General features: G+C 38.7%; 51 protein-coding genes and 1 pseudogene (1 of these 52 cut by a window edge). 39 read left to right on the forward strand and 13 right to left on the reverse strand.

The window, feature by feature from the left end; all coding sequences use genetic code 11:
• The 14 genes in view from flhA to AAEY62_RS11450 are tightly spaced (at most 58 nt apart) and all read left to right on the forward strand, a layout consistent with a single transcriptional unit that may run on beyond the window.
• Positions 1-154: the end of a flagellar biosynthesis protein FlhA gene (gene flhA, locus AAEY62_RS11385; RefSeq protein WP_010553901.1), read on the forward strand. It extends 1,958 nt beyond the left edge of the window; the window shows 154 of its 2,112 coding nt (coding positions 1,959-2,112); its start codon lies off the left edge, out of view; the stop codon is at positions 152-154.
• A 21-nt stretch (positions 155-175) separates the two neighbouring features.
• Complete coding sequence (flhF, locus tag AAEY62_RS11390; protein WP_350634965.1) at positions 176-1,657, forward strand: flagellar biosynthesis GTPase FlhF; 1,482 nt, start codon at positions 176-178, stop codon at positions 1,655-1,657.
• On the forward strand, positions 1,650-2,510 hold the full coding sequence (locus AAEY62_RS11395) for a MinD/ParA family ATP-binding protein (RefSeq protein WP_007585809.1): 861 nt from the start codon (positions 1,650-1,652) through the stop codon (positions 2,508-2,510). Before flhF ends, AAEY62_RS11395 begins: the two co-directional genes overlap by 8 nt.
• Positions 2,511-2,536: 26 nt before the next feature.
• Positions 2,537-3,247 carry an RNA polymerase sigma factor FliA gene (locus AAEY62_RS11400; protein ID WP_007585810.1) on the forward strand — a complete coding sequence of 237 codons (711 nt, stop codon included), beginning with the start codon at positions 2,537-2,539 and terminating at the stop codon, positions 3,245-3,247.
• 40 nt (positions 3,248-3,287) lie between these two features.
• Positions 3,288-3,671, forward strand: coding sequence for a chemotaxis response regulator CheY (cheY, locus tag AAEY62_RS11405; protein WP_008132609.1), 384 nt, complete (start codon positions 3,288-3,290; stop codon positions 3,669-3,671).
• A 17-nt stretch (positions 3,672-3,688) separates the two neighbouring features.
• Complete coding sequence (locus AAEY62_RS11410) at positions 3,689-4,462, forward strand: protein phosphatase CheZ (protein WP_007585814.1); 774 nt, start codon at positions 3,689-3,691, stop codon at positions 4,460-4,462.
• Between the two features lie 15 nt (positions 4,463-4,477).
• The gene (locus AAEY62_RS11415; protein ID WP_101163316.1) at positions 4,478-6,685 is read left to right on the forward strand and encodes a chemotaxis protein CheA; all 2,208 of its coding nucleotides are present in this window, start codon (positions 4,478-4,480) and stop codon (positions 6,683-6,685) included.
• A gap of 58 nt (positions 6,686-6,743) precedes the next feature.
• Positions 6,744-7,910, forward strand: coding sequence for a protein-glutamate methylesterase/protein-glutamine glutaminase (locus AAEY62_RS11420; RefSeq protein ID WP_350634966.1), 1,167 nt, complete (start codon positions 6,744-6,746; stop codon positions 7,908-7,910).
• Entirely contained in the window at positions 7,903-8,667 is a 765-nt protein-coding gene (locus AAEY62_RS11425) for a flagellar motor protein (RefSeq protein ID WP_007585825.1), read from the forward strand. Before AAEY62_RS11420 ends, AAEY62_RS11425 begins: the two co-directional genes overlap by 8 nt.
• 1 nt (position 8,668) lies before the next feature.
• Positions 8,669-9,628: a flagellar motor protein MotB gene (locus AAEY62_RS11430; RefSeq protein ID WP_165736212.1), complete on the forward strand. Its 960-nt coding sequence runs from the start codon at positions 8,669-8,671 to the stop codon at positions 9,626-9,628.
• Positions 9,629-9,640: 12 nt separating this feature from the next.
• Positions 9,641-10,411, forward strand: a complete 771-nt coding sequence (locus AAEY62_RS11435; RefSeq protein ID WP_007585827.1) for a ParA family protein — start codon at positions 9,641-9,643, stop codon at positions 10,409-10,411.
• Positions 10,412-10,414: 3 nt separating this feature from the next.
• Positions 10,415-11,209 (forward strand): chemotaxis protein CheW, encoded by a 795-nt coding sequence (locus AAEY62_RS11440; protein WP_350634967.1) that lies wholly within the window; start codon positions 10,415-10,417, stop codon positions 11,207-11,209.
• Positions 11,210-11,233: 24 nt separating this feature from the next.
• Positions 11,234-11,731, forward strand: a complete 498-nt coding sequence (locus AAEY62_RS11445; RefSeq protein ID WP_002959294.1) for a chemotaxis protein CheW — start codon at positions 11,234-11,236, stop codon at positions 11,729-11,731.
• 17 nt (positions 11,732-11,748) lie between these two features.
• Positions 11,749-12,150: a DUF2802 domain-containing protein gene (locus AAEY62_RS11450; RefSeq protein WP_007585829.1), complete on the forward strand. Its 402-nt coding sequence runs from the start codon at positions 11,749-11,751 to the stop codon at positions 12,148-12,150.
• Positions 12,151-12,181: 31 nt separating this feature from the next.
• Here the strand turns inward: AAEY62_RS11450 and AAEY62_RS11455 are convergent, their stop codons facing one another.
• Positions 12,182-12,490 carry an EscU/YscU/HrcU family type III secretion system export apparatus switch protein gene (locus AAEY62_RS11455; protein ID WP_350634968.1) on the reverse strand — a complete coding sequence of 103 codons (309 nt, stop codon included), beginning with the start codon at positions 12,488-12,490 and terminating at the stop codon, positions 12,182-12,184.
• 2 nt (positions 12,491-12,492) lie between these two features.
• A complete protein-coding gene (gene fliK / locus AAEY62_RS11460) occupies positions 12,493-14,946 on the reverse strand; it encodes a flagellar hook-length control protein FliK (protein ID WP_350634969.1) in 2,454 nt (817 codons plus the stop codon).
• Positions 14,947-15,059: 113 nt separating this feature from the next.
• Here fliK and ccmA point away from each other — a divergent pair, with 113 nt between their 5' ends.
• From ccmA to AAEY62_RS11510, 10 genes are read left to right on the forward strand one after another with little or no spacing between them, the layout of a single operon-like run.
• Complete coding sequence (gene ccmA, locus AAEY62_RS11465; protein ID WP_350634970.1) at positions 15,060-15,680, forward strand: cytochrome c biogenesis heme-transporting ATPase CcmA; 621 nt, start codon at positions 15,060-15,062, stop codon at positions 15,678-15,680.
• Positions 15,680-16,366 (forward strand): heme exporter protein CcmB, encoded by a 687-nt coding sequence (gene ccmB, locus AAEY62_RS11470; RefSeq protein ID WP_002959286.1) that lies wholly within the window; start codon positions 15,680-15,682, stop codon positions 16,364-16,366. The genes ccmA and ccmB overlap by 1 nt, the downstream gene beginning before the upstream one ends.
• A complete protein-coding gene (locus AAEY62_RS11475) occupies positions 16,366-17,103 on the forward strand; it encodes a heme ABC transporter permease (RefSeq protein WP_007585844.1) in 738 nt (245 codons plus the stop codon). The genes ccmB and AAEY62_RS11475 overlap by 1 nt, the downstream gene beginning before the upstream one ends.
• A 2-nt stretch (positions 17,104-17,105) precedes the next feature.
• A complete protein-coding gene (gene ccmD / locus AAEY62_RS11480; protein WP_007585846.1) occupies positions 17,106-17,309 on the forward strand; it encodes a heme exporter protein CcmD in 204 nt (67 codons plus the stop codon).
• Complete coding sequence (ccmE, locus tag AAEY62_RS11485) at positions 17,306-17,785, forward strand: cytochrome c maturation protein CcmE (RefSeq protein ID WP_007585848.1); 480 nt, start codon at positions 17,306-17,308, stop codon at positions 17,783-17,785. Before ccmD ends, ccmE begins: the two co-directional genes overlap by 4 nt.
• A 2-nt stretch (positions 17,786-17,787) precedes the next feature.
• Complete coding sequence (locus AAEY62_RS11490; protein ID WP_350634971.1) at positions 17,788-19,758, forward strand: heme lyase CcmF/NrfE family subunit; 1,971 nt, start codon at positions 17,788-17,790, stop codon at positions 19,756-19,758.
• Positions 19,755-20,324: a redoxin family protein gene (locus AAEY62_RS11495; protein WP_007585852.1), complete on the forward strand. Its 570-nt coding sequence runs from the start codon at positions 19,755-19,757 to the stop codon at positions 20,322-20,324. Before AAEY62_RS11490 ends, AAEY62_RS11495 begins: the two co-directional genes overlap by 4 nt.
• Positions 20,324-20,785, forward strand: coding sequence for a cytochrome c-type biogenesis protein (locus tag AAEY62_RS11500; RefSeq protein ID WP_024589930.1), 462 nt, complete (start codon positions 20,324-20,326; stop codon positions 20,783-20,785). Before AAEY62_RS11495 ends, AAEY62_RS11500 begins: the two co-directional genes overlap by 1 nt.
• On the forward strand, positions 20,786-22,036 hold the full coding sequence (gene ccmI / locus AAEY62_RS11505; RefSeq protein WP_024589929.1) for a c-type cytochrome biogenesis protein CcmI: 1,251 nt from the start codon (positions 20,786-20,788) through the stop codon (positions 22,034-22,036).
• Positions 22,037-22,045: 9 nt separating this feature from the next.
• Complete coding sequence (locus AAEY62_RS11510; protein WP_007585858.1) at positions 22,046-22,777, forward strand: MlaA family lipoprotein; 732 nt, start codon at positions 22,046-22,048, stop codon at positions 22,775-22,777.
• A gap of 234 nt (positions 22,778-23,011) precedes the next feature.
• On the opposite strand, the gene AAEY62_RS11515 is transcribed toward AAEY62_RS11510, so the two are convergent.
• Entirely contained in the window at positions 23,012-24,238 is a 1,227-nt protein-coding gene (locus AAEY62_RS11515) for an EAL and HDOD domain-containing protein (RefSeq protein ID WP_007584100.1), read from the reverse strand.
• A gap of 332 nt (positions 24,239-24,570) precedes the next feature.
• On the opposite strand from AAEY62_RS11515, the pseudogene putP reads away from it, so the two are divergent.
• A pseudogene (putP, locus tag AAEY62_RS11520) lies at positions 24,571-26,056 on the forward strand (sodium/proline symporter PutP).
• A 275-nt stretch (positions 26,057-26,331) separates the two neighbouring features.
• Here putP and AAEY62_RS11525 read toward each other — a convergent pair.
• On the reverse strand, positions 26,332-26,649 hold the full coding sequence (locus AAEY62_RS11525; RefSeq protein ID WP_007584105.1) for a YebG family protein: 318 nt from the start codon (positions 26,647-26,649) through the stop codon (positions 26,332-26,334).
• A gap of 313 nt (positions 26,650-26,962) precedes the next feature.
• Between AAEY62_RS11525 and AAEY62_RS11530 the strand changes: the two genes are divergently transcribed.
• Complete coding sequence (locus tag AAEY62_RS11530; RefSeq protein WP_024589927.1) at positions 26,963-27,259, forward strand: ComEA family DNA-binding protein; 297 nt, start codon at positions 26,963-26,965, stop codon at positions 27,257-27,259.
• Between the two features lie 24 nt (positions 27,260-27,283).
• Here AAEY62_RS11530 and AAEY62_RS11535 read toward each other — a convergent pair whose 3' ends face one another.
• Positions 27,284-27,586, reverse strand: a complete 303-nt coding sequence (locus AAEY62_RS11535; RefSeq protein ID WP_010553884.1) for a DUF6170 family protein — start codon at positions 27,584-27,586, stop codon at positions 27,284-27,286.
• Between the two features lies 1 nt (position 27,587).
• Entirely contained in the window at positions 27,588-28,106 is a 519-nt protein-coding gene (gene dsbB / locus AAEY62_RS11540) for a disulfide bond formation protein DsbB (protein WP_007584117.1), read from the reverse strand.
• Between the two features lie 544 nt (positions 28,107-28,650).
• Here dsbB and fadR point away from each other — a divergent pair.
• Together fadR and AAEY62_RS11550 are read left to right on the forward strand one after the other, a co-directional pair.
• A complete protein-coding gene (fadR, locus tag AAEY62_RS11545) occupies positions 28,651-29,364 on the forward strand; it encodes a fatty acid metabolism transcriptional regulator FadR (protein WP_004335692.1) in 714 nt (237 codons plus the stop codon).
• 364 nt (positions 29,365-29,728) lie between these two features.
• Complete coding sequence (locus tag AAEY62_RS11550; protein ID WP_007378637.1) at positions 29,729-30,334, forward strand: peroxiredoxin; 606 nt, start codon at positions 29,729-29,731, stop codon at positions 30,332-30,334.
• A gap of 58 nt (positions 30,335-30,392) precedes the next feature.
• Here AAEY62_RS11550 and AAEY62_RS11555 read toward each other — a convergent pair whose 3' ends face one another.
• A complete protein-coding gene (locus AAEY62_RS11555; protein WP_350634972.1) occupies positions 30,393-32,984 on the reverse strand; it encodes a TonB-dependent receptor in 2,592 nt (863 codons plus the stop codon).
• Between the two features lie 746 nt (positions 32,985-33,730).
• Positions 33,731-34,210, reverse strand: a complete 480-nt coding sequence (smpB, locus tag AAEY62_RS11560) for an SsrA-binding protein SmpB (protein WP_024599180.1) — start codon at positions 34,208-34,210, stop codon at positions 33,731-33,733.
• Positions 34,211-34,357: 147 nt separating this feature from the next.
• On the opposite strand from smpB, the gene AAEY62_RS11565 reads away from it, so the two are divergent.
• Both AAEY62_RS11565 and AAEY62_RS11570 read left to right on the forward strand, forming a co-directional pair.
• Positions 34,358-34,798, forward strand: a complete 441-nt coding sequence (locus AAEY62_RS11565) for a type II toxin-antitoxin system RatA family toxin (RefSeq protein WP_007584120.1) — start codon at positions 34,358-34,360, stop codon at positions 34,796-34,798.
• Entirely contained in the window at positions 34,795-35,118 is a 324-nt protein-coding gene (locus tag AAEY62_RS11570) for an RnfH family protein (RefSeq protein ID WP_007584122.1), read from the forward strand. Before AAEY62_RS11565 ends, AAEY62_RS11570 begins: the two co-directional genes overlap by 4 nt.
• 133 nt (positions 35,119-35,251) lie before the next feature.
• Here AAEY62_RS11570 and AAEY62_RS11575 read toward each other — a convergent pair whose 3' ends face one another.
• Entirely contained in the window at positions 35,252-35,611 is a 360-nt protein-coding gene (locus AAEY62_RS11575; RefSeq protein ID WP_004335706.1) for an outer membrane protein assembly factor BamE, read from the reverse strand.
• Positions 35,612-35,718: 107 nt separating this feature from the next.
• Between AAEY62_RS11575 and AAEY62_RS11580 the strand changes: the two genes are divergently transcribed.
• A complete protein-coding gene (locus AAEY62_RS11580; protein ID WP_007584123.1) occupies positions 35,719-36,048 on the forward strand; it encodes a GIY-YIG nuclease family protein in 330 nt (109 codons plus the stop codon).
• Between the two features lie 88 nt (positions 36,049-36,136).
• Here the strand turns inward: AAEY62_RS11580 and AAEY62_RS11585 are convergent, their stop codons facing one another.
• Both AAEY62_RS11585 and ilvC read right to left on the reverse strand, forming a co-directional pair.
• Entirely contained in the window at positions 36,137-38,056 is a 1,920-nt protein-coding gene (locus AAEY62_RS11585) for a methyl-accepting chemotaxis protein (RefSeq protein WP_024589916.1), read from the reverse strand.
• Positions 38,057-38,248: 192 nt separating this feature from the next.
• On the reverse strand, positions 38,249-39,721 hold the full coding sequence (gene ilvC / locus AAEY62_RS11590) for a ketol-acid reductoisomerase (RefSeq protein WP_024589917.1): 1,473 nt from the start codon (positions 39,719-39,721) through the stop codon (positions 38,249-38,251).
• Between the two features lie 138 nt (positions 39,722-39,859).
• Between ilvC and ilvY the strand changes: the two genes are divergently transcribed.
• The 6 genes from ilvY to AAEY62_RS11620 all read left to right on the forward strand — a co-directional run bounded on the left by ilvY (position 39,860) and on the right by AAEY62_RS11620 (position 45,550).
• Positions 39,860-40,765, forward strand: coding sequence for an HTH-type transcriptional activator IlvY (gene ilvY, locus AAEY62_RS11595; RefSeq protein WP_024589918.1), 906 nt, complete (start codon positions 39,860-39,862; stop codon positions 40,763-40,765).
• Positions 40,766-40,881: 116 nt separating this feature from the next.
• Positions 40,882-41,928: a GGDEF domain-containing protein gene (locus tag AAEY62_RS11600; protein ID WP_024589919.1), complete on the forward strand. Its 1,047-nt coding sequence runs from the start codon at positions 40,882-40,884 to the stop codon at positions 41,926-41,928.
• Between the two features lie 447 nt (positions 41,929-42,375).
• The gene (locus tag AAEY62_RS11605; protein ID WP_350634973.1) at positions 42,376-43,188 is read left to right on the forward strand and encodes a MipA/OmpV family protein; all 813 of its coding nucleotides are present in this window, start codon (positions 42,376-42,378) and stop codon (positions 43,186-43,188) included.
• Between the two features lies 1 nt (position 43,189).
• Positions 43,190-43,570: a DUF3019 domain-containing protein gene (locus AAEY62_RS11610; RefSeq protein WP_024589921.1), complete on the forward strand. Its 381-nt coding sequence runs from the start codon at positions 43,190-43,192 to the stop codon at positions 43,568-43,570.
• A 14-nt stretch (positions 43,571-43,584) separates the two neighbouring features.
• On the forward strand, positions 43,585-44,277 hold the full coding sequence (locus tag AAEY62_RS11615) for a response regulator (RefSeq protein ID WP_024589922.1): 693 nt from the start codon (positions 43,585-43,587) through the stop codon (positions 44,275-44,277).
• Between the two features lie 25 nt (positions 44,278-44,302).
• Complete coding sequence (locus AAEY62_RS11620; protein WP_024589923.1) at positions 44,303-45,550, forward strand: ATP-binding protein; 1,248 nt, start codon at positions 44,303-44,305, stop codon at positions 45,548-45,550.
• An 88-nt stretch (positions 45,551-45,638) separates the two neighbouring features.
• On the opposite strand, the gene AAEY62_RS11625 is transcribed toward AAEY62_RS11620, so the two are convergent.
• On the reverse strand, positions 45,639-45,863 hold the full coding sequence (locus AAEY62_RS11625) for a DUF3820 family protein (RefSeq protein WP_007586607.1): 225 nt from the start codon (positions 45,861-45,863) through the stop codon (positions 45,639-45,641).
• A 347-nt stretch (positions 45,864-46,210) separates the two neighbouring features.
• Positions 46,211-47,785: a cation:proton antiporter domain-containing protein gene (locus AAEY62_RS11630; RefSeq protein WP_007586608.1), complete on the reverse strand. Its 1,575-nt coding sequence runs from the start codon at positions 47,783-47,785 to the stop codon at positions 46,211-46,213.
• A gap of 265 nt (positions 47,786-48,050) precedes the next feature.
• Here AAEY62_RS11630 and AAEY62_RS11635 point away from each other — a divergent pair, with 265 nt between their 5' ends.
• Positions 48,051-48,794, forward strand: coding sequence for a sporulation protein (locus AAEY62_RS11635; RefSeq protein ID WP_007586609.1), 744 nt, complete (start codon positions 48,051-48,053; stop codon positions 48,792-48,794).
• Positions 48,795-48,868: 74 nt separating this feature from the next.
• Positions 48,869-49,318, forward strand: coding sequence for a GNAT family N-acetyltransferase (locus tag AAEY62_RS11640; protein ID WP_024589924.1), 450 nt, complete (start codon positions 48,869-48,871; stop codon positions 49,316-49,318).
• Positions 49,319-49,434: the final 116 nt, after the last annotated feature.

Here is a 49,434-nt window from a genome sequence, read left to right on the forward strand (position 1 = left end):
CGGTGAACCTTCTATATTGCTAACGTCAGGAATGTTACGCACTGTGTTATCTCGTTTTGTTAAGTACACCATTCCAGGATTGAGAGTGATGTCTTATCAAGAGGTACCAGACGAAAGACAGATCAAGATTGTTAGCTCTGTAGGCCAACAATAAGATTTTAACAGGGGTTGAATCATGAAAATTAAACGTTTTTTTGCTAAAGATATGCGCACAGCACTTAAAGAAGTTAAAGATGAGTTAGGTGTTGATGCGGTTATTATGTCAAATAAGAAGCTGGCTAACGGTGTAGAAATTGTAGCGGCAGTTGATTATGACAAAGCAGCCCCTAAAGTAGCAGCGCAACCACAACGTACTGCAAAACCGCGCGCTCAAGCACCACAGCAAAGCATGCATAATTTTGTAAAACCAGAGCCTCAGCGTGCCAAACCAGAGCCGCAAGCAAAAGTGGCTGACAGCCTACAGGCTTTATTAGAGCGCCAATCACCGCGTCCTCGCTCCCCTGAACTTGCATCAATGTTTTCACAATCAGGTATTGATACTACCGATAACTATCAAGAACCAGCTATGGAACAGCGTACTAAAAATATGTTTGCTCCTGAAAATGCAGCGCCAGTTCGTCCACAAACTCAAGCGGATAGCTTAGGTTTTGATGATTTAGACAGCGACTTTGATGATTTAGATAGTCCAGTAACTGCTCGCCAACAAACACCCAATAATGAAAGCGAAGAAATGACAACAATGCGTGAAGAAATGAACGCAATTCGTCAATTACTTGAGCATCAAGTATCGGGCTTAATGCAGCAAGATATGGCGCGTCGCGATCCAACACGCGCTTGCATGGTTGACCGCTTAGTCGGTATGGGTATTGATAAAGAAGTAGCGCAACAAATGGCATGTTTTGTACCTGATGATGTATCTCGTAAGCAAGGCTGGAAAGCGTTGTTAACGATGGTCGAAGATCAAATGCAAACAACCAATAATGAAATACTTCGCCAAGGTGGTGTATATGCGTTAGTGGGTCCAACAGGTGTTGGTAAAACAACAACAGTTGCTAAGCTTGCAGCGTTAGGTGCACAAAAATATGGCGCTGATAAAGTGGCCTTAATAACCACTGATACATACAGAATTGGTGCTTATGAACAGCTTGCTACTTACGGCCGTATTATTGGTTGTGGTGTAAAGCAAGTTAAAGATGCTAATGAATTAGCTGAAGTTTTATATCATTTACGAAATAAACGTCTAGTATTAATTGATACAGCAGGTATGAGTCAGCGAGATTTACGTTTGACTGAGCAGTTAAACACGTTAATGCGTAACCAACGTGTGGATATTCGCAGCTACTTAGTACTAAGCGCGACGGCACAAATTAATGTATTACAAGAAACAGTACGTCACTTTAAAAAAGTACAGTTAAGTGGTTGTATTTTCACTAAGTTAGATGAATCATTAAGTTTGGGTGAGATTATTAGTATTGCGATTCAAAATCGCCTCCCAATAGGGTATCTTACTAACGGTCAACGAGTGCCAGAAGATATTCGTGTTGCAAATGCTGAGAAACTAGTGAAAAAGGCTGAGCAATTATATTTAAAAAGAACAAAAGCACAACATTCAAGGCACCAAGCAGTGGCGCCAAGTACAGTAGGGATGTATGATTAACACAGTATTAGATCAAGCAAGCGGCCTGCGCAAAATGAGTCAAAACAATAACAACGGCGTAAAAGTTATCGCTGTAACCGGTGGTAAAGGTGGGGTAGGGAAAACAAATGTTTCTCTAAATACCGCTATTGCACTAGGGCAACAAGGTAATAGAGTATTAGTGCTGGATGCTGACTTAGGTTTAGCAAACTGTGATGTGATGCTTGGTTTACGTGTAGAGCGCAATTTATCACACGTTTTGTCAGGTGAATGTGAGCTTGACGAGATTTTAGTTGAAGGCCCTGCTGGTATTAAAATTGTACCCGCTACATCGGGCTCGCAAAGTATGGTTGAACTATCGCCATCTGAGCATGCCGGGCTAATTCGTGCATTTAGCGAATTGAATACCGAATTTGATATTTTAATTGTAGATACAGCCGCTGGTATTTCAGACATGGTGCTAAGCTTCTCACGAGCAGCACAAGATGTAATGGTTGTAGTGTGCGATGAACCAACATCAATAACCGATGCTTACGCACTTATTAAAGTATTAAGCCGCGAGCACGGTGTTTATAAGTTCAAAATTGTTGCCAATATGGTCCGCAGTATGCGTGAAGGCACTGAATTATTTGCAAAACTATCTAAAGTTACCGATCGCTTTTTAGATGTTTCAATGGAGCTAGTAGCAACGGTTCCTTATGACGAAAATATGCGCAAAGCAACACGTCGCCAAAAGGTGATTGTTGAGCTCTTTCCAAGTTCGCCAGCCGCTCTCGCGTTTAAAGCGCTGGCGACAAAAGCAGTTAAATGGCCAATACCAAATCAACCATCTGGGCATTTAGAGTTTTTCATTGAGAAACTAGTAAACGGCTAATTATGACAACATTGGTGAATAGAGCTATGGGATATCAATCAACACAAAACTTAAATGTGATTGTTGAGAAACATGCATCACTTGTCAAAAAAGTGGCATGTCATCTAATTGCTCGATTACCACCTAGCGTTCAGCTTGATGATTTAATTCAATCAGGAATGATAGGTTTAATAGAAGCTTCAAAAAACTTTGATGCAACAAAAGGCGCAAGCTTTGAAACCTTTGCCGGTATTCGTATTCGCGGGGCTATGCTTGATGAAATGCGCCGTGGTGATTGGGCTCCTCGTTCAGTACACCGTAAAAGCCGACAAGTTGCAGAGGCAATTACTGGGCTCGAAAGCAGTCTGAATCGCGAACCAACAGATACAGAAGTTGCTGAAAAACTTGAAATTTCACTCAATGAGTACCATCATATTTTAAATGATGTTAATACCAGTAAAGTATTAGGCATAGAAGACCTTGGTGTAGATGAGGATGTTATTACTCCCGTAGGCCAAGATTTAGCGCTAGACAAACCTTTTAATAATGTTAAAAATGATCGGTTTAATGAGTCTTTGCTAAATGCAATAAAGTCATTACCAGAGCGTGATGCGATGGTACTTTCTTTATACTATAACGATGAAATGAATTTAAAAGAAATAGGACATATACTCGATGTAAGCGAATCGCGTGTAAGTCAGATACATGGTCAGGCGATGATTAAGCTTAAAGCTAAAATCAATGACTGGATAAACTAGTAGTAAGTAAACTAAGGTTAATACCTCACTGGGGGATGTTTTGGATAAAAACATGAAAATTCTTGTAGTTGATGATTTTTCAACGATGAGACGAATTATAAAAAACCTATTACGTGACTTAGGTTTCACTAACGTTCAAGAAGCTGATGACGGGTCTACAGCTTTGCCTATGTTACAAAATCAAGTGTTTGATTTTGTGGTTACAGATTGGAATATGCCGGGAATGCAAGGTATTGACCTTTTAAGAGCAATTCGTGCAGATGATAAGTTAAAACATATCCCTGTACTGATGGTAACGGCAGAAGCTAAAAAAGAACAAATAATAGCTGCAGCGCAAGCTGGCGTTAATGGTTATATTGTTAAGCCATTTACGGCTGGAACATTAAAAACTAAATTAGAAAAAGTATTTGAACGCTTAGGCTAATGATGGGGGAGAGGCTTATGTCAGCACCAGCTGCGCCTCAAATAACGTTAGAACAAGCTCGTCAACTCGTCATTTATTTAGAAAACGATGAGCAAGATAAAGCTAATCAGTTGATTTTAGAGACAGCTTCGCAAGAGCAGTCTAAATTATTTGCTGAAGTTGGGAAGTTGACTCGTCAACTGCACGAAGCACTTAAAAGCTTTGAGCTTGATACTCGCTTAACTAACATAACGACAGATGCGATTCCAGATGCTAAAAAGCGGCTTAATTATGTTATAGAAATGACAGAAAATGCGGCTAATAAAACAATGGATGCTGTTGAGGCTAGTTTACCTATAGCTCAGCAACTTGCAGATGAAATATCTCATATCAAACCGACATGGGATCGTTTAATGAGCCGGGAGATTGAGCTTGGTGAGTTTAAACAACTTTGCCATAGTATCGATAAGTTTATGAATAACTCTCATCATAAAACGGATGAGCTTCAAAGCTTAATGACAAATGTACTAATGGCTCAAGACTATCAAGACTTAACAGGTCAAGTTATTCGCCGTGTTATAGAACTTGTTAGAGAAGTAGAAGAAAGCTTACTTCATCTTTTAACAGCGTTTGCTGAACAAGATGACAGTGACAACACAGCGAATAAAGTAGAACAACAAAAAATAAAAGAACCAGTTGCCACACAAACTTTAGCAGGTCCTGAAGGCCCTATTATTGATAAAGAATCGCGTAATGATGTTGTGTCTGATCAAGATGAAGTCGATGATCTTTTATCAAGTTTGGGCTTCTAAGAGGAGAGTAACTGCATGTTTGAAGTCGATGAAGATATTTTACAAGACTTTCTTGTAGAGGCAGGAGAAATCCTAGAGCTTTTATCTGAACAGTTAGTTGAACTGGAAAATAATCCAGAAGATACCGAGTTACTAAATGCCATATTTAGAGGCTTTCACACTGTAAAAGGTGGTGCAGGCTTTTTAGCTATGACAGAACTTGTTGATGCTTGCCACGGCGCTGAAAACGTATTTGATTTACTACGTCAAGGCGTGCGAACGGTCAATTCAGAGTTAATGGATGTTATTTTACAAGCGCTCGACACCATTAATGAAATGTTCGCGACTATCCAAAATAGGGATAAGCCAGAACCAGCAGATCCTGAGTTACTTCAAACCCTCCACATTTTGGGCCTACCTCCAACAGAAGCCGAGCTTAACGGAGTCGCTTCAGAAACTGACGTTGAACAACCTCTTGATGAAGTAGTTGATACGCCAATAGCTGATGAGGAAGATCCATTTGCATTTGATGAAATGTTTAGCGGAACTCCTTCGGTTAGTGATGCTGAAATAAACGAAATCACTGAAGATGAATTTGAAAACTTACTTGATGAACTACACGGTAAAGGACAAGGTCCTGCAGTTGAAAAGCCAGTAGCAAGTAGTAGTGATTTTAATGGTGATATTACTGATGATGAATTTGACAGCTTATTAGACGAGTTACATGGAGTTGGCAGTTTTGGTGAGGTTGCGAGTAAAGCACCTGAGCAAAGTAGTGCAGTTAAAGCACCTGTAGAACCAGCTAAACCAGCGTCAAATACTGCTAATTCATCAGATGATGAAATTAGTGATGATGAATTTGAAGCGCTTCTTGATGAACTTCATGGTAAAGGCACTGCACCTAAATCAATAGAAAGCACTCCAGCTGTGAAACAGCCCAATATCCCAGCTAAACCAGCTGCAAAAGCGAGTGTGCCTGTAAAAAAACCAGAACCTGTAAAAGCACCCGCTTCTAAACCGGTAGAAAAACCGGTTGCTAAAGCAGCGCCAGCAACGCCTAAAAAATCAGCGCCACCAGCAGCAGAGACGACAGTTCGCGTAGATACAAAACGACTTGACCAAATTATGAATATGGTTGGTGAGTTAGTACTTGTGCGAAATCGTTTGGTTAGTTTAGCGACTAACTCAGACAGTGAAGCAATGGGTAAAGCAATCTCTAACTTAGATGTAGTGACTGCTGATATTCAAGGCGCGGTTATGCAAACGCGAATGCAACCAATTAAAAAGGTATTTGGTCGTTTCCCTCGCGTAGTACGCGATTTAGCACGCAGCTTAAACAAAGACATTGACTTACAACTTGTAGGTGAAGAAACCGATTTAGATAAAAACTTAGTGGAAGCACTAGCCGATCCGCTTGTGCATTTAGTTCGAAACTCAGTTGACCACGGTATTGAAATGCCAGCTGTTCGTGAGGCTGCCGGTAAGCCTAGAACAGGTAATGTTACTTTATCAGCGTCTCAGGAAGGCGACCATATTTTGTTGACCATTAAAGATGATGGCGCTGGTATGGATGCTGAGAAACTGAAAAAAATAGCAATTAGTAAAGGCGTACTCGACCACGATCAAGCGAGTCGACTTTCTGACACTGAAGCATACAACCTCATTTTTGCACCTGGCTTTTCAACAAAAGAAGAGATATCTGATATTTCAGGTCGTGGTGTTGGAATGGATGTGGTGAAAACTAAAATCACCCAATTGAACGGCTCTGTAAGTATTCAATCTGAGTTAGGCGTAGGTACCATTTTAGAGATAAAAGTACCACTTACCTTAGCCATATTACCGACCTTAATGGTAATTGTTGGCGCACAAACATTTGCGTTACCACTTGCTGGTGTTAGTGAAATATTCAACTTAGATTTAACGAAAACAAATGTGGTTGATGGGCAATTAACAATTATTGTGCGTAAAAAGGCAATACCGTTATTCTACCTCGAGCACTGGTTAGTTAAAGGCTCAGATCGTTCACAGCGAAAAGCAAAAGGCCATGTAGTTATTGTGCAAATTGGTACGCAGCAAATTGGTTTTGTTGTTGACTCATTAATTGGCCAAGAAGAAGTTGTAATTAAACCACTTGATGCGTTACTACAAGGTACCCCAGGTATGGCAGGCGCTACAATTACTTCAGATGGTGGCATTGCACTGATTTTAGACGTTCCAAACATGTTAAAACATTACGCAGGCTAATAATAAAGTAGGTATATATTTAATATATACCTACGCATAAATTTAATAAGAGAGCTAAATGGCCGTTAAAGTTTTAGTTGTTGATGATTCAAGCTTTTTTCGCCGCAGGGTAAGCGAAATTCTTGAGCAAGATAGCGACATACAAGTTATAGGCTTTGCTGTGAATGGCAGAGAAGCTGTTGAAAAAGCAGCTCAGCTACGTCCAGATATGATCACTATGGATGTAGAAATGCCTGTGCTTGATGGTATTAGCGCAGTTAAAGAGATAATGGCGAGTAATCCAACGCCTATCTTAATGTTTTCATCACTAACACGTGATGGCGCAACAGCAACGTTTGATGCGCTAGATGCTGGAGCAATGGATTTTTTACCGAAAAAATTTGAAGACATCGCTCGCAATAATGAAGACGCTATAAAGCTTTTGCAAAATAAAGTGAAAGATATAGGGCGAAGACGTTTACCGCGAACGTTTAAATCTGCAACACCACCTAAGCCAGTAATATCAACTAAACCGATAACAAGCTCACTTTCGCAAAGAACAAACACAGTAACGCCTTCGATAAAACAACCCGATAGAAGCTTTCAAAGAGCAGCACCTACAATACCGTCAGGTTCAAATGTTGCCTCAATGCGAGCAAGTGGAAAGCAATACCAGCTTGTGGCTATTGGCACTTCTACAGGTGGCCCTGTTGCACTACAAACTATATTAACTCAATTGCCTGCTAATTTTCCTCATCCTATTTTGCTTATTCAGCATATGCCTGCGGCTTTTACACCTGCATTTGCGGCACGTTTAAATGGCCTGTGCCAAATAAAAGTGAAAGAAGCGCAACAAGGTGACCGCTTACAACCAGGAACGGCTTATCTAGCGCCTGGCGGACAGCAGATGATGGTAGAAGGGCGTGGGGCAAATAGAACACTGCGCGTGTTTGAAGATCATAGCGAGAGAATAAGTTATAAACCGAGTGTAGATGTAACGTTTGCCAGTGCAGCAAAAACGTATCAAGGCGATGTGCTTGCTATCGTTTTAACAGGCATGGGCGCTGATGGACGTGACGGTGCAAGAATGTTAAAGCAAACGGGGGCAACTATTTGGGCACAGGATGAGAAAAGCTGTGTTGTTTATGGAATGCCTCAAGCCATTGCTAATGCGGGGCTTTCGAGTGAAAGCTTAGCATTGAGCGATGTTGCAGCACGTATAAAGAGAGAGGTAGGTTGTGGATAAACTCTCAATATTTGGACTATTTGTAGCACTGGGTGCAATAGGTCTAGGTTACTCTTTAGAAGGCGGCGTTGTTTCTGCTTTATTTAATGGTCCTGCCCTTATTATTGTATTAGGCGGCACGCTTGGTGCTGTTATGTTGCAAACATCAGCAAGTACCTTTAAAAAAATGCTAAATATGAGCTCTTGGGTTTTTGTTGCGCCACAATATGATATTGAAGATGCAATAGAACAAGTTAAGCGATGGTCTCATAAGGCACGTCAAGAAGGTTACTTAGCGCTTGAAAATGAAGCGCTAGCTCACCCAGATGCATATGCAGCAAAAGGTTTAAGCTTGCTTGTAGATGGCTGCTCAGAGCAAAAACTACGTGACACGCTTGAAATTGATTTACTGCTAGAACGCGATCGCTTGCTTGAAGCCGCACGTGTTTATGAAGCGATGGGGGGCTACAGTCCTACCATTGGTATTTTAGGTGCTGTGCTTGGTTTAATACAGGCAATGTCGTTTATTACCGATCCACAAATGCTTGGTGCAGGCGTTGCAACGGCATTTATCGCGACTATTTATGGTGTTGGTTTAGCTAATTTATTGTTTTTACCTATGGCAAATAAGTTAAAACAGCGTGTAGAGCAAAAAATGCTTTACCATGAAATGCTTGCCGAAGGCGTGATTGCAATAAGCGTTGGCGAAAGCCCAGTAAATATAGAATTAAAGCTTGAAGCCTACCGTGTAGAGCGTCCTAATTTAGTGGACGAATAACATGCTACGCCGACGACTGCGTCACTCTGCTCCTAAAAGTCAACATACAGAGCGTTGGCTTGTATCGTATGCCGATTACATGACCATTATGTTTGCTTTTTTTGTGGTGCTATATGCGATAGCGATCAACAAAGAAGAACAATTTCAAATATTGTCAGACTCCCTTGAACACGTTTTTGATAAATCTGCCCGCCAGCACTCCCAGCAAGGTGAGGGCGTCAATGGTAATGGAATATTGACTGATAGAGTGACACCTGAACAAGAAGTTCTTTATGGTGAAAGTATTTTAAAAGAAGAACAAGGTCCAGAGTTACTCGATGGTCAAAGTGATACAAGTAACATACAACAAAAATATTTAGGTAAACCACTCGATAGCTTACTTACTAAACTGCAGTCAGCGCTTATTGATGAAATTCGTGATGGAGAAGCCAGCTTAGAGCTTAATCAAGATTGGCTGATTATAGAGCTAAGCTCAGGTATGTTATTTTCAAGTGGTAGCTCAGTTGCACACTCTAGGGCAAAACAAGTCGTCAAAATTGTTAAAGATATTATTGCTCCAGTAGATAACTATATTAGGGTGCGTGGCTATACTGATGATGAAAGTATTCGCAATGAAATATTTCGCTCAAATTGGGAACTCTCGGTTGCTAGAGCAACATCTATTTTAGTAGAGCTGGAAGCATTAGGTATTAATTCTGCCAGAATGGCGATAGAAGGTTATGGTCAATATTCACCTTTTGTAAGTAACGATACAGAACAAGGGCGAGCAGAAAATCGTAAAGTTGTTATTGCACTTTCTAAGTATGGTTTACCACCAATACAAGACATTAAAGGTGATGAACAAGCCGTTAAGCCAGTAGCGGAAGAGCCTGAAATTGAGCTCCCTTCAGATGACGATACAATAAAAATAATTCGTTTGCCTCATGGTGGTATTCGCATAACAACGCGCAATGAACAGTAATTAGGATGTAATGTGAAGATTTGGACTGTCGCAAATCAAAAAGGTGGTGTTGGTAAAACAACAACAGCAGTGAGCCTTGCTGGTATTTTAGCTTTGCAGGGTAAGCGTGTGTTGCTTATTGATACAGACCCCCATGCATCACTCACTTATTACTTTGGCATTGACTCAGAAGATTTGGAAGTCAGTGTATATGATATTTTTGCGCGTGGCACGAGCATGCAAAGTGAAGAGATACTTCAAGCTTTATGCCCATCAACACTTGAAAACCTAGATATTTTACCCGCAACAATGGCGATAGCCACGCTTGATAGAAGCATGGGAAATAAAACAGGTATGGGATTAATACTAAAAAAAGCGCTTGCAAAAATCAGTGAACATTACGATTATGCCATTTTAGATTGCCCCCCAGTTTTAGGGGTGTTAATGGTTAATGCGCTTGCAGCAAGTGAGCGAATTTTAGTGCCAGTGCAAACGGAATTTTTAGCACTGAAAGGGCTTGATAGAATGATGCGCACTATGGAATTAATGCAAACCTCTCAAGCGAAAGATTATCAATATACTATAATCCCTACTATGTATGATAAACGAACTAAAGCATCGTTAGAAGCATATAAAACACTGCAAAGTACGTATGGTGATAAAGTCTGGCCAGGTGTGATACCGGTAGATACTAAATTTAGAGATGCAAGCTTTGCGCAAAAAGTGCCTGTAGAGTATTGTCCTCGTTCGCGTGGTGTATACGCATATAAAGCACTGCTAGAATATTTAATTGAACAAGGTTAATGAATGAGTAAGCAATTATTTGCTAATGAAAAAGTAATGAAACAATACCTAGGGGCTTTGTTATGTGAAGACGAGCCTGTAGATAACCTTGAGCCAGTCGCAAAATTACTTGAGCAAATGCCACACGACTCGCAGCAAGAACATATTCATTTAAAACCAAAAGAACAGATAAAAGCGGCAGAAAAAATATTTGATCAAGACTTACTTAATTCTGAAATTAAGCCGATAGTTGAACCTATTTTTGAAGCCGAAAAAGTTAATAAAGCCATTGACGATGAAGTAATAGAGCCGATAAGTACGATTACAGAAGAACCAGAACCACAGATTGTAACCACTAGCCAATCTGACTATTTTGATGGTGAATTTCAGGCATTATTTTTTGAAGTTGCTGGTTTAACATTGGCTGTGCCATTAAAAGCATTAGGCGGTATACATCAATTAGGTGAAGTAAATCATTTATTTGGTAAGCCAAAGTGGTTTAAAGGCGTTATGCTCAACAGAGAAGAAAAGCTTAATGTTGTTGATACTGCTCGTTGGGTAATGCCAGAAAAGTATGATGATAAATTAGAGGCGTCTTTAGATTATCAGTATTTAATTACCTTAGGTGATAGCCAGTGGGGCTTATTAGCTGAAAAGTTGATAAATAACATTACATTGAGTAAAGAAGATGTAAAATGGCGTACAAATAAAAGTAAGCGCCCATGGCTTGCTGGTGTTATAAAAGAAAAAATGTGTGCTTTAATAGATGTAGATAATTTAAATATATTATTAGAGAAAGGCTTAGATAGCCGTCAGTAGTAATGACCATTACGGGGTAATAGCATGAATCAAGATAAATTACTGTCAGCAAATAAAAACGCAGATAATAATGATGAAATTTTACAGTGGGTTACGTTTAAGCTAGAGGAAGAAACCTACGGCGTAAATGTAATGCAAGTACAAGAAATACTTCGTTATACAGAGATAGCCCCTGTACCAGGTGCACCTTCTTACGTTATTGGTATTATTAACTTACGCGGTAACGTTGTAACTGTTATTGATACTCGTGCACGTTTTGGTTTGTTAGCTGCTGATGCAACCGATAATTCTCGTATATTAATTATTGAAGCTGAAGAACAAGTTATCGGCATTTTAGCCGACAGCGTATCTGAAGTCGTTTATTTACGCAGCTCTGAAATCGATAGTGCACCAAATGTTGGTACTGAAGAAAGTGCTAAGTTTATTCAAGGCGTTTGTAATCGTGATAATGAGCTACTGATTTTAGTCGATTTAAACAAGTTACTCAGCGATGATGAATGGGATGAGTTAAGCGATATATAAGCTTTACCAAATAAATTATGCTGTTACTTAGTATAGCTATATCAGCGTTAGCGGTAGGTCTTATATCGCTTGCGCTAATAATTGCATTAAAAAACAAACAAGTGAATGAAATTAATGCTGTATTACAGCAGCTTAAAGATAGCTCAGAGCAAACTCATATTTTGCGAAGTGAAATTTCAGAGCTTAGAACAGGGCTTTTAAGTATTGGTAAGCGAGTGCTTGAGGTTGAGCAACAAAATCAAGATTTGATACAGCAACAAGCTGCGCAGAAATACGATGACCCTGATGCTAAAATTTACTCTCGTGCAGTAAAAATGGTTGAGTTAGGTGCGGACCTCGATGAGGTGATACGCGAATGCGAATTACCGCGAGCAGAAGCCGAATTACTGTTTTCACTACATAAACAAAAAGGCGCTTAGCGCCTTTTTAGTTATAAGCGTGTAAATAATCTCACGCTTTAATATTTAACTTACCTTGAAAGTCTTGCCAGCCTGGCGGAAATTGACCTCTTAATACATACGAAAACGCAATAAGCTCTGCAATTACATAATAAAGCTCTTTAGGGATTTCTTCCCCTAAGCTTAAATGCGACAACGTTTTAGCAAGCGCAGCATCTTCGTGGATCATAATTCCTTTTAATTTTGCCACTGCAATTATTTCGTCAGCTAACTCACCAAACCCTTTTACACTTACAGTGGGTGTGTTGCCAGCTTCGTATAAAAGCCCAATGGCTGACTTATTAATAGGTGTATCACTCATTACTAAACCTTAATATTAATAATTGCATGAGATTTATAAAATTCCTGATTATTTGCATCGCCTCGCTTTAAGTTGAGCTCTCCAACTTGTAAACCGTGCTTAGCTAGTTTGGATCTTAAATTATCTAAGTGAGGGTGAGCAATTGCGCTTACTTCTTGGCTCGAGGCTAATAGCTGGCAATCGAGTGCTTTATCCATTAACTCAGCGGTAATCTGTAACTGCCCAATCTGTGCATAATCAAAGTTTAACCTGACAAACCATACATTTTTATCTTCTAATTTATCTGCGCTTGGCTTTTTATATTGCCCCAGTGTTATTTCTGTTTGGGCGGCCTCAGGCGGCAATTTCATTGGTAATAAAAATTGTGCAAGCGGGTTTGTGTCAGGTTGCTGATTTGGTGTTGAAACACTTACTTGGGTAAGTGTATTTTTAACGTGTACGATTTCGCTAGCCAATGCTTGAACTTGAGCTTGCTGCAGTTGTTCAAGTATTTTTGCTCCCGCGTTTCCTGTTTTAAAAGTAGGTATGAGTACTTGTAAAAGTGCATCTAAGCCAGTTTGGTTATTAAAGCTTATCGGTGTTACTGATTGGCTAATTATAGGGGCTGCTAAAATACTCACTGCAACTTGTTCAAGTCCTTTAGTGAAGCTACTTTGTAGTATATCACCCGTTAATTGAGATGGCTGTAAGGTGGCTAATACTTCACGCTGTATGGTCGCAGGGTTAATATTATTACTAGAGACCATGCGATTAAATGCTTGGTTAATTAAGCGAGTTAAATCGGGCGTTTCTTTTATTGCTCTATTTGTAATATCAGTAATTTGACTACTTAAAAGCTGTTTGTTACCAGCTACTCTATCCGTAGGGATTGTGGCATCAGGAAGCTTTAATAATGTGCTTAATAGCTTTGCTTCTATTGGTTGTAGCATTTGACTACGAGAGGCAATATTAGATAAAGGCTCTACTAATGGGAGCATGTTTTTAATCGAGGCTGGGTTTACACTGTTTTGATTGTTGCCGTTTATTACTGGTTGCACTGAAGAAGTTGTTTGCCCTTTAGTAACAATTTCACTTGTAGGCTTAATTAACGTATCAACTTTACTGTTGGTACTAATATTCAGATCACTCAATTGACTCGCGTTTAAGCTACTTGGCTTAGCGCTCGCCACTTCGTTTTGAGTAATGTTATTTGTTATTGGCGTGTAGGTTGTTGCTGTGTTTGAAGGTGATTGCCAAACACTAACACTTCCTTTTATTTGCTGAGTTAATTGTACAAGTGGCGGGAGTCTTGAAAAGTGCTCTGATAAAGTATTGCTAGTATTACTATTTAACGCAGTACTTACATTTTGGGTAATGTTCACTCTATTTAACGGTGATACTGTTAATTGCATAACTAAGCCCGGCCTTTGTATTGCAGATGATGCAGACGGCGGCATTAACTCAGATTTATTTGCTGCTGCAAAGGGCTTACTTTCAAAATATTTAACTGCATCATTAATTCGCGTTTTTAAATCACTAAAGCTATTTTGTAGCCACGACTTTATTGGGCTATTAGGTGTAAGCAGTGGGCTTGCTTTAATAGTGGACGCAGAAAAAGGTATTTCAGGAACACTGCTTTTTTGAGCTAAAAGTATCTCGTTAAACGGTTTAGAAAATGAGTTATTAAGCGTTACTTTTATATTATTAGTAGCGGTTTTAATAAGTAATTTATCAGCCTGATTTACTAAATTTACTTTAATGGGGGTGTTGGGTAGCTCACTAACTTGTTGATTAGTAATAGGCGTTGTAAACGAACCTGACTTTTGAGGATGAGTCAAAATAGCTAGTTTAGGTGTTGCTTGAAGTTGCGCACTAGGTAATAAGGCCACGAGTAATTTAGTAAGTTTAGTTTGGCTAAGTGGTTGCGTATGAATTGTATCTGCAAAGCGATTAATAACATTAAGCTGTGCGCCTTTGTTAGTCGTACTAACAACTACTTTTAAAGGCTGCTCAGTTAAAAGTAACTGCGCTACGTCTTTATTTATGGCAATACTGGCGTTAAGTTTATCAATTACTAATTTTGGGGTAGGGGACATAACCACCTGTAAATCCATTGGTTTGCTTTGTACCTCAGTGCCCGTGCTTACATAATTTAATAAACGCTGTAATTGTACTGGTTGATTTAAAGTAAGGGTTGTAGTGTTTGGCGTGATGTTGAGCTGTTTGCCATCGGGACTAAGTTGTATGTTAGCACTGGCTATCTTTTGTAAATTTTGAGGTGCGCTTGTAGTGCCAAGTCTTAATGTTTGCCAATGTTTATCAATAAATACATCAAGCGTAATCGAGTCTTTCGAAAATTGAATGTTTTTAGCCGCAAGTACCTCATTAGGTAATTGCGATAACTCATTGGTTTGAGGGTTTGTCGATTGATTGATAACCAATGAATTAGATAATGTTATTTGCGTTGGCGTATTCATTATTTTAAATCAAGTTTTCTCTATTTTAAGTGAATCGATTTTAAAGCAATATTCGTATTACCCTATCATTATGGTAGACTAACGCCTAATTTTTGGCAGAGAGAATCGTCATCTTGTTACACATTAAGTCCGTCACCTGCATCAAGCAAGATCGTTGTTTGTTTGCGGATCTTAATTTTAGCCTTAATAGCGGTCAAATCATGCAATTAGCGGGTCCTAATGGGGCTGGTAAAACATCGCTATTGCGTATTATCGCAGGCTTTTCTGTGCCTGATGAAGGAGCTGTTTTATTTCAAGAACAGCCTATATCTAAGTATTACGAAGAGTATGCCAGAGAACTACTCTTTATAGGCCACAAAACAGGTGTAAATACTCAGCTTAGTGCAGTTGAAAATGTTAGTCATTGGTTACAAATTAATGGCTACATAAACCAGCCTGACTTGTATCCCATTTTAGCGCAACTTGGCCTTGTTGGACTTGAAGATGTACCGGTTAGAATGTTATCTGCTGGACAACAAAGACGTGTAGCTTTGGTCAGGCTTTGGTTAAGTGATGCTAAATTATGGGTACTTGATGAGCCATTTACCGCGCTTGATAAAAGCGGTGTTGCCTTTTTACAGCAGCGATTTACCGAGCACTTACTAAACGGTGGAACTATTTTGTTAACGACTCACCAAGACTTAACGACCCATTTTAGTAACTTGCAAACGGTTACACTGGAGTATCGTCACTAATGACTCGTCAACATTCTTATTGGTTGCTATTTAGTGCGGTATTTACCAAAGATGTAAAACTTGCGTTTCGCCAGCGCGCTGAAATTGTAAATCCTATTTTGTTCTTCTTAATTGTAATTTCATTATTTCCGTTAGCAATCGGGCCTGAGCCTGGTTTACTAGCGAGAATGGCACCGGGAATTATTTGGGTTGCCGCATTACTTTCTACCATGCTGGGCTTGGATAAACTGTTTAGAGATGATTTTAATGATGGCTCATTGGAGCAGTTAATTGCATCGTCTTACCCGTTATCGTTAACCGTACTTGCTAAAGTGGCTGCTCACTGGGTGGTAACAGGTTTACCGCTTGTATTAATGACGCCGCTATTTGCATTGTTGTTAAACCTAGAAAGTACGGCGTTAACAGCGACTGTTTTAACATTATTATTAGGCACTCCACTATTGAGCTTTATTGGCGCAATAGGCGCAGGGCTTACTGTGGGATTACAAAAAGGGGGTATTTTGATGAGTTTACTCGTACTGCCTTTGTATATTCCTGTTTTGATTTTTGCAACGTCGGCTATCGATACCAGCACCATGTCGCTGGATTATAGTGGGCAGCTTGCCATCCTTGGTGCAATGTTACTTATTGCTATCATTAGCGCACCAATTGCCATATCGTCAGCTTTAAAAGTGAGTGTAAGTTAATGTGGAAGTGGTTACATCCCTATGCTAAAGCAGAGCGTGCATACCAGTTATGCAATACGTTACTGCCTTATTTTGCCGTAGTTACTGTAGTTAGTATGATTGTTGGATGGGTATGGGGGCTTGGTTTTGCACCTGCCGATTACCAACAAAAAGACAGCTACCGTATCATCTTTATTCATGTTCCTTCTGCCATTTTGTCTATGGGGGCTTACTCATCAATGGCTATTGCAGCTGTTGTTGCACTTGTATGGCAACTACGAAATGCCGAACTTGCCGTTATTGCTATAGCGCCTGTTGGTGCTTGTATTACAGCTATAGCGCTTATTACTGGCGCTGCATGGGGTAAACCTATGTGGGGTGCTTGGTGGGTATGGGATGCGCGTTTAACGTCTGAACTTATTTTATTATTTTTATATCTTGGCGTGCTTTCGCTTTATCATGCATTTGAAGATAAGAAGTCAGCAGGGCGTGCAGCTTCTATTTTAGCAATTGTTGGCGTAATTAATTTACCTATTATTCATTACTCAGTTGAGTGGTGGAATACGCTACACCAAGGCGCAAGCATTACAAAACTAGACACTAAAGCAATAGACCCAAGTATGTTTTGGCCACTTATGGTTAATATTTTAGCCTTTGCTGCTTTTGTAGGAACAGTGACTTTAATTCGTCTTAAAAATGAAATTTTACAACGCGAAAAGCACCGACCGTGGGTGCGTTTGTTGTTAAATAAGGGGTAATTATGCAGTTTGACTCTTTTTCTGATTTTATTGCAATGGGAGGCTATGGGTTTTATATCTGGCTTTCTTTTGGTACATGCGCTCTTATTTTACTCGGTATTTTAGTGAACTCTTTAAGAGATACCAAACGTATTATGGCTTCAGTTGAGCAACAAATAATACGTGAAGCGCGAATTAAAAAAGCTAAACAGGAACAAGCCTCATGAATCCAAGACGTAAAAAGCGCCTATTGGTAATTATTGCCGTACTGTTTGGTATTGGTGGATCAATTGGTTTAGTGCTTTATGCACTTCAAGAAAATATTAATCTTTTTTATACGCCAAGCGAACTTATTGATGGCAAAGGGCCTAATAAAGAAAAACCATTCATTGGCCAAAAGCTACGTATTGGTGGCATGGTTGTACCAGGCACGGTTGAGCGTAATGAACAGAGCTTACAAGTAAGCTTTAAGCTAATTGATACAGGTCCATTAGTGACCGTGCGTTATCAAGGCATATTGCCAGACTTGTTTCGTGAGGGGCAAGGCATTGTAGCGCAGGGCGTATTAATCGAACCTAATGTTATTGAAGCATTTGAAGTGCTTGCAAAGCATGACGAAGAATATATGCCAGCAGAAGTTGCAGAGGCAGTTAAAGGTATTAAGCACGAAAAACCAAAATACAACTTAGATAGTGGTAATTAGCTATGATCCCAGAAATTGGTTATTTTTCTTTAACGCTTGCCATGGTGCTAAGCGTTTTACTGTGTATTTTTCCTCTTTGGGGCGCGCATACCGGTAATCTTCGATTAATGCGTGCAGCTCCCTCTTTAGCAATTGGGCAATTCGCTTTTGTTTTAATCTCTTTTGCAGCACTTATTTACGCCAGTGTAACGGATGATTTTACCGTATCGTATGTGGCATATCATTCAAGTAGTACGCTACCTTGGTATTACAAAATCACCTCTACATGGGGCGGCCATGAAGGCGCTATTTTACTGTGGTTAGTAATGCAAGCTGGTTGGACTGCCGTTGTTGCTGCGCGTTCTAAATCACTCCCTTGGGTGCTACGTGCCCGAGTATTGGGCGTACTTGGTTTTTTAGGTGTAGGTTTTATGATGTACACCTTACTACTTTCAAGCCCGTTTGAGCGCCTACTTCCTTATTTCCCGGTAGAAGGGCGTGATTTAAATCCGTTGCTTCAAGATCCGGGCATGATTATTCACCCGCCATTACTCTACATGGGTTATGTAGGGCTATCAGTTGCTTTCTCTTTTGCTATTGCTGCGCTATTAACTGGCAAGCTTGATAACACGTGGGCTAAATGGTCACGTCCTTGGACAATGACTGCGTGGGGCTTTTTAACACTAGGTATTACAATTGGTAGCTGGTGGGCATACTCAGAACTTGGCTGGGGTGGCTGGTGGTTTTGGGATCCAGTAGAAAACGCATCATTAATGCCATGGCTTGTTGCGACCGCATTACTGCACTCGTTAAGCGTAACTGAAAAACGCGGTGTGTTTAAATCGTGGACCGTATTACTTGCTATAGCAGCATTTTCATTGAGCTTATTAGGCACATTTATTGTGCGCTCGGGTATTATTGTATCGGTACATGCTTTTGCAACAGACCCTGATAGAGGCTTATTTATACTCGCCTTTTTAGGCATCGTTGTAGGTGGTGGCTTAGCGTTATATGCACTGCGTGTATCGCAAGTACATAGTGAAGGTCGATACAAGTTTGTATCACGCGAAGTGGCGTTATGGCTCAATAATATATTTTTAGTAGTTGCTACATTAATCGTATTGCTGGGTACTTTATTACCTATGGTTCATAAAGAAATGGGCTTGGGCAGTATTTCTATTGGCGAACCGTTTTTTAATAAGATGTTTGCAATAATTTTAGTGCCGTTTGCTATTTTGATGGGGATAGGGCCATTTTTACGCTGGAAGCAAAATAAATGGGCTTTCTTACAAAACAAAATATTAATGGGCGTATTAGCCAGTGTAGTGATTACCTGTGCTTGGTTGTTTTCAAGTTACGATTTAGTAAAACCACTTACGCTACTAGCCACTACGCTTGCGGTTTGGATTGCAATATCAACTGGGATCGACATTTATACTAAATCTGCTGTACACGGCACCTTAAAAGAAGGTTTAAAACGCTTAGGTGTAAGTTACTGGGCTATGGTGCTTGGGCATATTGGTATTTCGTTTGTTATTGCAGGTGTAACGCTTACATCAGCATATTCAGTTGAGCGTGACGTATCGATGAAACAAGGCGACACAGTTCAGCTTAACGAGTATGAATACCGCTTTGATGGTGTTAAAACTATTCGCGGGCCGAACTACAGTGGTCATGCTGGTGTTGTATCGGTGCTTAAAAACAATGAGCTAGTAACACGCTTACACGCCGAAAAGCGTAAGTATGATATTGGTATGCAGTTTATGACCGAGGCGGCAATAGATGCAGGCTTTACACGTGATTTATACTTAGCGTTAGGTGAGCAGTTGAGCCAAGGTGCATGGTCACTTCGCATTTATCATAAACCGTTTGTTCGTTGGATGTGGATTGGTGGTGTGCTTATTTCCCTAGCTGGATTTATGATTTTATTTGATAAACGCTACCGTACATCAGCTAAAACAGCGCGTAGAGCTGCATCGGAGAATATTTTATGAACCGTAAAATTTTAGCTATTGCGCCGCTTTTAGTATTTGCTTTTGTGTGTGTATTTTTATACCAAGGCCTTTTTGCTAATCCTCGTGAAATTCAAACGGGTCGGTTAGGTCAAGAAATGCCAGCATTTAATCTACCTGATTTAATGCAAGACAATAAGCCGTGGACTAACGAGTCTTTAAAAGGCGAAGTTTACTTACTAAATGTATGGGGTACTTGGTGCCCAACATGTTTAGTTGAACTTGGTTATTTAACTAAGTTACGTGAGCAAGGCGTTAAAATTATTGGGCTTTATTACGTACAAGGTTACGACGCTGACTTTGATGGCCCTTTTGATATGCAATCACTTCGCACCGAAGTGAGCGATATGCTACAACGTGCGGGTGACCCATATCAATTTAATATCTTGGATTTACATCGTACTTTGTCGTTGGATTTAGGTGTTTCGGGTGCGCCTGAAACATTTTTAGTCGATAAAAACGGCACTATTTTGTTGCATCACACGGGCGATATAAACCCGCGAGTATGGCGAGCCAAATTTGCGCCAATTATGCAGGAGCTTAAATAATGAAATGGTTACTACTTACGCTTAGCCTTTTTGTAAGCATCAGTGCGTTTGCAGAGCAAGATCGCTATCAATTTGATAACAACAAACAAGCAATATTGTTTGAAGAGCTAACTAAAGAGCTGCGCTGTCCTAAGTGTCAAAATCAAAACATTGCGGATTCTGACGCTGTTGTTGCTAAAGACTTGCGCGATAAAGTGCTCGTATTGGTTAAAGAAGGTAAGAGCAAAGACGAAGTGATTGATTACATGATTGACCGCTTTGGCTATTTTGTTCATTACGACCCACCAGTTACACCAGCGACTTTAGTACTTTGGGTATTACCTGTATTAATTGTCATAGTCGGCTTTGGTTTTATTGTTATTCGCCAGCGAAAAGCATCAGTAAAACAAACGTGGAGCAGTGACGACGAAATGCTGTTAACGAAGCTAATTGAACAAAATAAACGTCAGGAGCAAAGTTAAATGATTTTAATGTGGGCGTGTTTTGCTTTACTCACACTGGTTGCTCTTGGGTTTGTGATGTTGCCTTTTTTAAAAAAAGAGCGCGTTCAAACAATTACTCATAACGCCAATGCTGAGCTAATTAGCATTTATGAGCAGCGTTTAGTTGATTTACAAACCGATTTAGATAATCAGCGTATTGATACCGTAAATCATGCAGAATCAATTATTGAATTAAAACGCCGTTTATTGAATGAGTTATCACCAGAAAAATCACTAAACAGCAAAGGTAATAATCGTATTTTTGCTTTAACTGGTGGCGCATTTGTTCTTGCTCTAACAGGTGTTTTTTATGGTTTAACGGGTAGCCAGCAGCAAATTTCGGCTTGGCATGATGCAATGGATAATTTAGCTGATTACGGCGAGCGTGCTGTAATGCAAAAAGGTGAGCCGCTTAGCCAAAATGAGCTGCAGGCTTTTGCATTGGCACTTCGTACAAAGCTTAGCCGCTCAGGTGATGACGAAGTCGCTTGGATGCTACTTGGACGAGTTGCTATGTCGCTTAATGAATTTGACATGGCGCAGCAGTCATTTGATAAAGCACTTCGTATGAATCCTGATAATATGCAGGTACTTATTAGTTACAGCCAAGTTTTATTGCTAGAAGGTAGCGAAGCTAATATGACCCGTGCGGCAGGTATGCTCTCAAAAGTACTAAAAGTAGAGCCTACCAATTTAGATGCAATTTCGTTATTAGCACTCATTGCTTATGAGCGTAAAGATTGGCCTCAAGCCAAAGCTGCATTTGAAGTTTTACTTGCGAGTATGGAAAAAAATGATTCTCGTTATAGCATGATCTCTGAGCGTATTGCTGATATAGAGAAGCAAATGCGAGCGGAAGGTTCTGTTATGCCAGTTACTACAACGGGTGCTATTGCAGTTACAGTCGACATTGCAAAAGAGCTTATAGATAAACAGCCAAAAGACGGTATCTTGTTTATATTTGCAAAAGCAGCAAGTGGTTCGCCAATGCCATTAGCTGCTGTTAAACTCGCTAAATATTCATTTCCAATTACAGTTGAGTTGAGTGATAGTAGTGCAATGGTTGCAGGGCTTAACTTATCTAGTGCAGAAAATATTATTATTTCGGCGCGTATTTCTATAGATGACTCGGTTATGCCAAGTTCTGGTGAGCTAGAAGGTCATTCAGAGTCGTTAAAGCGTGAAAGTGTAAGTGACTACCAACTTCAAATTGATACATTAATACCTTAAGGACGTTAGATGTTAAAACACAGTTTTACTTTTTTATGTTTATTGATACTAGCCGGGTGTGCTCAAGTACCACAAAGCAAAGTAGATGACAGAGATCCGCTGCAAAGTATTAATCGTCCGTTATACGACTTTAATATGGATGTACTGGATGCTTATTTATTGCGCCCAGTTGCTGTAGGTTATGTTGAAGTAACGCCTGTACCGGTAAGAAATGGTATTGTGAATTTCACAGGTAATATTACAGCACCTGTCGATATGATTAATGCGGGTTTGCAAGGTAAGCCGGGTAATGCAAGTGTGAGCTTAGCGCGTTTTTTAGTTAACTCTACGGTTGGTATTTTTGGTATTTTTGATGTTGCCAGTTCACTTGGTCTTGAAATTGTAGATGAAGACTTTGGACAAACGTTAGGTGTATGGGGCGTGGGTGATGGCGCTTATTTAATGCTACCTGGCATGGGTCCTACAACAGCACGTAACCTGACCGGTGATGTAGTCGACAACTTTGTATTACCTGAAGTTGCGCTAACGACTCCACAAACTATTCTAGTGTTTGTTTTAAAAGCAGTTGAGGCACGTGCATCATTAATCCCACAAGAAGGGTTATTAAATGATTCACTTGATCCGTACTTATTTGTAAAAGATATTTACTTCCAGCGTCAAATTTATGAGCTGTACGATGGCAACCCACCTATAAAAGAAGAGCCAGCTGATTTTGATGAAGACTTTTTAGAAAGTTTATAATTGAAAAGCCACTCATAAAAACGCCAGCTAAATGCTGGCGTTTTTATTTGCTGTTTATATATTTAACCTGAACTCTGGATAATAAATCTATCTCGAGCAGTTATTTTCAGCGCTAACTACGTTGAATTTACTTGCAATAGGTCAACTATTGACGCGTAAGTTCGCCTTGTTTTCACTGAAAATCTCTGGCTAGAGAAAAATAAATTTAAATATCTTAACCAGAGTTCAGGTAGTTTATTTTTCGTTCACTACTAACTGCATTTGTTCATTAACCCAAGCTAGCGCTTCATGATAAGCATCGGGAACTTTTTCACCTAGATTTAGTTCTTTCGTTAGCTCGTTTGCAGCTGACCAGTTTGCTTGCTCGTAGTATTTAACTAAGTTTAAATATTTTGCTAGCAAGCCTTCATCGTTTAATAGCGCTGCTTTTATGTCATTAGAAAGTGGAAGCTTTTTCATCACGCTTTCCATGCTCTCATCCAAAATTGCATCCATTAGCGACATCATACCGGTTAAAAATGCCATGCCGGTATCTTTAAACTGCCCATGGGATATAGCGAGCAATTCAGCAAATCGAGCGCGCGTAAGCGATAGCCTTATTAGCTCTACAGGTTTATCTGCTGATACTTGTGCTGCAAACAGTAGTGACAATAGCTTTTTAATTTCGTTGGCGCCAAGCACTATAAGAGCTTGCTTAATGGTACTTATTTCTGCGCGTCTTGCAAATGCGGCAGAATTTGAATACCTAAGTAATTTATAAGATAGGTTTACATCACGTTCAAACACATCAGTGATTTTCTTAAGATCCATATCAACACTTGATGTTTCGTAAAGTAATTCAGCTAATGCCATTTCTGATGGTGGTAGAGCCTTACTTTGTACCATTTCAGGTTTTGAGAAGAAAAATCCTTGGAAATAATCAAACCCAAGCTCTAAAGCTTGTTGGTAAATTTCATAGGTTTCTACTTTTTCGGCAAGTAACTTAATATGTGAGTGCGGTTTTAAATCGTTTAGAACCGTTTTTATTGTATCTATATCGGATGCTAAAAAGTCTATTTTAATAATATCAATAAATGGGTAAAAATGACGCCATACAGGTTGATGAATGTAGTCATCAAGAGCAATAGTGTAACCTTTATCTTTTAAATCTTTAACGATAGCTAATAAACGCTTACCAGGCTGGATAGTTTCAAGTATTTCTACAACTATAGTGTCTTTACCTAGTAGTGTAGGGTAACCCTTTGATAGTGTTTCTAGGGTGAAGTTTATATAAGCAGGTTTATTGTCGGTTAAATCTTCTAAACCAAAATTAAACTGGCTACCCTCTATAAGTCGTGTTGTTGCTTCGTCACCATCTATATCGGGAAATACGTTATCAACGCCATCACGAAATAAAAGCTCATAACCGATAAGTTTTTTATCTCTATCTAAAATCGGTTGACGTGCAGCGTAAAAATACATAAACAGTTCCGTAAGAGTGATGTAATTGGGTATTGTAATAATATATGGCAAAAGATTCAAAATAGCATTACGTATATTTGCATGATTAATAAATTATCATTATAAATTAAGGTGTTTCTTCTATTTAATTTATTATATTTTACCAATTCGCTTTAAAATTATTCAACATGAGTATTTTTGTATCAGCTGGAAGCAACAAGTTGGAGATTTTATTGTTAGGCATGATATAGTCAGCGAGAATGGTTTTTATCCTAATAGTGTCTTTATTATAATATTTTAAGAGTCAATATTCGGATCAAGAGCCTGTTATTAATAATTATGCGGAGGCTAATTTGGAAACAGGAATGATTATTTCACTAGCATTATATTTTGTTGTAATGTTAGGTATCGGACTATATGCATATAAGCAATCTACTGGCGATGTATCAGGTTACATGTTAGGTGGACGAAATCTATCACCAAGTGTTGCTGCACTATCTGCAGGTGCATCTGACATGAGTGGCTGGATTTTAATGGGCCTACCTGGTGCGATGTTTGTTACTGGTTTTAGTAGTACATGGATAGCAATTGGTTTGGTGATTGGTGATTGGTGCTTGGTTAAATTACCTGTTAGTTGCACCTAGATTACGTGTGTACACTGAAAAAGCAAATGACTCTATAACAATCCCAGATTACTTCTCAAACCGCTTCAATGATAAGTCAAACTTATTACGTGTTGTATCTGCTGTTGTGATTATAGTCTTCTTTACTCTTTACACGTCATCTGGTGTTGTAGCCGGCGGAAAATTGTTTGAAAGCTCATTTGGTTTAAGTTATGAAGTGGGTTTATACATTACAACGGGTGTCGTTGTTTTATACACTTTGTTTGGTGGTTTTTTAGCGGTTAGCTTAACTGATTTCGTGCAAGGTTGTATTATGTTCATCGCGCTGATTCTAGTGCCTACCGTTGCATACTCTTTACTTGAACAACCTCTAGAATCTACTTTACATAGTGTAAATCCAGATATGCTTAACTGGATTGGAGCAGGCTCTGCATTAGGTATTATTTCTGCAATGGCATGGGGTTTAGGTTATTTTGGTCAACCACATATCATCGTTCGTTTTATGTCGGTACGTAGTGTTAAGGATATGCCTAAAGCTCGCCGTATTGGTATGACATGGATGATTGTTGCTGCCCTTGGTGCTGTTGGTACTGGTATATTTGGTGCTGCTTATACTTATGAAAATAATATTGTAGTTGAAGATCCTGAAACGATTTTCCTAATTCTTTCTGAGTTATTGTTCCACCCACTTATTGCTGGCTTTTTACTAGCTGCAATTTTGGCTGCTATCATGAGTACTATCTCATCGCAATTGCTAGTAAGCTCAAGTTCATTGACTGAAGATTTATATAAAACATTTTTACGTAAAGATGCTAGCGACTTTGAATTAGTTACTGTTGGTCGAATTAGCGTTGCATTTGTTGCCCTGTTTGCAATTTATTTAGCGTACGATAGAGATAGCTCTATTTTAGACCTAGTAAGTAATGCATGGGCAGGCTTTGGTGCTGCTTTTGGACCACTTGTATTGTTTAGCCTTTATTGGAAACGTATGAATTTTGCTGGCGCCTTATCTGGTATGTTAGTAGGTGCGTTTACAGTGCTTGTTTGGATTTATGGTCCGTTTACTATTAATGGTGAAAGTTTAAGTAGCTTTATGTATGAAATAGTACCTGGCTTTATTTTAGCGAGTATCGCAATTGTTGTTGTTAGCTTAGTAACAAAAGAGCCAGAGCAAAACATCACTGCTTTATTTGATGAAGTAGAAAAAGAGCTTTAAATAGCAATTACTATTCATTTTAAAATGAGTAGTAAGTAATACCAATCCGCGATAATACTTAATCATTTTGCGGTGCTAAACGTGTTGCTACCGGCGTTAAAAAATTATCATTTAGAACAACTAAATATCAAATTTTTTGCCTAGCTATCAACACGTTTTTCCACCCTCAAAATAGATCACTTAATTAAGCGAATTGGTATAATAAAAAAGGGAGCAACTAAGTTGCTCCCTTTTTTATTTAGTTTGTCCCGTCCGAGGAGAGGACAATCTACGAGTTAACTTGCTTTTTTATCGTTGTTATCTTCAATTGATGCAACGTTATCTGACTTTTTACTTTTTGCTGGCGCTTTGGTAACAACTGGATCTTTGCCGCCCTTTAATATGGTCATAAAGTCATCTTTGCTTTTCGCTATTTCTAAAGCAAGTGATTCAATTTGTTGCTCACTAAGCGGTACGTCTACCTTTTCTAGCATTAGCTCAAGTGATTCTGCTATATCGAGCATCTTGTCATAAGCATCAGCTTCTTTTTTGGTAGTAAACGTCATACGCTCGACTCCGTTTCGTTCTACAACATATTTAACAACAACAGCCATGATTTCTCCTGCAAAATTGCTTGGCACCGTGGTTTGTAAAAACCATTAGATTACTGTTTTTATGTACAGTAATGGTTTGGGCGTAAATTTGCAAGCGCGAAGTATTAATTTTTAGGTGTCTTAAATTTGACAAAAAACGGTAACTTTACTTTAGTTAAGCAATCACTTGTTGTACCAGCTGCATTTTCAGGATTTCGGATCATAGTGATAATGCGTTTAGGTACACTTTAAATGATGAGCTTTTCAGTTCCTTACTTTTTGGTTTTCCTGAGCAACATTCAAAATTAAGAAAAGAAGAATAGGGACAAGTTTGATGAAAACGTTAAAAAATTTATTCATAATAAGCTTATTATGCTTACTACCTGCAACTACCGTATATGCACAATTATCGGAAGTAACTAAGCAAATGCCTCAAGTTGAGACAATTAGTATAAATAATGCTGATGCAGATATGCTTGCTAAGCTACCGGGTATAGGTAAGAAAAAAGCGCAGGCAATTGTGGATTACCGTGAAGAAAACGGCGAATTTAAAAGCGTTAGTGATTTATCGCAAGTTAAAGGAATTGGTAAAAAACTATTAGCCAAATTAGAGGGGAAAATTTCACTTTAATAACAGTAGATAACAATCAGGGCGCTATGCGCCCTGATTAAATTGTTTTAATGCATCGCTTAAGTGTTTTTTAGCAAAGTTGATTTCAATAGGTGTTGTTAAAAGTGGGTAGCAAAGTCCGCCGAGTATCAAAAACGGGATTAATATCCAACCTTTAAATACCGTGAATATTAAAAATAGTGGACTTAGTAATATTAATTTAATAATACGCAGTAACACTTTATCAGTTGGCGATAACATACTTAAAGAAAGTGCTATTACGTCTTGGCGCTTGCGTACTTTTAGATGTTTAAGCTCATCTAATTGGCTTGAAAAAAATGTAAACATATCAAATCGACTTTTTAATTAATAAACGGCCAATAACTATAATAAATAGTGTTAGTGAGAAAATCCCAAATATAATTTCCATCCAAGCAGGCATGCTCAAACCAACAAACTGCCAATCTATATTTCCACAATCCCCGGTCGCCTGAAAAAAGCTAGGTATCCATTCATGTAGCGGCATAAACGATGGGAAGTTTGGTTCAAACTCACAGCTAAATGCAAAGGGGTCTGTGGTGGTTTGCATATCAATATGCTCGCGAGCAATTAAATATCCCCAAACACTCGATACACCCCAAATTACATACGCTAATATACGAACTGCTTTGCTCTGTGGTTTAGTCGAACCTACGATTCCTGCGCCTAATAGACCCAGTACGGCTGTACGTTGATATATGCACATTATGCAAGGCGCCAATCCCATTTGGTATTGAAAGAAAAGGGCGGTCACTTCAAGTAAAAAAACGATAGCTGTAAATAAAAGCCACGGGGTACGTTGGGTGGGTAATTGCGCAAGCCAGTTCATAAAAATTCCGCGTTTAAATAAGACGTTAGATTATGACCTAGGATAATGTATGCGGCAACAAAAAGGAAAAAAAAGCTACCGAAGTCGCTTTTTATAAGATGAAATTATTGACCACTCAATGCAGCCTCAGCAGAGGCTACATGACGCTCTACTTAGTTCCCATTGATACATAAGCTTAGTTATATCGCTTACTTATACAACATTGGTGCATTGCCTAAAAAATTCTTTAAAGTTGCGGTTAGAACGCTCTGTTGCATAGGTGTTCCTTTTTAATGTACTTATGTGTTTTAAGTTGATTAAGCTAGGTATGGTGTAAATAAAAAACACCAATAATTACAATGTACCTACAATGAATATTGCTCTGTATATTTATACATTGTAGCTATATTAGAAAAACCTAAATTTTATTATTTATTAATCTTTAATTTCTACTCATTTGCTTATTAATATACCTGACTTTACTTGTTAGTTATGCTTCGTCTGGTACAATCAGTCAGTTATTCGTGTAAAACGATGAGTGTTGATTAATTCGAGTGGGAACTGGATGAGAATTTTTAAAGCGAAAAGCCCAGCAGGATTTGCTGAAGAATATATAGTTGAATCTATTTGGAACGGCGATTTCCCTCCAGGTTCAATTCTACCTGCCGAGCGAGAACTTTCAGAGTTAATTGGTGTAACAAGAACGACCTTGAGAGAAGTATTGCAGCGTTTAGCACGTGATGGCTGGTTAACAATTCAGCATGGTAAACCAACAAAAGTAAATAACTTTTGGGAAACGTCTGGCTTAAATATTCTTGAAACACTAGCGCGCTTAGATGAAGACAAGATGCCAGAGCTGACAGATCAGCTTTTATCTGCACGTACTAATATTAGTGCTATTTATACACGTGCTGCAATTAAGTTAAATCCTGAACGTGTAATTGAAATTTTATCACAAAGTCATGAGCTAGAAGACACTGCGCAGGCATTTGCTGACTACGATTATAAAGTTCATCACGAATTAGCCGTTGCGGGTAATAACCGTATTTATGTATTAATACTCAACGGTTTTAGAGGCTTTTATTCAAAGATTGGTTGTCATTACTTCTCTGATGCCGGAACTCGTGAACTTGCACGTCAGTTTTATAAAGATTTAACAATCTTGGCAGAAAATAAAGAGCATGATGGTGCTATTTCGATGATGCGTAAATACGGTCATCAAACAGGTGAGATTTGGCAAAAAATCCGTGGCGATATGCCCTCAGATATAATGGATTAAATCTAAACGAGAAACCTGCATTTGCAGGTTTTTTTGTAGCTGTAAAAATTAATACCGCATTATATGAATTTTTAAACAATTTAATGTATTAAGCTTTCTTCAGTAACGTCAAAAGTTCTATCTAATTACAACGCAATTTACACTTCAAAATAGACCTATTATTCAAGCAGATTAGTGCAAGTTGTAAGTGTTCGTTATTTTCGATTGCTCACATCGTTAAATGCGATTGTTCTTTTGTAGTGAATAACTTTAGAATGCCAATTAATTATATGTGTGCGCTATTGGTTTTTAATTTTTAGCGCCCATATAAGTACCAGCATTGCGAAAGCAATTGAAAACAAACTCAAAATATTTGGAGAATAAAATGGGTGTATTAGTAGGCCGCCAGGCACCAGACTTTACCGCTGCAGCTGTTCTTGGTAATGGTGAAATTGTAGATAGCTATAACCTTCATGAAACAATTAAAGGTAAAAAAGCAGTTATCTTCTTTTACCCACTAGATTTCACGTTTGTATGTCCTTCTGAACTTATTGCATTTGATAAGCGTTTTGAAGAGTTTCAAAAGCGTGGCGTAGAAGTAATTGGTGTTTCTATCGATTCACAATTCTCACATAACGCATGGCGTAACACTGCTGTTGCAGACGGCGGTATTGGTAAAGTTCAATACGCACTAGTTGCAGATGTTAAACACGAAATTTGTAAAGCGTATGACGTTGAGCATCCAGAAGCGGGTGTTGCATTTCGTGGTTCATTCTTAATCGACGAAGAAGGCAATGTACGTCACCAAGTAGTGAACGATTTGCCACTAGGTCGTAACATCGACGAAATGCTTCGCATGGTTGACGCGCTAGCGTTCCACACTGAGCACGGTGAAGTATGTCCTGCTGGTTGGACTGAAGGTAAAAAAGGTATGGACGCAAGCCCTGAAGGCGTTGCTAAGTTCTTATCTGAAAACGAAGGCGAGCTATAATTTAGCCCTTAGTTTTAAATAAAAAACCGCCAATTGGCGGTTTTTTTGTGTCTTTTATTTAGAAAGAAAAACTTACTTTAGTGTACAAGTAGCGGCCACGAGGGTTATGCACAGCTGATGCATAACCATATAAATCGCCATCGCCATCACCAATTGCAAATGGTGGCTCTTCATCAAATAAGTTATTAACACCTAAAGATATTTTAGCTGACTCAGTAATACGGTACGACGTTTGTAAATCAACAAGCGTTTGCGAGTCAATCATACGTGAAGTATTGCTATCAAAGTCTAAATTGCCATCAAAGTCGATATCAGGCGTATCTTCAAATTCGCCTACATAACTGATATTTACATTGGTGTTAAACTCACCAATTTCCCAGTTGGTTGAGAAAATAAAGCGATGCTCTGGGTAGCCATATTCACCCGTGTAATCACGACCATCTTTTTCAAACTTATCCTGATATGCCCACTCTAAATTAAATTTAAGTAAACCTAAGTCATCAAGAGAGTGGTTATAGTTTGCTGAAACATCAACACCAGATACTTCTTGCGATGATAAATTTTTAAATGTGCTGTGTATTTTTTGTATTGTGCCTAAGCTTGCACCGCCTGTAGGAGCTAAACGAACACATACGGTACTATTTTGGTTACCACATTCTGCAGCATAAATAGGACCAAATTCTTCTTCATCGATTTTATTATCTTGAGTAATGCTCCATACATCAACACTTAAACCAAACTCAGCTGTTGGTGCCCAGATAACGCCCACGTTCCATGATTCTGACTCTTCTGCTTGTAAATCAGGGTTACCAGAGAACTCAATGTTGTAATCAAGTGCTTGGCAATCTAATCCTGTTTGTTCACAGCGCTGTGTATCAACAAAAAATTGGCTTTTTTGTGATGGACCTAAGCCTATTTGCGCTAACGAAGGCGCTCTAAAGCCTTGCGCCCAAGAACCACGAACCGTTACTTCATCAGTCGGTGCCCAGCGCAGAGCTATTTTTGGATTTGTTGTTGTACCAAAGTCGCTATAATCATCGTAACGACCGGCTAATTGTAGTTCGAGGTTTTCAGCAAGTGGGATTGAGAACTCAACATATGCAGCGTATTGTTCACGATCAGCAGAAGCTGATACTGATTCAGTACCAAATATTAAGCCACGTTGAAATTGATCATCAGGGATATCATTTACATCTTCTTCACGGTACTCAATACCGGCGGCCATCATTACAGCTTCGCCACCAAAACTAAACGCTTCACCTGTAATGTTAGCGTCAAAAGAGGTCATATGAGACTCACCGCGACGCACTAAGCTAGTTGTGATTCTGTCAATTACAGCTGGGTCGTTATATGTGCCACCGAATGGATTATAGTTACCGGCATCAATTTCTTGTTGTAAGAAATCGGTGCGTACCCAGCCTTGTGTACGATCGCCTGTTTGTAGTGATTTACTGCGACCTTTTTGTACCGCTGTCTCCCAGCTCCAATCGTTTATTTCGCCTTTTAACCCTGCAACAAAGCGTAAGGTGTCTGACTCAATGTCCCATTGGCGAGCGCCTGCATCTACTGTACGGTAACGACCAATTTGAATGTCTTCACCAAATGGATTGTTTGGGTGATTAGCGGGTACCGTAAGGCCTGCATCTTCATCAAGTGGTGTTGGTGCACCTGCAGCGACAGAGCTGTTATGCTGAACAGCCATTTCTAAAAAGCCAGTAATGCCGTTATCAAAGCGGTATTCAAATTGTGAAATAGTGCCTACACGCTCAGATGCTGGGGCAACATATCCATATGGGCCGTAATCAAATAAACAGCTACCACTTGAAGTTGCATTTTCAGCAGGACAGGCAGGGTCGATTGTTTTAACGCCATCCACATAAAAGTAGCCTGGGAAACCACGAGATGAACGGAAATCTTCACCACCATAAGGTGCTTGGTTTGCAGTGCCAAGGCTGCCCATTTCATCAGAAGAAAGAGATGTGTTTTTAAAGTAATCGATAATAACAGATGCACTACTTTTTTCGCTTGTTGTACCCCAAACTAGGCTTGCTGTTGTTTCTTCATAATTTGGACCATCCGTACCGCCATAGCCTAGGTTAATCTCAACACCATCAATATCTTTCTTTAAGATAACGTTAACTACACCCGCTACTGCATCTGAGCCATAGATAGCTGAAGCGCCATCTTTTAGTATGTCGATACGCTCAATAGCAGAAACAGGAATACTGTTAATATCTACAAATGAGTTGGTGATACCTTCAGCAAAGGCACTAATTGATACACGGCGACCATTAATTAATACCAGTGTTGCATCGGCTCCTAAGCCACGTAAGCTTACTGCAGCTGAACCGTTAGCGGTTGAATCTTGGTTGTTACCACGAGTAGAGAAAGTACCGCTACCTGCTACAGGCATTCTTTCTAGAAGTTGCTGTAAATTATCGTAACCCATGTTTTCGATTTCAGCTCTACCGATTGACTGTACCGGAGAAGGCCCTTCAATATCAGTTCGCTTAATACGAGAACCAGTAACCTGAATTCGCTCTACTTTTTTAGCTTCTTCTGCTGCGTAGGCTGTTGTTGTAAAACCTGCTGATAATGCGAGTGTTGCGCCCACAATAATGCTTGGTGTAAATGCAGTTGATTGCTTCATCCTTAAGTCCTTGTTGATATATTATAAAATTATTTGCTTAACAAGCGCGGGTATTAATATCATGTAACTTAAGTGTTAGCAATTAGCTTAATTTGTGATTTAAGTATTAGTTTCAATGCTTTTTTGTGGGTTTTATGACCTTATTTATACTTTGTTTTCTAGGTGAAACTAAGCGTGAATAGGACATAGAGTTAATAATTGTTATATAGCTAGATGAAGCCATGTGTGGAATAGCTAGTGATAGAAATAATTTGTAATAATTTATTTCTATAAATTAAAACTTATGTTTGTTTTTCTGCTTTTAATTTATTCAATTATGTAATACCAATTCGCAGTAATACTTAATCAATTTGAGGGGTTAAAGTTGATGCTAAAGGCATTGAAATTTTCTGATTTACGACTGCTAGATACAGGAGGTGGGGTAATGCAGGAGCAATTGCTGATAATGGCTAAGTAATACCAACCTGCATAAATCTTTGATCAATTTAACGAATTAAATTGCACTATAACGTCGTTAAAAATTTTTTATTTAGAACAACTAGATATAAAAATTTTTGCCTAGTTCTAGCGTAATTTTCTTAACGTTAAATAGACCCCATATATAAGCAGATTGGTATAACAAGTTTTGTCTTGTTATCGACACGATTTTCTTATCTCAAAACAGATTACTTAATTAAGCGAGCTGGTATTATTTGAGTTTTTATATAGGTGAAATTAAAAACGCCTAATAAATTAGGCGTTTTTAATTATGCTTTATGCTTCATTAAGCGTTCTTTTTCACGCGACCAGTCTTTATCTTTACCGTCTTCGCGTTTGTCGTGTAGCTTTTTACCTTTTGCTAGATGAAACTCAAGTTTTACCCAGCAGTTTTTCCAGTACATCGCTGTAGCTATTAAAGAATAGCCATCGCGCTCTGTAGCACCGAATAAACGGTCAAGTTCGCGTCTGCTTAATAGCAATTTACGATAACGTAGCGGGTCGCAAATTACATGGGTCGAGGCACTAATAAGTGGCTGAATCTGACTGCCAAGTAGAAATGCTTCGCCATTTTTAAGATGAATATAAGTTTCTGTGATATTTACTTTACCAGCTCGGATACTTTTAACTTCCCAGCCTTGTAGTTCAATACCTGCTTCAAACTTATCGTGTAAAAAATACTCATGTCGCGCTTTTTTGTTTAGCGCGATGGTATTACTTGTCGATTTTGATGAATTTTTCTTAGCCATAGTGCCCTATAATATACGTAATGTGAGATGTTTTACATCGATTTTTTTAATAATGCTTTTAAAAATTTAGCTTTAATTTAAGCCGCATGAAAATTTGGGGAAACGCGCAAAGCTTGCTAAAATTCGCCCACACAGTTGGGAGTGAGTATGCCACAAATAGAAAAAAGTGCGCTGGTTATGTACAGCACTAAAGAGATGTTTGATCTAGTTAATGATGTAGAAGCTTATTCACAGTTTTTACCAAATTGCTCAGACTCAAAAATTGTTTCACAGCACGATAATAACATGACCGCGAGTTTAGAAATATCTAAGGCGGGTATAAAAAAGTGGTTTACCACCGAAAACACCTTTGTTGATGAGCAAACCGTGTTATTGCGCCTTGTTGATGGTCCGTTTAAGACGTTAAAAGGGCGCTGGCATTTTCAAGAGCTTGACGCCAAAGCATGTAAGGTTCATTTGCACCTAGAGTTTGAATTTTCAAGTAAGTTAATAGAGCTTGCCTTTGGAAAGATTTTTAACGATGTAGCAAAAAATATGGTGAGTGCATTTACTCAACGTGCAAAACAGGTTTATGGAGCGCGAGTATGATTAATGTTGAGGTGGTCTTTGCATTACCGACCACGGCCACGTGTTTATCAATTGAAGTGCCACAAGGGACTACAGTCGAGCAAGCTGTTATTCAGTCAGGTATTATAGAAAAGTGCCCAGAAATAGATGCCACATCGCTAACGTTAGGTGTGTGGAATCGAACTGTAAAAGCTAACTATGAATTAAAAGACGGTGACCGTATAGAAATATACCGTCCATTAATTGCAGATCCTAAAGATGCCCGCAGAAAACGTGCAGAAAAAGCAAAAGAAGAGGGGCGTGCAAATAAAATAACGGGTGGTCGCCCACTCGAGAAGTAATACCAATCGGCATAAACTTCGAACAATTTAACAGATTAAATCACACGCTAACGTCGTTTAAAATGGTAAAAGCTTTTTAAGTAAACCAATAAAAAAGGTGAGCCATGCTCACCTTTTTTACTACCTGAGACGTTTATTGCTCTAGCGGTGTAGTAAAGTTTTCAGGTTGGTCATAATCACCTGAGATTGAAACTAACTTTTCATTTTCAAAGTTAATTACTAACTCTTTATTTTGTTCGTTTTTACGGCCTTTATTAAAGCTGTAAATATAGCGCCATGTATTGTTATCAAAGGCGTCCTCGGCAATAGGTCTACCTAATACATAAACAACTTGCTCTCGGGTCATATTTACACGAAGTTTTTCAACATCCGATTGCTCTAAAAAGTTGCCTTGTGGAATGTTAATTCGGTATACCCAGCTAGAGCAACCTGCTGCTGAGCTAAGTGTTAAAGCGACGATAAGCCAAAGAGAAAAAGTTTTTAACGACTGCATTGTTAGTTGTGATCCTTATTTTTTATAATCTGCATGATACCGATTAGTCACTGAAGGTAAAACCCTTTTAAGCAATTGTTTTATGTTAAGGGCGTTAAGGTAATGTTTTGACCACTGATAATGAAAAAAGTTTACAGCATATTGAAACGAATATTTTAAAAACTGAGTCTACTTGGTTTTTATATATAGTTGAAACACGATTTGGTCATTGGTACACAGGGATCACGACTAATGTTGAAAAACGCTTTGCAACTCATCAAGCTGGTAAAGGGGCTAAAAACCTTAGAGGAAAAGGGCCTCTTTTACTTATCCATCAACAACAAGTAGGTAATAAAAGTGAAGCAAGTAAGCTTGAGTATCAATTAAAAAAGCTTCCTAGAGCTAAAAAGGAAGCGTACGTTTCAGCATTTAATACTGGCGATAGCAAAAGTACTTAGTTTGTGTAAATTAAGCATATTCGTTATGAGCAAAAACTATCTTCGAATATAGCTTATGCTCATAGCTGGCGTGTAATATTAGAGTCGCTTAGCGATGCTTTTCAAAGGTAGCTACAAGCGCATCAAGTGTTTGTGCACTGTTGGCTAAGTCGCGAATCGCTTGCTCTGTATTGATTTGTTCGCTCATTGCTTTATCGCTAATTTCGCTAATTTGCTCAATATTACGACTTACATCGGCAACCACATTACTTTGCTGCTCAGTTGCAGTCGCTATAAGCGTAGCCATATCGTTTATTTGATTTGCTGTTTCGGTTATCGTATCAAGTAATTCAACAGAGCTTTGCATTGCACCAACGCTTTGCTGAGCTTTATCTTTCGATTGGCTAATATCATTAACTACATCATCAGATATTTTTGTAAGCTCTTCAATCATAGATTGAATTTCGGTGGTTGATTGCGATGTACGGTTTGCCAGTGCACGTACTTCATCAGCAACAACAGCAAAGCCGCGTCCGTGTTCACCTGCGCGAGCAGATTCAATTGCAGCATTTAAAGCAAGTAGATTAGTTTGATCCGATATGCCTCTAATTGAGTCCACAATACTTGCAATATCAACCGTTTTTTTAGAAAGCAAAGTAACTTGCTCTGTTATGCCATCAATATCGCTGGCAAGGGCTGATATAGTTGCTTGGCTTTGGAGTACTTGTTTGTGACTTTGAATGGTGTTTTCGCGGCTGTTATCGGTTAACTTAGCTGTATTTGCTGCGCTTTGCGCTATTTCTTGTACTGTAGCGCCCATTTCGTTGATTGCTGCTGCGACAGATATTGTTTGTTCTTTTTGGTTGTCTATTGCTTGGGAGTTTCGTTTTGCTTGTTCAAATACATGATCAGAGCTTTTTCTAATATCGTGACTTTCGCTGGCAACTTGAGTAATCGCTGTTTCTATTTTATTTATAAACTGGTTAAAGCCGTTACTTAGATTGTTAAGCTCTGGTTGGCTCGATTCTGGTAAGCGGTACGCTAAATTTGCATCGCCGGAGCCTAGGCGTGAAAATAACTCAGCCATTTTAGAAAGTGGAGATGAAAGTGAGCGAGCAAGCAAATAACTGATTAAACTCGCAACCAATGCTGTAATTACCGTAAAAGTAAATATTTGCCATTGCAGGGTGTTTACGCTTGCGAAAACTTCACTTTTTGGCACTTGGGCTACAACATATAAATCGGTGTTTTTAATAGGCATAGCAGCTACAAGTGTCGGTTCGCCATTTAAATTAATTTCTTCTAGTGCAAAGCCATTACTATTAAATAGTTGGCTGTGGATATTTGCAGTATATAAATCATCAATGTTTGCTTTAGCTACTTTACTTGCATCTTTATGAAGCTGAATCAATCCACTTTTATCTGCAATGAATACAAAGCCTGTTTGCTCAATTTTAAATTGCTGTAATAGCTTTTGCATATCAGTGATGCTTTTTGCAAGACCTGCTAAACCAGTCCCATTAGCCTGCTGATGATTTACAAACATTTTCACATCATTGGCTGACTCTTGATAAATACTGATAGAGTAAGGTTGTTTTGATTGCTTAAAAGCAAAGAACCAGCCATCGGCTGCATCGTTTTTTAACACACGCAAAAACCCATTCTGGTTCCAGTACTGTGCAGTGTCTCTATTTGCCCAAGATGCTGTGGCTAAATCGTATTGCTGGGCAACGCGATTTAATTCTTTTAATAGTAATGTATCGTCTTGGTTGTTTGATTGAGCCCATTGTAAAATAAATTCGTTTGATGATAGTTGCTGAGCAGCACCGAGTAACTCGTTGATTTCACCGCCTATGTGATTGCTGATTGTTTGCAGTTTACTAGGGAGCTCTGACTCAATCATACGTCGCTCAATAATATCCTCTGAGCTGTGTAGGGAAGTCAAACCAATCAGTGCGGCTACGCATATAGCAATAACACTGCCTAAAGCTGTGATTTTTTGAGTGATCGAAAGATTTTGTATCGTCATGATATTAATTAATTTTACAACTAAATAGAAAAACATATTAGCACATTATTTATTTGGAACTAAATATTGGCTAAGCAGAATAGGCAAAGATATACCAGATTGGTTAAAGTTTTATTAACAGGCATAAAAAAGCCCACATGCAAAAAGCATACGGGCTTGGTTTCTAACAAGCGAAACATTTATTGTTTAGGGTTAAACAATCTTTTTCATTGCTGACATGTAGCCACGTAATTTAGCACCTACTTTCTCAACTGGGTGTTCGCGCAATGCAGCGTTAATTTGAATTAATGTTTGGTTATCAACTTGGTTACTGTGCTCGCCAAGACCTTTACCGATAATGTCTGTATCAACGTTTTTCATAAAATCAGCAAGTAATGGTAAACATGCATGGTTATATAAATAACAGCCGTATTCTGCAGTATCAGAGATAGTACGGTTCATTTCAAAAAGCTTTTTACGCGCAATAGTATTGGCGATTAATGGCGTTTCGTGTAATGACTCGTAGTAAGCTGACTCTTCGATAATGCCGGCTGCTGTCATGGTTTCAAATGCAAGTTCAACACCTGCTTTAACCATTGCTACCATTAAAATACCGTTATCAAAAAATTCTTGTTCAGAGATTTCTACATCGCCAGCAGGGGTCTTTTCAAAGTTAGTTTCTGCTGTTTCTGCGCGCCATTTAAGTAAGTTTACGTCGTCGTTATTCCAGTCTTCCATCATAGTGCGTGAGAAAGTGCCGTCGATGATGTCATCTTGATGCTTATTATAAAGCGGACGCATAATTAGTTTTAGCTCTTCACTTAGTTCAAACGCTTTTACTTTTGCTGGGTTTGAAAGGCGGTCAAGCATGTTAGTAACGCCGCCGTACTTAAGTGCTTCGGTAATTACTTCCCAGCCGTATTGAATTAGTTTTGATGCATAACCCGCATCAACGCCTTTTTCTACCATTTTATCAAAACATAAAATAGAGCCAGTTTGTAACATGCCACATAAAATGGTTTGCTCGCCCATTAGGTCAGACTTAACCTCAGCAATAAATGATGATTTAAGTACACCTGCGCGATGTCCGCCAGTACCCGCTGCATACGCTTTAGCTTGTGCTAAACCAAGACCTTGAGGGTCATTTTCTGGGTGAACTGCGATCAGAGTTGGTACACCAAAACCGCGTTTGTATTCTTCACGTACTTCAGAACCAGGACACTTAGGCGCAACCATGATTACAGTAATGTCTTCACGTACTTGCATTCCTTCTTCAACGATATTAAAGCCATGAGAGTAAGCAAGGGTAGAGTCTTTTTTCATAAGTGGCATAATTGCACTTACTACAGCGGTATGTTGTTTATCTGGCGTTAAGTTAAGTACTACGTCAGCTGTAGGAATTAATTCTTCATAAGTACCAACAGTAAAACCGTTTTCAGATGCATTTAAAAATGATTGGCGACGCTCAGAAATAGCTGAAGCACGTAATGTGTAAGAAACATCTAAACCAGAGTCACGTAAGTTTAAGCCTTGGTTTAAACCTTGTGCGCCACAGCCTACAATAACTAGTTTTTTACCTTTAAGTGCGTCAACGCCATCGGCAAATTCGCCTGCGTCCATAAATTCACATTGCGCTAATTGCGCTAATTGCTCGCGTAAAGGTAAGGTATTGAAATAATTCGCCATTGTTAGTGTCCTATAAAGTCATGTTTGTTAGATGCGCAAGGTTTGTTGCGCTTACAAACACCATATGTAAAATCGTTGCTTGCGTAAAATGATATATTTGAATTAAAGTGTTTCATAATATGAAATACAGGGTTTAGCATGGATCATAAACATTTAAACTACTTTTTAGCGCTGGCTAAAACACTCCACTTTGGGCGCGCAAGCGAACTTTGCCACATAAGCGCACCCACTTTGAGCCGCAATATAAAACACTTGGAAGAAGAGGTAGGTGTTGCATTATTTGTACGCGATAACCGCAGTGTTAAATTAACGCGTGAAGGTGAGTCGTTTATTGATTACGCCACAGCGACGCTTGCTAATTGGCAGCGTTTTAAAACGAATGTAAAAGACCCACAACAACATATTTACGGCAAAGTAAGTATCTATTGCTCGGTTACTGCATCTTATAGTTTTTTACATCAAATATTAGAGCAGCTTCGTGCGCAGCATCAGTATATAGAAATAACATTAAATACAGGCGACCCTGCACTTGCTATAAATCGTGTGTTAGATGGGCATGAATTAATGGCTATTGCAGCTAAGCCAAATAAGTTACCGGCGCAAATTGCTTTTGTAGATATAGGGCACTCTCCGCTTTTATTAATTGGACCAAAAATTCAATGTCCGATCACAGAAAAATTAACACAAAATAGTGATGACATTAATTGGTCTGATTTAGAATTTATAGTGCCAGAACAAGGTTTTTCTCGCCAAAGGTTAGAACACTGGTGGCGCAAAAATAATATTCACGGGAAAATTTACGCACAAGTTGCTGGGCACGAAGCAATGGTATCTATGGTGAGCTTAGGATTAGGTGTCGCAATGGTCCCTAAAATAGTGCTAGATAACAGCCCGCTGCAAGATAAAGTACAAATACTAACACCAAAAATGCAAGCGCCTGATGGGTTTGATATTGGTTTGGCAGTATTAAGGAAAGAGTTAAATGACCCTGCAATCAGTGCTTTGTGGAATATTGCGCAAACTTTAGATGCAAAAGCGATTTAATGCGCGCAGAGAATAAGCAAGTTAGTTAAATAGTATGAATATAGGTTGCGTATAAGTTTACTATTACTTAACATTGAGCGCTAATAATAAAAACAATGACGCTTGAGAGTTTATTTATGAACCACGCCGTATCACTTGCTCATTCTGCTCAATGCCTAAAAAAGGCGATTCCTTTGATGGTAAAATACCGAATGCCGGTTACACCCATCAACTATGCAATTTGGTACTGTTATATTCAAGGAAACAAACCTTCATTAAATGCTGAGTTAGACCATGTTATTGCTCTGCAACAAACATGTTCACAAGACAAAGCAAAAGAAATTTTTGATAAACATTTAACGCAAGACGATCTCGTTTTTTTTCAAGAAATGACTGAAAAATTTCATACAACTATGGAGCAAGTTCAGCAAGATATAAGCACAACGCTTGATCACTCTAAAAGCTTTACGACGAGTTTAGTCGACTCACAAAATGAATTAAATATGCTTGTTGATGTAAACTCTTACAATGAGATACTAGGTTGTGTTGAGCGTTTAACCGACGATTCTATTGCAATGCAAGATTATGCTCGGGAGTTTCAGACTAAATTAGCCGTTGCCTACAATGAAATAAAAGATTTAAAAGAAGCACTCAATATTTCAAAGGAAGCAGCCGATACCGACACGCTTACGGGTTTTTATAATCGAGGTAAGTTTGATTCTGATATTGTAAACTTTTGCCTCGAATACTCAGAGCAAGCGCAAGAAGACTCTCTTGCCGTACTCATTATGTTTGATATTGATCATTTTAAGCGCTTTAACGATGATTTTGGCCATCAAAAGGGTGATGAAGTCCTTAGGCTAGTTGCTAAAAAAGTGAGAGAAAATACAACTGAAGCTGCAAATGTGTATAGATATGGTGGCGAGGAGTTTTGCATAACAGCCTACTTTGACACTATTAACGATATAATAGCATTTGCAGATTGTATTCGTTTAGCAATAGCAAAATTGGCGATTCGTAAAAAGCATGATGCAACTGCAAAACGTGCTATTTCAGCAAGTTTTGGCTTAGCAATTTTACGGCCATTTACAAATAGTTCTGTTTTAGTTGAGCGTGCAGATAGAGCTTTATACATTGCCAAAACACATGGACGAAATCGTATAGAAATAGCCCCTGATATTTAATAAGTACCAGAGGTTTTTGATTTATTTGGGTTAAAGCCGCTCAATTTAGGGCGATTTAATCCAACTTCAGTTTTGGTAAACAAGCAGGTAAAACCCAATAGAGCTGTAGCGAGTTAGCTCTTAGTAATTTTTTATTTGAATAATTGCATTTGCTACGTAGTGCCTCATTTTCAAAGTATCTTAAGGTACTATTAGTTAAAAACTACACAAGCAACTCAAAGTACAATCCTTAGACACAACTACCTTGAAAGATAAATAGTCCGAAAAGCATAAAGTTAACATTTTTGTATACAAATTGTGAATAATTGTAACCAGCTAGAGCTAGTTTAAAAAGACCTTGCTAGTATGGGGAACTCACTTATTTTGATACTTTGATTTACGCTGATGCGGTATGCCTTCTCATTATTAACAGCTCTATGTTTTAGCACTTTGTTTGTTTGCCTTTCGGTGCAAGCAACACAGGCAAGCAAGCATGCTGACGATTATACAGAGCAAGATATAACAACCGATCGTCTGCATTTGAGTTTAAGCGTGGGGGCTGGAGTTATAACCAACCCTTTGCATGGTGGAGATAATATTCCGCTCGTGCTTATTCCTCAAGTTGCGTTTTATGCAGAGCAATGGTTTTTTGATAATGGCCGTATTGGTTATTCATTTTTGCAAACCCCTAAGCATCACTTTAATCTAGTTGGTGAACTCAACTCTGAGTCTCGCTTTTTTATAGACTGGCACCCTAAAAATGTATTTTCACTACAAAGCAGTACTCTCAACAATCAGTTCGTAATGCAAGATGAAGCCTCGTCCTCTCGCTATGTTGATATTGATAATTTACATAAACGGCAAATTGCACTGGATGCGGGTATTGCATATCACTATGTAAATGAAGACCATGTTTTTTCGGTTCAGGCTCTGCATGATATAACCGATGTTTATCGAGGTGCACGCGCAGCATTGCAGTGGCAGTATCATACTGTGCTAGGAAAGCTCAAAATAAAGCCAACACTTGGAATAAACTATAAATCTGCGGAACTAAATAGCTATTTTTATGGACTTAATGAGGGTGAAACTCAATTTGGCAAAATAGACGTTGGTAGTAGTTGGCAACCTTATGCTAAAATCGACGCCCGTTGGCCACTGGGTAAGGCTGACTCTCTTCGTTTTCATGTAGCATATTACGACTATTCGGCTATGGATGGCAGTCCGCTCTTTGAACGTACTTATTCAATGACTGCATTTATAGGATTCGATCGTACTTTTTAATATGAAGTATTTAATATTAGTTGTCTTTATTACCACTTTTTTTAGTGGTTTTAGTGTGGCACAACCCCCTTTTTTTAGCGTTTCTCCAAAAGTCTGCGTTGTCTCTGAACAGCAGGGTTTTTGCGATCTTGATTTACAATTTAAATGGCAATTAAACGCCTACAGTGATGTCTGTTTGTATCAGCAAGAGCAACGGCTTCAATGCTGGGAGCAACAACTTTCTGGGCAATTTAATTATAAAGCGCGTGTTCAGGTGGAGACCATATACTCCTTAATCAATCCTCATACGGGTGTGTTAATAGCAAAAACACAGGTTGAAGTACAAAGCGCCCATGCTAAAAAAAATAGGCGTAGGCTTCGCTCTCCGTGGAGCTTTTTTTAATTTAGGAGCAACTAATGCCAAAAATTTTACTTGTTGAAGATGATCTCGGTTTACAACAACTAACAAAAGATTACCTTGAACATAATGGCCTTGAAGTCGAAGTATTAGAACGTGGTGACGAAGTGTTTAATTACCTAGAAAACAATACACCCGATTTAATGATTTTAGACGTTATGCTGCCAGGTAAAGATGGCTTTAGCGTTTGCCGCCAAGTGAGAGATAAGTTTACTCTACCAATTTTAATGTTGACTGCTAAAGGTGAAGACTTCGACCAAGTGCTTGGTTTAGAGCTTGGCGCTGATGATTATGTAATAAAACCAGCAGAGCCACGTGTATTACTAGCGCGAATTAATGCATTACTGCGTCGTGGACAACCCATAGTAAAATCAAGCGAAGAGCTCCAGTTTGGTGATTTAGTCATTGATAAAACAAGTCGTATTGTAAAACTAAGTGATTCGGAGATTGTATTAACTTCGCACGAGTTTGAGTTACTATGGCTATTAGCGTCAAATGCGGGTGAAGTACTAAGTCGAGAACATGTGCACCAGCATATGATTGGCCGCCAATACGATGGACTTGATAGAACTGTGGATGTACGCGTATCACGAATTCGTAAAAAATTAGGCGACAACAGCGATAAGCCGTATCGTATAAAAACTGTATGGGGACAAGGCTACTTATTTGTTTCTGATGCATGGGATCTTTAGAACTATTTAAGGTTAGTCGGCTTTAATGGGAAAACTGTTTACCAGCTTATATTTATATATCATCGTTTCTTTGTTTGTAGTAAGCGGTGTTATAGAGCAATTGTGGCCTTACGAAGAGTCGCAACAGCAGGTCTTCTTAGATGATGAGTTTGGGCAATCACTCTGGTTGCTCTCACAAACTCCAAATGGTCTTAAAAAATTAAAGCACAACTTTGAAAGTAAAGTTATTGAACGACGTGATTTAATACTCCCTCAAAAACAACAATCGCAGCTCAACCAAAACCACTACTTATACTTATACGATAAGCAACAACGCATTGTTTGGTATGTAGATCTCGGTAATGATTCATTACTTCAAGTAGGACCGGTAGGTGTATTAACGCAGGAATCATCTTCTGTTTGGCCGTATTTATTACTACTTATTATTGTAGGTATACCTGTTGGGCTGTGGAGCTTTTTACTATGGCGCGACTTTGCAAAGCTACGTAAAGCGTGTGAAGCGGTAGAGGGTTTGCAAGACTTTCAACTAAACGACTCTTCTAAGTCTTTCTTTTTACCTATTACTGATACATTAAAGGTAATGCAGCAACGTATTGAGTTTTTACTTAGTGCGCAGCAAGAACTTACCTCATCGGTGTCGCATGAGTTTAGAACACCACTAGCACGTTTAAAGTTTGCAATTGTAATGCTGCAAGAACAAATGCTTGACGTAAAAGGTGAGAAATACCTAACAAACATGCAAACAGACATTAGCGAGCTTGAGTCACTAGTTTCTGAAATGCTTGAATACGCGCGATTAGACTCTCAACAACCTAGTTTACAGCCAATAAACTGTGACTTAGCTGGGCTGGTAAAAACAACTGTTGAAAAGCTAAACTTTGAAGCCCGAACCACGCTCTCTGTAAACCTCCCTGAGCATTTAAATTACTACTGTGATAGCCATTTTATGGCGCGAGTATTTCAAAATTTAATTGGCAATGCGCTCAAATATACCCATAAAAAAGTCAAAATTTCATTGCTACAAGAGACAAAACACATCGTATTGATTGTTGAAGATGATGGGGAGGGGATAGCTCCCGCTGAGCGAGAAAATGTATTTAAACCTTTTACTCGACTAGATAAAAGTAGAGGCAAGGATACCGGTGGTTTTGGTTTAGGACTCGCTATAGTTGCTAAAATTGTATCGTGGCACCAAGGAGAGTGTAAAGCAGAAAACTCAAGCTTAGGTGGTGCTAAATTTATTGTATATTTACCCCTCAAATTAAAGACATAAAAAAAGCGCCTAGAGGCGCTTTTTTTGCGGTTAAAAACCAAAATCAACAAGTAGCAATATAATAGACCGCAAGTACTTAAAAAAGTTCTCAACTATTTTTATTTTTTTCAAGTAATGGCATTAACATTTGCTCAAGGCCATTTAGTTTTACCTCATACATCATCGCAAGTTGACTCCCTAGTTTTGAGTCAGGAAACCCTTGCTGATTAAACCAGACTAAATAAGGCTCTGGCAGTAAAAGCAATGGCCGTCCTGCATATTTTCCAAACGGCATTATGGTATTAATAGCTATTTTTAGTTGTTTTGGATCCATAAAAACTACTTATGTATTTAAAGTATGCGTAAGTGTAAGGGATTTTAGAGATATAAAATAGGCTGTGACGGGCAAGAAACAGCCTATTTTGCGAGGGAGTAGGCCCTCTGATTTAATAATTTTATGTTGATATAAACCTAGTTGAACTTTAATTAGCTGGGATCTAATTAAGTTATTATTAGAACATGGGTTCTTATTTAACCAACACAGTTAGTCTACCTGTTTTTCATTGTTGTGGTGAATTGGCTTGTAAAGGAATGTAAATAGAATTGCTTTTTATTTAAAAACTAATAACAAAGCCTTAACTGATTAAGGCCTTGTTATATTATAGACGTCATAAAAAGTAATTATTCGTTAAATAGTTCTTGTTTAACGTGCTCTGCAAAACCACTACCGGCTTCTAGGTAAAAGTTATAAGTAGAATGAACACCCATTTCTTCTAGTTCTTTTTGTTGATCAGGGTAGTTTGCAATAGCTGTTACTTGACCTTTATAACCAGAGGCTTGTAGTTGCTCTAAGGCAAAAATATTTTGCATGTGTTTTGGCATCGCAAGCATAACCATTTCTACTTGCGAGTGATTTACTCGTTGCCAAAAGTCAGGGTCGGTTGCATCAGCAATTAAGACGTTGCGGCCTCTGTTAACGTGCTTATCTACCACCTCAGGTTTTATATCTATACCTGCAACAACATTTGGGTGAGTCGCGTTGATAGTCTCATAAGCACCAGTACCAATCCGTCCCATGCCAAAAATGACTATTCTAGTATCGTTAAGGTTAACAGGTAGCTCTTCAGCTAAACGAGTTTTGCTTTCGAACTTTAATAACCAGTGCTCTATTTTTACGTACAACTCGTTTGAACGCTTATTTAATGGGGAGGCAATTATAAAGGTAATAGAAACAGCAATTGCCATTACAGCTAGCCACTCAGAGGTGATCATGCCTGTAGTTGCAGCCACTGCACATACAATTAAACCAAACTCACTGTAGTTAGATAAGCTAAAAGCAGTAAGTAATGATGTACGCGCGCGTAGTTTAAATATATTAGTGAACACATAATAAAGCGCTATTTTAACGGGTAATACTAAAATAAGTATAATAGCAACAATCAAGGAGTTAGTGGTTAGCTCTGCGCTCAAACCAATACTTAAGAAGAAGCCAACTAGCAATATGTCCTTTAAATTAAGCAGGGATTTTGATAGCTCGCCTGCCTTTTTGTGAGGGGCAAACATCATTCCTATTATTAATGCACCTAAATCGCCTTTTAGGCCTGCAAATTCAAATGCATGATAACCAGCAACTAGAGCAAAGAAAAAACCAAACAATGGTAATAGTTCACCATGTTTAGATCGGTTCAATACGCCATACATTACAGGTCGTAATAAAGGCAAAGCAATTATTAGTGCAATTGCCCATAAATTTGGGACTTTACCGGTGCTAATAGCTAAAAAGATAACAGCAAAGATATCTTGCATTACCAATATACCAATGGCTATTTTACCGTGTAAGCTTGCCATTTCCCCGCGTTCTTCAAGCACTTTTACTGCAAATACAGTACTCGAAAAACTCAGTGCAAACCCAACTAATAAAGCACTTTGCCAACTTAAATCAACAAATAGTGGAATAGCGAATACGCCAAGTAACAGCATAAAACCACTAAATAACGCACTGCTAAAAATGATATGCAATGTTGCAGGTGCCCAAACTTGAGGTTTAATTAAACTGTTAACTTTAAGTTTCAAGCCAATACTAAAAAGAAGAAGGGTAACGCCAAGGGCTGCAATTGTATCGAGCAACTCTGTACTTTTATATCCTGATAAATTTAAAGCAAAGCCTGCTAATAAAAATCCAATAAGAGGAGGTAGTTTTAATTGATAAACGGCAAAACCACAAACAAACGCGGCAGCAAAATAGATTAGTTCCATAATTCTTAATATCACTTCATTTGGTGTTGCAGTGTAACGAAAAATTTATGCCATTGAAAATATAATAGACCTAAAAATGAACGCGTCTAATCAATTACTTGCCTTGCTGCGTATGAAAAATGCGCATTAAACACTTATTTAATCGTAAATAGTATGTAAATAACATTTTTTCACTGACATTAGCTTTTAAATATGGTTAAGATGCGATAACGAAGAAGTTTAAGCCAGAGCAAATAATAGAGCAGCTCAGCTTAAGGAGAGAGATATGTTTAAAAAGATTTTAGCGTCGGTAGGTATTGGTGCTGCAAAAGTAGACACTATTTTAGAAACTGAACACCTACAACCAGGTCAACTTTTTAACGCACAAATAGTTATCACAGCTGGGGATGTTAGCCAAGATATCGCAGGCTTAGATTTATTATTAATGACTCGTGTTAAAGTTGCGGGTGATGATGGCGATTATTTTACTAATCATGTAATTGAGCAATGGCGAATTACAGATATTGGTACAATTGAGCCAGGCGAAGTTAAAAACATCCCTTTTGAAGCACGTCTTCATTCTGAAACACCTATTACAGAAATTAATGCAGGTTATAATCAATCACATGTATGGCTAGAAACAGGCCTAGATATAGACTTAGCACTTGACCCAACAGATAAAGATCATTTACACATTTACCCTAATGAAGCGGTTAAAACGTGTATGCAAGCGATGGAAAAGTTAGGTTTTAGTTTAATGAAAGCTGACGTAGAAAAAGGCCACTTACGGGCTTCAACTTTTCAGTCATTATCTGGGTGTTACCAAGAACTTGAGTATAAACCTAATAGCCGCAGCTTATTTGGCATTCAGGAGATTGAATTATCGTTTGTACCAGAGGCACATAAAACACATGTGCTTATAGAGCTAGACAGAGCCTTTAAAGGCGATGGTTATGTAGATTTGACCATAGAGCACGATCATGTGAATCTATCGCAGTTGTGTGATCAGCTAGAGCGCTTATTTACTTAGTATAAGCTAACTAAGCTAACGAGTGATTTTAATAAACCCAGCCTAAGCTGGGTTTTTTGCTTATAGGATTTAATATGCAGTTTAAATGTGAGCAGTTTGACGCTTTTGATACACAGACTCTTTTTATTATTATGCGTGGGCGGGTTGATGTGTTTGTTGTAGAACAAAAATGTCCTTACCCTGAACTTGATGATGTAGATATTGCTTTAAATACACAGCATTTATATACATTGGATAATGGGCAACTACAAACTTATGCGCGTTGTTATGACAAAAGTGAGCAATACAGCGCAATAGGTCGCGTGCTAGTAAGTGAAAGAGCGCGTGGCAATGGGTATGCAACTTTACTTATTACTGAAGCTATAGACTGCTGCAAAGCACAATGGCCTGAGCGAGATATTTATATAGGTGCACAAACTTACTTGCTTGATTTTTACCGCTCTTTTGGCTTTGAGGATTATAAAAGTGAATATTTAGAAGACGGTATACCTCATCAAGATATGATTTTAAAACTCACTAAATAAATCCAATTTAAGCAGCTATAAAAAAGCCCACTAATGTGGTAATGCAGATCGTTTAAGCTAATTGAACGATCTTTCAAAGGGCTCATAATAGGCTACAACAGAAGTTGTGGCCTATT

Source organism: Pseudoalteromonas sp. GW168-MNA-CIBAN-0100 (genome assembly GCF_040309225.1).
In the GTDB taxonomy this organism is placed as follows: domain Bacteria; phylum Pseudomonadota; class Gammaproteobacteria; order Enterobacterales; family Alteromonadaceae; genus Pseudoalteromonas; species Pseudoalteromonas arctica.

What these genes read in the sequence shown, in the direction of transcription:
- ilvC (WP_024589917.1), bottom strand. Translation starts at nt 39,721, where the DNA reads ATGGCGAATTATTTCAATACCTTACCTTTACGCGAGCAATTAGCGCAA.
- AAEY62_RS11440 (WP_350634967.1), top strand. Translation starts at nt 10,415, where the DNA reads ATGAGTAAGCAATTATTTGCTAATGAAAAAGTAATGAAACAATACCTA.
- AAEY62_RS11445 (WP_002959294.1), top strand. Translation starts at nt 11,234, where the DNA reads ATGAATCAAGATAAATTACTGTCAGCAAATAAAAACGCAGATAATAAT.
- AAEY62_RS11490 (WP_350634971.1), top strand. Translation starts at nt 17,788, where the DNA reads ATGATCCCAGAAATTGGTTATTTTTCTTTAACGCTTGCCATGGTGCTA.
- AAEY62_RS11400 (WP_007585810.1), top strand. Translation starts at nt 2,537, where the DNA reads ATGGGATATCAATCAACACAAAACTTAAATGTGATTGTTGAGAAACAT.
- AAEY62_RS11535 (WP_010553884.1), bottom strand. Translation starts at nt 27,586, where the DNA reads ATGTTTACATTTTTTTCAAGCCAATTAGATGAGCTTAAACATCTAAAA.
- ccmI (WP_024589929.1), top strand. Translation starts at nt 20,786, where the DNA reads ATGATTTTAATGTGGGCGTGTTTTGCTTTACTCACACTGGTTGCTCTT.
- AAEY62_RS11610 (WP_024589921.1), top strand. Translation starts at nt 43,190, where the DNA reads ATGAAGTATTTAATATTAGTTGTCTTTATTACCACTTTTTTTAGTGGT.
- AAEY62_RS11455 (WP_350634968.1), bottom strand. Translation starts at nt 12,490, where the DNA reads ATGAGTGATACACCTATTAATAAGTCAGCCATTGGGCTTTTATACGAA.
- AAEY62_RS11635 (WP_007586609.1), top strand. Translation starts at nt 48,051, where the DNA reads ATGTTTAAAAAGATTTTAGCGTCGGTAGGTATTGGTGCTGCAAAAGTA.
- smpB (WP_024599180.1), bottom strand. Translation starts at nt 34,210, where the DNA reads ATGGCTAAGAAAAATTCATCAAAATCGACAAGTAATACCATCGCGCTA.
- ccmE (WP_007585848.1), top strand. Translation starts at nt 17,306, where the DNA reads ATGAATCCAAGACGTAAAAAGCGCCTATTGGTAATTATTGCCGTACTG.
- AAEY62_RS11570 (WP_007584122.1), top strand. Translation starts at nt 34,795, where the DNA reads ATGATTAATGTTGAGGTGGTCTTTGCATTACCGACCACGGCCACGTGT.
- AAEY62_RS11500 (WP_024589930.1), top strand. Translation starts at nt 20,324, where the DNA reads ATGAAATGGTTACTACTTACGCTTAGCCTTTTTGTAAGCATCAGTGCG.
- AAEY62_RS11530 (WP_024589927.1), top strand. Translation starts at nt 26,963, where the DNA reads ATGAAAACGTTAAAAAATTTATTCATAATAAGCTTATTATGCTTACTA.
- AAEY62_RS11415 (WP_101163316.1), top strand. Translation starts at nt 4,478, where the DNA reads ATGTTTGAAGTCGATGAAGATATTTTACAAGACTTTCTTGTAGAGGCA.
- AAEY62_RS11495 (WP_007585852.1), top strand. Translation starts at nt 19,755, where the DNA reads ATGAACCGTAAAATTTTAGCTATTGCGCCGCTTTTAGTATTTGCTTTT.
- AAEY62_RS11515 (WP_007584100.1), bottom strand. Translation starts at nt 24,238, where the DNA reads ATGTATTTTTACGCTGCACGTCAACCGATTTTAGATAGAGATAAAAAA.
- AAEY62_RS11450 (WP_007585829.1), top strand. Translation starts at nt 11,749, where the DNA reads ATGCTGTTACTTAGTATAGCTATATCAGCGTTAGCGGTAGGTCTTATA.
- AAEY62_RS11475 (WP_007585844.1), top strand. Translation starts at nt 16,366, where the DNA reads ATGTGGAAGTGGTTACATCCCTATGCTAAAGCAGAGCGTGCATACCAG.
- fliK (WP_350634969.1), bottom strand. Translation starts at nt 14,946, where the DNA reads ATGAATACGCCAACGCAAATAACATTATCTAATTCATTGGTTATCAAT.
- AAEY62_RS11640 (WP_024589924.1), top strand. Translation starts at nt 48,869, where the DNA reads ATGCAGTTTAAATGTGAGCAGTTTGACGCTTTTGATACACAGACTCTT.
- AAEY62_RS11565 (WP_007584120.1), top strand. Translation starts at nt 34,358, where the DNA reads ATGCCACAAATAGAAAAAAGTGCGCTGGTTATGTACAGCACTAAAGAG.
- AAEY62_RS11420 (WP_350634966.1), top strand. Translation starts at nt 6,744, where the DNA reads ATGGCCGTTAAAGTTTTAGTTGTTGATGATTCAAGCTTTTTTCGCCGC.
- flhF (WP_350634965.1), top strand. Translation starts at nt 176, where the DNA reads ATGAAAATTAAACGTTTTTTTGCTAAAGATATGCGCACAGCACTTAAA.
- AAEY62_RS11555 (WP_350634972.1), bottom strand. Translation starts at nt 32,984, where the DNA reads ATGAAGCAATCAACTGCATTTACACCAAGCATTATTGTGGGCGCAACA.
- AAEY62_RS11620 (WP_024589923.1), top strand. Translation starts at nt 44,303, where the DNA reads ATGGGAAAACTGTTTACCAGCTTATATTTATATATCATCGTTTCTTTG.
- AAEY62_RS11625 (WP_007586607.1), bottom strand. Translation starts at nt 45,863, where the DNA reads ATGGATCCAAAACAACTAAAAATAGCTATTAATACCATAATGCCGTTT.
- dsbB (WP_007584117.1), bottom strand. Translation starts at nt 28,106, where the DNA reads ATGAACTGGCTTGCGCAATTACCCACCCAACGTACCCCGTGGCTTTTA.
- AAEY62_RS11575 (WP_004335706.1), bottom strand. Translation starts at nt 35,611, where the DNA reads ATGCAGTCGTTAAAAACTTTTTCTCTTTGGCTTATCGTCGCTTTAACA.
- AAEY62_RS11395 (WP_007585809.1), top strand. Translation starts at nt 1,650, where the DNA reads ATGATTAACACAGTATTAGATCAAGCAAGCGGCCTGCGCAAAATGAGT.
- AAEY62_RS11550 (WP_007378637.1), top strand. Translation starts at nt 29,729, where the DNA reads ATGGGTGTATTAGTAGGCCGCCAGGCACCAGACTTTACCGCTGCAGCT.
- AAEY62_RS11525 (WP_007584105.1), bottom strand. Translation starts at nt 26,649, where the DNA reads ATGGCTGTTGTTGTTAAATATGTTGTAGAACGAAACGGAGTCGAGCGT.
- AAEY62_RS11510 (WP_007585858.1), top strand. Translation starts at nt 22,046, where the DNA reads ATGTTAAAACACAGTTTTACTTTTTTATGTTTATTGATACTAGCCGGG.
- ccmB (WP_002959286.1), top strand. Translation starts at nt 15,680, where the DNA reads ATGACTCGTCAACATTCTTATTGGTTGCTATTTAGTGCGGTATTTACC.
- ilvY (WP_024589918.1), top strand. Translation starts at nt 39,860, where the DNA reads ATGGATCATAAACATTTAAACTACTTTTTAGCGCTGGCTAAAACACTC.
- ccmD (WP_007585846.1), top strand. Translation starts at nt 17,106, where the DNA reads ATGCAGTTTGACTCTTTTTCTGATTTTATTGCAATGGGAGGCTATGGG.
- AAEY62_RS11615 (WP_024589922.1), top strand. Translation starts at nt 43,585, where the DNA reads ATGCCAAAAATTTTACTTGTTGAAGATGATCTCGGTTTACAACAACTA.
- AAEY62_RS11430 (WP_165736212.1), top strand. Translation starts at nt 8,669, where the DNA reads ATGCTACGCCGACGACTGCGTCACTCTGCTCCTAAAAGTCAACATACA.
- AAEY62_RS11410 (WP_007585814.1), top strand. Translation starts at nt 3,689, where the DNA reads ATGTCAGCACCAGCTGCGCCTCAAATAACGTTAGAACAAGCTCGTCAA.
- AAEY62_RS11630 (WP_007586608.1), bottom strand. Translation starts at nt 47,785, where the DNA reads ATGGAACTAATCTATTTTGCTGCCGCGTTTGTTTGTGGTTTTGCCGTT.
- fadR (WP_004335692.1), top strand. Translation starts at nt 28,651, where the DNA reads ATGAGAATTTTTAAAGCGAAAAGCCCAGCAGGATTTGCTGAAGAATAT.
- AAEY62_RS11600 (WP_024589919.1), top strand. Translation starts at nt 40,882, where the DNA reads ATGAACCACGCCGTATCACTTGCTCATTCTGCTCAATGCCTAAAAAAG.
- AAEY62_RS11585 (WP_024589916.1), bottom strand. Translation starts at nt 38,056, where the DNA reads ATGACGATACAAAATCTTTCGATCACTCAAAAAATCACAGCTTTAGGC.